At 35.5% G+C, this 48697-nt stretch carries 43 protein-coding genes and 1 tRNA gene; 32 read left to right on the top strand and 12 right to left on the bottom strand.

Features of this window, described 5'->3' with window-relative positions; genetic code table 11:
• The 5 genes from M0Q17_RS01035 to fliW form a co-directional block, all read right to left on the bottom strand.
• The coding region (locus M0Q17_RS01035; RefSeq protein WP_295082378.1) for a hypothetical protein at nt 1–456 on the bottom strand (456 nt) is incomplete at its 3' end.
• Nucleotides 432–1334: a type II secretion system protein gene (locus tag M0Q17_RS01030; RefSeq protein WP_295082376.1), complete on the bottom strand. Its 903-nt coding sequence runs from the start codon at nt 1332–1334 to the stop codon at nt 432–434. The genes M0Q17_RS01030 and M0Q17_RS01035, both read right to left, overlap by 25 nt.
• Nucleotides 1334–1942, bottom strand: coding sequence for a type II secretion system protein (locus M0Q17_RS01025; protein ID WP_295082374.1), 609 nt, complete (start codon nt 1940–1942; stop codon nt 1334–1336). The genes M0Q17_RS01030 and M0Q17_RS01025 overlap by 1 nt, the downstream gene beginning before the upstream one ends.
• The gene (locus tag M0Q17_RS01020) at nt 1936–5829 is read right to left on the bottom strand and encodes a hypothetical protein (RefSeq protein ID WP_295082371.1); all 3894 of its coding nucleotides are present in this window, start codon (nt 5827–5829) and stop codon (nt 1936–1938) included. Before M0Q17_RS01020 ends, M0Q17_RS01025 begins: the two co-directional genes overlap by 7 nt.
• Nucleotides 5830–6010: 181 nt before the next feature.
• Nucleotides 6011–6391 carry a flagellar assembly protein FliW gene (gene fliW / locus M0Q17_RS01015; RefSeq protein WP_295082368.1) on the bottom strand — a complete coding sequence of 127 codons (381 nt, stop codon included), beginning with the start codon at nt 6389–6391 and terminating at the stop codon, nt 6011–6013.
• Between the two features lie 121 nt (nt 6392–6512).
• On the opposite strand from fliW, the gene bamD reads away from it, so the two are divergent.
• Together bamD and lon are read left to right on the top strand one after the other, a co-directional pair.
• On the top strand, nt 6513–7268 hold the full coding sequence (bamD, locus tag M0Q17_RS01010; protein ID WP_295082366.1) for an outer membrane protein assembly factor BamD: 756 nt from the start codon (nt 6513–6515) through the stop codon (nt 7266–7268).
• Nucleotides 7255–9666, top strand: coding sequence for an endopeptidase La (gene lon / locus M0Q17_RS01005; RefSeq protein ID WP_295082364.1), 2412 nt, complete (start codon nt 7255–7257; stop codon nt 9664–9666). Before bamD ends, lon begins: the two co-directional genes overlap by 14 nt.
• A 13-nt stretch (nt 9667–9679) precedes the next feature.
• On the opposite strand, the gene M0Q17_RS01000 is transcribed toward lon, so the two are convergent.
• From M0Q17_RS01000 to M0Q17_RS00975, 6 genes are all read right to left on the bottom strand, one after another.
• Nucleotides 9680–10054, bottom strand: coding sequence for a response regulator (locus M0Q17_RS01000; protein WP_295082362.1), 375 nt, complete (start codon nt 10052–10054; stop codon nt 9680–9682).
• A gap of 14 nt (nt 10055–10068) precedes the next feature.
• The gene (locus M0Q17_RS00995; RefSeq protein WP_295082360.1) at nt 10069–13284 is read right to left on the bottom strand and encodes a nitrate- and nitrite sensing domain-containing protein; all 3216 of its coding nucleotides are present in this window, start codon (nt 13282–13284) and stop codon (nt 10069–10071) included.
• A gap of 3 nt (nt 13285–13287) precedes the next feature.
• Complete coding sequence (locus M0Q17_RS00990; RefSeq protein WP_295082357.1) at nt 13288–14790, bottom strand: Hpt domain-containing protein; 1503 nt, start codon at nt 14788–14790, stop codon at nt 13288–13290.
• 21 nt (nt 14791–14811) lie between these two features.
• The gene (locus tag M0Q17_RS00985; RefSeq protein ID WP_295082355.1) at nt 14812–15186 is read right to left on the bottom strand and encodes a PAS domain S-box protein; all 375 of its coding nucleotides are present in this window, start codon (nt 15184–15186) and stop codon (nt 14812–14814) included.
• 73 nt (nt 15187–15259) lie between these two features.
• Nucleotides 15260–17062: an excinuclease ABC subunit UvrC gene (uvrC, locus tag M0Q17_RS00980; RefSeq protein WP_295082353.1), complete on the bottom strand. Its 1803-nt coding sequence runs from the start codon at nt 17060–17062 to the stop codon at nt 15260–15262.
• On the bottom strand, nt 17052–17426 hold the full coding sequence (locus M0Q17_RS00975) for a hypothetical protein (protein WP_295082350.1): 375 nt from the start codon (nt 17424–17426) through the stop codon (nt 17052–17054). Before M0Q17_RS00975 ends, uvrC begins: the two co-directional genes overlap by 11 nt.
• Before the next feature lie 63 nt (nt 17427–17489).
• Here M0Q17_RS00975 and M0Q17_RS00970 point away from each other — a divergent pair, with 63 nt between their 5' ends.
• The 28 genes from M0Q17_RS00970 to M0Q17_RS00835 all read left to right on the top strand — a co-directional run bounded on the left by M0Q17_RS00970 (nt 17490) and on the right by M0Q17_RS00835 (nt 46654).
• The gene (locus M0Q17_RS00970) at nt 17490–17669 is read left to right on the top strand and encodes a hypothetical protein (protein WP_295082347.1); all 180 of its coding nucleotides are present in this window, start codon (nt 17490–17492) and stop codon (nt 17667–17669) included.
• Nucleotides 17666–19117: an L-aspartate oxidase gene (gene nadB, locus M0Q17_RS00965; protein WP_295082345.1), complete on the top strand. Its 1452-nt coding sequence runs from the start codon at nt 17666–17668 to the stop codon at nt 19115–19117. The genes M0Q17_RS00970 and nadB overlap by 4 nt, the downstream gene beginning before the upstream one ends.
• Entirely contained in the window at nt 19110–20486 is a 1377-nt protein-coding gene (nhaD, locus tag M0Q17_RS00960) for a sodium:proton antiporter NhaD (RefSeq protein WP_295082342.1), read from the top strand. Before nadB ends, nhaD begins: the two co-directional genes overlap by 8 nt.
• Nucleotides 20487–20587: 101 nt before the next feature.
• Nucleotides 20588–22138 (top strand): glutamine-hydrolyzing GMP synthase, encoded by a 1551-nt coding sequence (guaA, locus tag M0Q17_RS00955; RefSeq protein ID WP_295082340.1) that lies wholly within the window; start codon nt 20588–20590, stop codon nt 22136–22138.
• A gap of 11 nt (nt 22139–22149) precedes the next feature.
• On the top strand, nt 22150–22800 hold the full coding sequence (locus M0Q17_RS00950) for a uroporphyrinogen-III synthase (protein WP_295082338.1): 651 nt from the start codon (nt 22150–22152) through the stop codon (nt 22798–22800).
• Nucleotides 22801–23119: 319 nt separating this feature from the next.
• Nucleotides 23120–24385, top strand: coding sequence for a phosphoribosylamine--glycine ligase (gene purD / locus M0Q17_RS00945; protein ID WP_295082335.1), 1266 nt, complete (start codon nt 23120–23122; stop codon nt 24383–24385).
• Between the two features lie 11 nt (nt 24386–24396).
• The gene (locus tag M0Q17_RS00940; RefSeq protein WP_295082333.1) at nt 24397–24846 is read left to right on the top strand and encodes an RDD family protein; all 450 of its coding nucleotides are present in this window, start codon (nt 24397–24399) and stop codon (nt 24844–24846) included.
• Nucleotides 24839–27001, top strand: coding sequence for an LPS-assembly protein LptD (locus M0Q17_RS00935; protein ID WP_295082332.1), 2163 nt, complete (start codon nt 24839–24841; stop codon nt 26999–27001). The genes M0Q17_RS00940 and M0Q17_RS00935 overlap by 8 nt, the downstream gene beginning before the upstream one ends.
• A 15-nt stretch (nt 27002–27016) precedes the next feature.
• Nucleotides 27017–27679, top strand: coding sequence for a phosphoribosyltransferase (locus M0Q17_RS00930; protein WP_295082329.1), 663 nt, complete (start codon nt 27017–27019; stop codon nt 27677–27679).
• On the top strand, nt 27669–29834 hold the full coding sequence (locus tag M0Q17_RS00925) for a polyribonucleotide nucleotidyltransferase (protein ID WP_295082327.1): 2166 nt from the start codon (nt 27669–27671) through the stop codon (nt 29832–29834). The genes M0Q17_RS00930 and M0Q17_RS00925 overlap by 11 nt, the downstream gene beginning before the upstream one ends.
• 160 nt (nt 29835–29994) lie before the next feature.
• Nucleotides 29995–30309, top strand: a complete 315-nt coding sequence (locus tag M0Q17_RS00920) for a F0F1 ATP synthase subunit C (protein WP_011372064.1) — start codon at nt 29995–29997, stop codon at nt 30307–30309.
• A 56-nt stretch (nt 30310–30365) separates the two neighbouring features.
• Nucleotides 30366–30449: transfer RNA gene (locus tag M0Q17_RS00915), tRNA-Leu, on the top strand.
• A gap of 209 nt (nt 30450–30658) precedes the next feature.
• Nucleotides 30659–30973 (top strand): MarR family EPS-associated transcriptional regulator, encoded by a 315-nt coding sequence (locus M0Q17_RS00910; protein ID WP_295082324.1) that lies wholly within the window; start codon nt 30659–30661, stop codon nt 30971–30973.
• Complete coding sequence (locus M0Q17_RS00905; protein ID WP_295082322.1) at nt 30970–31977, top strand: NAD-dependent epimerase; 1008 nt, start codon at nt 30970–30972, stop codon at nt 31975–31977. The genes M0Q17_RS00910 and M0Q17_RS00905 overlap by 4 nt, the downstream gene beginning before the upstream one ends.
• Nucleotides 31974–33239 (top strand): nucleotide sugar dehydrogenase, encoded by a 1266-nt coding sequence (locus M0Q17_RS00900; RefSeq protein WP_295082320.1) that lies wholly within the window; start codon nt 31974–31976, stop codon nt 33237–33239. Before M0Q17_RS00905 ends, M0Q17_RS00900 begins: the two co-directional genes overlap by 4 nt.
• 1 nt (nt 33240) lies before the next feature.
• Nucleotides 33241–34200, top strand: a complete 960-nt coding sequence (locus tag M0Q17_RS00895; protein ID WP_295082318.1) for a Gfo/Idh/MocA family oxidoreductase — start codon at nt 33241–33243, stop codon at nt 34198–34200.
• Nucleotides 34200–34772 carry an acyltransferase gene (locus tag M0Q17_RS00890; protein ID WP_295082316.1) on the top strand — a complete coding sequence of 191 codons (573 nt, stop codon included), beginning with the start codon at nt 34200–34202 and terminating at the stop codon, nt 34770–34772. Before M0Q17_RS00895 ends, M0Q17_RS00890 begins: the two co-directional genes overlap by 1 nt.
• A gap of 13 nt (nt 34773–34785) precedes the next feature.
• Nucleotides 34786–36036 carry an oligosaccharide flippase family protein gene (locus M0Q17_RS00885; RefSeq protein ID WP_295082313.1) on the top strand — a complete coding sequence of 417 codons (1251 nt, stop codon included), beginning with the start codon at nt 34786–34788 and terminating at the stop codon, nt 36034–36036.
• A 13-nt stretch (nt 36037–36049) separates the two neighbouring features.
• Entirely contained in the window at nt 36050–36727 is a 678-nt protein-coding gene (locus tag M0Q17_RS00880) for a class I SAM-dependent methyltransferase (protein WP_295082310.1), read from the top strand.
• A gap of 29 nt (nt 36728–36756) precedes the next feature.
• Entirely contained in the window at nt 36757–37965 is a 1209-nt protein-coding gene (locus M0Q17_RS00875; RefSeq protein ID WP_295082309.1) for a hypothetical protein, read from the top strand.
• A complete protein-coding gene (locus M0Q17_RS00870) occupies nt 37962–38642 on the top strand; it encodes a class I SAM-dependent methyltransferase (protein WP_295082306.1) in 681 nt (226 codons plus the stop codon). The genes M0Q17_RS00875 and M0Q17_RS00870 overlap by 4 nt, the downstream gene beginning before the upstream one ends.
• The gene (locus M0Q17_RS00865) at nt 38639–39679 is read left to right on the top strand and encodes a glycosyltransferase (RefSeq protein WP_295082303.1); all 1041 of its coding nucleotides are present in this window, start codon (nt 38639–38641) and stop codon (nt 39677–39679) included. The genes M0Q17_RS00870 and M0Q17_RS00865 overlap by 4 nt, the downstream gene beginning before the upstream one ends.
• Nucleotides 39672–40799 (top strand): DegT/DnrJ/EryC1/StrS family aminotransferase, encoded by a 1128-nt coding sequence (locus M0Q17_RS00860; RefSeq protein ID WP_295082300.1) that lies wholly within the window; start codon nt 39672–39674, stop codon nt 40797–40799. Before M0Q17_RS00865 ends, M0Q17_RS00860 begins: the two co-directional genes overlap by 8 nt.
• Nucleotides 40796–41860, top strand: coding sequence for a UDP-N-acetylglucosamine 2-epimerase (non-hydrolyzing) (gene wecB, locus M0Q17_RS00855; RefSeq protein ID WP_295082298.1), 1065 nt, complete (start codon nt 40796–40798; stop codon nt 41858–41860). The genes M0Q17_RS00860 and wecB overlap by 4 nt, the downstream gene beginning before the upstream one ends.
• A complete protein-coding gene (locus tag M0Q17_RS00850; RefSeq protein WP_295082295.1) occupies nt 41860–43080 on the top strand; it encodes a glycosyltransferase family 4 protein in 1221 nt (406 codons plus the stop codon). Before wecB ends, M0Q17_RS00850 begins: the two co-directional genes overlap by 1 nt.
• The gene (locus tag M0Q17_RS00845) at nt 43077–43928 is read left to right on the top strand and encodes an NAD-dependent epimerase/dehydratase family protein (protein WP_295082294.1); all 852 of its coding nucleotides are present in this window, start codon (nt 43077–43079) and stop codon (nt 43926–43928) included. Before M0Q17_RS00850 ends, M0Q17_RS00845 begins: the two co-directional genes overlap by 4 nt.
• Entirely contained in the window at nt 43929–44891 is a 963-nt protein-coding gene (locus tag M0Q17_RS00840) for a glycosyltransferase family 4 protein (RefSeq protein ID WP_295082292.1), read from the top strand.
• Complete coding sequence (locus M0Q17_RS00835; RefSeq protein WP_295082290.1) at nt 44891–46654, top strand: nucleoside-diphosphate sugar epimerase/dehydratase; 1764 nt, start codon at nt 44891–44893, stop codon at nt 46652–46654. The genes M0Q17_RS00840 and M0Q17_RS00835 overlap by 1 nt, the downstream gene beginning before the upstream one ends.
• Before the next feature lie 33 nt (nt 46655–46687).
• Here the strand turns inward: M0Q17_RS00835 and M0Q17_RS00830 are convergent, their stop codons facing one another.
• On the bottom strand, nt 46688–47047 hold the full coding sequence (locus tag M0Q17_RS00830) for a cupin domain-containing protein (protein WP_295082289.1): 360 nt from the start codon (nt 47045–47047) through the stop codon (nt 46688–46690).
• A gap of 66 nt (nt 47048–47113) precedes the next feature.
• Between M0Q17_RS00830 and cysK the strand changes: the two genes are divergently transcribed.
• Together cysK and M0Q17_RS00820 are read left to right on the top strand one after the other, a co-directional pair.
• Complete coding sequence (cysK, locus tag M0Q17_RS00825; protein ID WP_295082288.1) at nt 47114–48037, top strand: cysteine synthase A; 924 nt, start codon at nt 47114–47116, stop codon at nt 48035–48037.
• Nucleotides 48030–48629, top strand: a complete 600-nt coding sequence (locus M0Q17_RS00820) for an aminotransferase class IV family protein (RefSeq protein WP_295082286.1) — start codon at nt 48030–48032, stop codon at nt 48627–48629. Before cysK ends, M0Q17_RS00820 begins: the two co-directional genes overlap by 8 nt.
• Nucleotides 48630–48697: the final 68 nt, after the last annotated feature.

Here is a 48697-nt window from a genome sequence, read left to right as displayed (position 1 = left end):
GCGGATAGGTTCTGTGCTTAGGTTTTGATCTGCTCTGACGCTTACAGTTACATCCATTAATACAGAGCCGTTTTGTTCAGGAGTTGTAACTTCAAAATATGTTAGGGCTACAGCACATGGGGAGGGGTTTGTATATATGTATTGTAAGCTAACATTTACATCATATATTCCATTTATCGTATAAGGAGTTATTGTTGTACAAGGGCCTCCTTTTGCAATAGTTAACATAGCCAATTCTGCGGCACTTTTAGCATGGAGTGCTATCTGCTCGTAAAGATATAGGTCAACTGTTCTTTTGGCTGTCTCTGTAGTTAAAGAGAGTGATAAAGCCATAATTGTAGAAAGTATAACAATGACGATTATTGCCGTTATCATGGCAAAGCCTGAACGCCTTTTTACAAATGTACCTCTTTTTTTATGAGGATTTGTTTTTAAAATACTGTTTTTTCTTTGCATAATGAGTAATCCTCTATCAAGTCTGTTTTTACACATACCTGTATTTTTATGATTGAGCCAACAGCTTTAAATCTAAAAGTATCGACATTTTCCATAATGACAGCCTTTTTTCTATTGGCATCACTATATTTTTCTCCCTTCCATGGTTGATAATCATAGTAAAGAGTCAGATTACCATCTGCTGGAGTATGAACCACAGCATAAGCACTCCACGCTAATTGATAATACTCATAAACATCGACACCGCTAAAGTTATTGTCAACTCCGTTATCACCTCTTGTTGGGATAAAAACGCTCTCTTTCCCAACAGCTGGATCTCGCCGCACTGGGTGCATAGTACCATTGTGGTCGGTTAAAGCACCATTCCATCCATAGTTATTAATATCACTGTCAGAACCGATAAAGTATAGTGCAGCATCATTTATGCTGCTGCTATTTCCATCTGATAATATGCCTATTAGGGTATTTATTGCCGTTGTATCGGTCATGGGAGATACTAAAGTATTTTGAGTTGATAAATTTAAATCAATAATTCCACTCCACAAAGGAGCAGAATCTCCACGAAAACCGTCTATATCACTTCCTATCCACTCTAAAATAGTGGCAGTATTTCCATAATTAGAACTTGCTAATGCTTGAAAATCATTTGGATTTCCACTATTTTTTCTTGCTATAACAGAATCTTTTATACGGTACTGAAGTCTTGAAGCTATGCTCTCAACTGCTGCTTCGCTTTGAGATTGAAGTCTGTTGTTTACGCTTGAGAGTATAAAACTTCTGTATGTTTGAGATAAAAGTTCAACTCCAAATTTTGCTAAAATTCCCATAATTACGATTACAAAGATGAGTTCTAGGAGAGTAAAAGCAGCTCTGCGCATTAAAATCTTCTCTTATGGTAAGCTACTTCGCCGATGTTTGCGCTGTATATTTTTAAAGAAGTAAGCAGTGTAGTGCCATCATTTTTATATATTGATGCATTTAACTCTTTTACATCATTACTATTTAAACCTTTTTTAATGCTTATTTTGCTTTTGTACTCTTGTTTATATCCAGAAGCCTCCGCTGCTGATTCGTCAAACAAATCAACCCCATGTACACTCCTGTTTAAACCAAGCCCTGTTGCTTCAGCATTGGTATAGTTTACACCAATGCCAACATTGCTATCTAGACATCTTCTGTTTACATGACCGGGTCTTTGTCTAGTGGTAGCATTACAATTACCATCGACATCAACGACTCTTGAGTATCTGCTAATATCGAAATCTTCTATAGATCTGTTGTTGTCCCAGTAATATGTTGTTGCTTCCATCAACTCGGCAGAAGCCGCAAAAACTGCCTCTTGAACTATGCTATCTTCTATGCCTTTTGATGTGGTTTGCATCATCATAGGCAAAGACATAACTACTATAGAGATAACGACAATAGCAAATATAAGCTCTATCATAGTAAAAGCAAATCTACCCAGAGTAGTTTTTCTTCTTACCACATCAGTCTCCTGTTGGTGGTTGTACTGCCGACACCTTTTGTTGTAGTATTTGTTTCATGTGCTCCACTCCAGCCACCGACCTTATCATATTCAACTTGAAACTCATTTGTCGTAGCTGATGAAACATCTTTATTGTAAATAAGCCACGAAGAAGCATTGTTGTGCATGGTTGTTTTATATGGGTAGCTATTTCCATGATATGTTAAATCTGTAGTAGGTTTCCAACTAATAGCATAATTAGGTGCTGTAGCCGTTACAGTTCCAGTTCCATTTTTTTGAGTAACGGTGCCAATATTTCCATCATTTGGCGCATTGTGGTTTAAATTTATAAACCATCTTGTATCATCAGTCTGCTTTGAAGTAAGCCCGTTTGGCAGAAGATTCTTAGCGCATCCAGTTCCATAACAGTATGCTTCAAAGTAGATATTTGCTGTGTTGTTTGGAACAGTATACCTCTGTGTTGAAGCATGAGTTCGTCCATAAATAAATGTTGTGTTTGTATCTAGTAAGTTATCAAAACCGACTCCATAAACTTCCCCATCAGTTATCTCAACTACTTCAAAATCAGAACGAAATATCATAAAAGGATTATCCACTTTAGTGCTGTTTCTTTCAAAGTTAAACTTAAACTTAAGCGGTGCTGCTCCACTTGTAAAGTTCCCCTCATGGCTTACAAAAACTGCTTGAGCTGCTACTTGATTTTGCTTGGTTGATGTAATGTTGTTATCATCATAAAACTTAATCCTATTTTGTGAGTCACTCCATGAGAGGGGTTTGTTGTTTTTTAAAGATATTGTACTGTTTACATCTTTAGCAAAACACTTTTTAGTGTAGTTCGTAGCTGTAAGATTGTCATCACCAGCAGCATCATATAGGCGAGCGGCTGTGTTTAATTGGAGTGTAGCTGACATGTTTTTATCATTTGAAAGATAGGTAAATCCAGCACTAGAGTTGACTATACTTAACTCATTTGTAAATTTGTTAGGTATAAATATAAATCTTTTAGAGTTCTTTACCATGCAGCCAACTCTACCATTTGCATCAGGAGTATTTGAAGAGCTGTATTCTATACAATCTCCTTTACTGTCTATATAGTCAAGTCCCGCCCAATTATTGTCCGTTATGGTAAATTCAACTTCTCCGACATTTGAGTATCTTAGAAGAGCATCAACTTGACCGTTATTAAAAGGAATAGCCGCGTTTGTAAATTCTATCGGAGTTGCAAGAGTACAACCAACTGGTATGATTAGTTGTGTCGTCGCATTTTTATCTGCTGTGTTATGGATAGATTGGGTGTAGCCTAGAGATGCTAGATTTGGTTGTGCATTTTGTGCAGCTTTAATGCTAAATGTATAAAATTTATTGCCAATGAGTGTTGTATCGTTTACATCCATAGTATAACTAGCTGGACGGATAGCAAAGTTGTCTCTTGAGCAAACCGTTGTAGAATCTGTAACCATTTTAAATACTGCACTTCTGGAAGCTTTTGTGGGCGTTATGTTAAGAGTATATGATTTTTGTTTGTTAAATGTTAGTTCATTCTTGCTCGATAGCAACTCTGTGGCACTTTCACACTCAACCCCATCAGGCAACTCTACAATTGATAAATTCAAATCTCCGCTCCAACTTTTTGGAGTTATGTTGTCATTTTCAAATGATATGACATCAACATCAAAAGATTTATTGACAATTTGTGTATATAGTGCATTTTTACCATCAAGCGGATCAATTGGATCTTTGTCCCCACTTGCAATATTAACAGCACCGCTTCGTACGGTATTATAACTACCGATAACTGGCACATATACACTAAAGCTATTGTTAAAATCTACACATTTACGGATAGGAAGTCCAGTAAAGTCTATGTATAGTTGGCTATTGCGGTAACTTACTAAGTAGGTATTTTCACTAGCGTTTTGATCGCCTACCTCGGCTCTGTATTTAAACTTGGTCTCAGCACCTTTGTCGATGGTTCCACCTGCATCTTTTGTAGCACCAATCCCAAGTAAAAATTTTGCCGTTGCTGTATCTGTGGAGTATTCTGCTGTGTCATCCCCAATTGTATCGGTTTTAGCGCTGTATGTTATTCCAGGAATTGGGGCTATTTGCATTGAACCGCCTACGTATGTGATTTCGTTTGGCTTGTTAAATCTTTTTTCTATGAGAACACTTTTTGCCGGCTCATTATCTTTGTTAGTTATGGTTACTTCATACTCTACTTCATCACCTTTTGCAGGTATGTTTGAGCCACCAATCTTAGAACCATTAAATAAGAGATCTTCAATGTAGCAGACATCGGGAGCGTAAAGCTGTGTGGAAAAAGCAAAAACTCCAGGGTTGTATACATCATCACCGGTGCTTAATGTAATGGTGGTTGATGTTTGACTATTTGAGATAATTCCTAGTGCATCTGTACCTGTTCCTACATTGTAAGTTTTTATATCAATTCCTATGGTGTTGGTATAGTTTGGAGTACGCGTATCACTACCCGTTTGTGTGATAGATGAACCCATAGGATTATAATTACCACTTGATGTAGAAGCTGTTCCATCACCTTTTAGATAGTAATTTGTATTGCTTTTATTGGTAATAGAAATTTTATCTTTTTTATAGCCTATATCGCCCTCACTTCCAAAAATCACAAAAGAGGAGTTGACGGTCCCCTTACTTGGAGTTAAAAAGCCAGATAGATTGGCAGTGACACTTTTACCGCTACTAACAGCATCAAATCCATCATAAACAGTAATATTTTTTAGCGTATCACTAGGGTCTTCATAGACAATAACCATAGCCCAGCCTCCAAAATGACCAGGAGTGTAATTATTGCCATAGGCTTCACCGTCAGGGCTAGATATATTGTTAATATTTGCAACTTGATAAGTACCAGCCCCAGCACTTCTGACAATCGAAGTAACTTCCTTAACCCCTTGATAATACATAGCGTTATTAACAGTAGTATTTTTTATCCAGTTAAAACGATTATTCTGTGTTTCTGCTGTGATTTCTTTATAGGAAGTATCTCCAGGTGCTTTTAGTTTTATGGTTTGAACAGCATCCATATCAGCGCTCGAAGCAGTTCCTTTTATACCGGCTTGCCAATAGAGACCTGCCCATAAAATATTCTCTTTTTTTACACCGTTTGGCAGAGTAAAAGTATAAGAGGTAGAGTTTACGATAGTGTTGTCTGAACTATCACTTCCTAATTTATGAAATAAAGTGTCTAGATTGTTATTGTTTTTATCGCTATCTGGTTCTGTGCAATTACTCCCGCTTTTTTTACATAAAATAGAGTTTCCTATTATTTTCATATTTCCATTGATGTTAGCTTGAAAGATTTCTGTAAAATCACGAGGGTTATTTTTAGTATAGTCAGCACAAAGGCTTAGTTTCTCTTTGTATGTGGTGCTTCCTATCTTATATGTAGCATAGTATGCTTCTGCTGAAAAGTTTATAGTAGCAAGATTTTTAATATAAACACTATGCGTAGCTCCTTTAGCATAAGTGCCTGTTCGATATACGATACCTTTGTTAAATAAGTTTAAGTCTATAAGTCCATAGAGAGGTAAGTAGTCATTTAGTGTTGCACTAACTTCTGCTTCATCACTATCTTTTATTGTAGTTTTTCTATCTCCATCAATACCGATTTGATTTAAGAGGTCAAATTCAAGACCCTGAAATGCATGAATTATAGTTGCATCTGTTATTGTTGAATTACTTATATTTTTAATAGTAGTTGTAGTAGTACACCCAAAACCAAGAAGTCCATGACAAAAACCCAAACCGCTTGTTACCGGCTTTTCATAACACATATTGGCAGCATTTAAATAGTTGGTGGTTAAAAAAAGTATAAAGAGTGATTTTAGTAAAGCATTGTGTACCGATTTCATGATATTTCCCCATTTTTTTATAGCGAATAAAACAATATTAGCAAATATATGATATGTGGATGCTTAAACAAAGGTAAAAAAATAATTTTTTATATTAAAAATAATTATTTTCAGGAGCAGGTTGCCAACTCTTGTTGTATTCAACAGAGTTTAGCACGACAAATTTACAAAATTAAATAACCTACTTTTTCAAAAAATCAGAAATCTTCTCAGCTACTCCATACTCAGTGGAGTCGCTTACAATTACCTGAGCGGCTCTGTTGTTGTCGGTATTGAAAATCATAGGACCGATAAAATTTATTACCGAATTTTCTATAGGTGTTTGAATCAACATAATGTTTAAGATGATGAGATTTGAATTTTTGTCTATTTCTAGCAGTTTTTTGGTGTTAGCCGGAACTTCAAAATCATACTCTCTTAGAGCAAAAGGATCTATTAAAGTAAAGGAGATGTGCTCCTTATCTACAGATTTCATTCTCATAAAAATATCGTCAATTTTTTCTAAAACTACTTGTTTTACATCTTCAAAGCCTAAAATAGGCACGCAAACATCAAACTTCATTAAAACCCCTCTTGTACATTTTTTTATTGTAACACTTTAAGCATAAAATATACCTAGTTTAATGAGTGTTATATATGTTTTAGATAAAATAGCACCCTATTTACAAACAGGAATAAATTTAATGAAATTTAAAACTTACATCATAGTTGCCATACTGCCCTTAGTATTTTTCTTTAGCGGCTGTTCAAAAGAGATAGAAGAGTATAACAAGCCCGCTATATATTGGTACTCTAAGATAACACAAAGTGTGTCAAAGGGAGATTTAGAAAAAGCAGACAGCTACTATAGCTCGCTTCAAGGGGAGCATATAGGCTCCCCGCTACTTCCTGAAGCTACAATGATACTAGCAATTGCTCACATGTACCATGAGGAGTATCTTTTGAGTGAGTATTTTTTAGATGAGTATATAAAAAGATATGCAACTCCAAACGAGAAACAAGAAGCAGAATTTTTAAAGATAAAAGCAAAATATAAGGCACTTCCAAATCCAAGACGCGATCAAGCTCTCATAGACGAGGCAATCGCAGAGGGGGAGAAGTTTAAACTGACCTACCCAGAATCTATGTATTTCGAGATTATAAACACAATGCTTATACGCCTGTATCTCGCTCAATATGTGCTTAACGAGGAGATTTCAGACCTTTATGAGAGGCTAGATAAGCCAAAAAGTGCGAAGTATTATAAGGATATAAACCCACAGCCATGGATTGTTTCTAAAGATGTAGATAGAGCGGTTGCTCCGTGGTACCGTGCTTGGTTTGAGGGAGACGGAACGTCGAGTTGGTATGATTTTATGATACCTGATATGAAAAGTGTTGTTTCTAGAAGTTCTATAGCTGAGCAAGACGCGCAAGGAGATGATAATGAAACTAAGTGATTACAGTGAGTTTCCCGCAAATATTCCCATAATAGCAGAGGATGAACTCTTCTTGTATCCATTTATGATCTCTCCACTTTTTTTAAGTGATGAGAACAATATAAAAGCGGCAACAAAGGCGATTGAAGAGAGTTCTTTAGTTATTGTCTGCTCTACAAAGCCCTCACATGAGGGGGAGAGAGATTTTGACTCTCTTTATAATGCAGGTGTTGTAGGCTCTATCATGAGAAAGGTTACTCTCCCCGATGGAAGGGTAAAAGTTCTTTTTCAGGGTTTGGCACGTGCTAAAGTTGCTTATAAAGTTTCAGACAATCCGCTTATAGCTCATGTAGAGGTTATAAACGCAACAAATGTAAACTCTCTAAAGATAGATGCAATCCTTGAAGTGCTTCGAGAAAAAGTAAGAACGCTTGCAAGTGTTAGTAACTATTTTCCTCCGGATTTGCTTAGAACCATAGAAGAAAACCATGACCATAATCGCATCATTGATCTTATTTGTAGCACCGTAAAGCTCAAAAAAGAGCAGGCTTACCATCTTTTTGTGGAAGCAAATACCGAGAAGAGGTTTTTGGATTTAATTGAGTACCTAATTGATGAGATAGAAGCAAACAAGCTTCAAAAAGAGATTCGCTCAAAAGTACACACGCATATTGAAAAGGTAAATAAAGAGTATTTTTTAAAAGAGCAGTTAAAGCAGATTCAAAAGGAGCTTGGAAGCGATACCTCGCGAGATGAAGAGATAGAGGAGTACCGTAAAAAGCTTGAAGCTAAAAAGGAGAAGATGGATGAGGAGGCGTACAAGGAGATACATAAGCAGATAGAGCGATTTTCCCGAATGCACCCAGACTCTTCTGACGCCTCCATGACGCAGACCTATTTGGAGTGGGCTTTGGATATTCCCTTTGGAGAGGAGAGCAAAAAGAAGCTCAAAATCAGTGAAGTGCAAAATCAGCTTGATAAAGATCACTTCTCTTTAGAAAAAGCAAAACAGAGAATAACAGAGTTTTTTGCCGTAAAAGAGTTGATGGAGCTACGAGGCATCAAGGGAAATTCTGGTGCGATTATCTGTTTTTGGGGACCTCCGGGCGTTGGTAAAACCTCGTTGGCAAACTCTATAGCAGAAGCGCTTAAACGTCCTCTGATAAGAATCGCTCTTGGCGGACTAGAAGATGTTAATGAGTTAAGAGGGCATAGAAGAACTTATGTCGGCGCAATGCCGGGGCGCATTGTTCAGGGCATCATAGATGCTAAAAAAATGAATCCCGTAGTTGTGCTTGATGAGATTGATAAAGTAGCAAAAACAGGCAGAGGTGATCCTACAGCGGCTCTTTTAGAGATACTTGACCCTGAACAAAATAAGGAGTTTAGAGACTACTACCTTAACTTCAATATTGATTTAAGTAAAGTAATCTTTATAGCAACCGCTAATGAGGTGGGCCGAATTCCCGCACCGCTTCGTGATAGAATGGAGTTTATAGGAATAAGCTCATACACTCCACAGGAGAAGTATGAGATAGCATCAAGATACCTTATTCCGCAAGAGCTTAAAAAACATGGACTACGAAAATCAGAGCTTAGCATCTCAAAGCCTGCGCTTAAAGAACTTATTCACAGCTATACGCGTGAAGCAGGTGTGCGTAATCTTCGTCATCGTCTTGCAAATATGTCAAGAAAAGTTGCTCGTGAGATACTCGAACATCCTGAAATTAGTAAAGTTTCTTTGACTCTGAAAAATCTTAAAGAGTATTTTGATAAAACTGTATTTGAGATTGAAAAAACAACAAGGGTTCCCGTGGTAGGAGTTGTTAACGGTCTTGCATGGACGGCAGTGGGCGGTGATGTCCTAAAGTTAGAGAGTATACGTATAAAGGGCAAGGGAACTATGCAGCTAACGGGTAGCCTCGGCGATGTAATGAAGGAGTCGGCACTTATTGCATACAGCGTGGTAAAAACATTAATAGATACAAAAAAACTAAAGATAGATGCGCAAAATATCCCGCTAAGTATCAAAGAAAAAGAAGAGAAGACAGAGATAGACCCTAGTGAAGTTTACAAACGTTATGACCTTCATATACATGTGCCTGATGGGGCAACACCAAAAGATGGACCGAGTGCCGGGATAGCTATGGTAAGTGTTATCGCTTCAATTTTGAGCTCTAGAAAAGTACGCTCTGAAATTGCAATGACTGGTGAAGTTTCACTAAGTGGAGATGTACTTCCTATAGGCGGACTTAGAGAAAAACTTATTGCAGCACACAAGGCGGACATGAGTAAAGTTCTTATTCCTTTAAAAAATTATGAGAGAGATTTAGAGGATATTCCAAAAGAGGTTAGGGACGCTTTAGAGATAATCGGGGTAAGCAGAATTGAAGAGGTTTTAAAATACGTTTTAGTGTAAAACCTCTCTCTTGCTATAAAGAGAGTGCTTCTATCTTTTGAGTTAGTTCGCTATTTCTTATCGGTTTCATTAAAAAGCCGTTGGCTCCAAGCTCTAAAGCTTCTGTTTTTTTAGTTTCATCCGTCGTAAGTACGATAATTGGAACCTGTTTTATGTTTTCATCGCAGCGTACAACTTTAAGCATCTCCAAGCCATTCATAATAGGCATAATGATATCTAAAAGAATGAGATTAATATCACCTCTGTCTCTTATGATATCGATAGCTTCTACTCCATTTTTTGCTTCAAGGATTTCTTTTACATTTGGGTTTTTCGTAAGCATTGATTTAAGAAGCTTGAGATTTATCATATCATCATCTACTGCGAGCACTATTAATTCTTTTGACATTTTATATTACCTTTTTAAACATATTTATTAAACAGAGATTGAAGAGACGCTCTGTTTACTACATTATTGATGATTTCATCTACATATTCTTGCTGCTTCGTGGCATCTTTGTTCACGGAGTCATCAATAAGAACTATATGAGAATCAAGACCGTTTGAACTGCTTAAATCTCTGATGCTTGAGGAGATATCTGCTATATTTAAGTTACTATACTCCTTGTCAAAAAGCACGATTTTATAAGAGTGATTCTCTATCAGTTCTTTAAAATCTATAAGTGAAGTGACAACTTCGCAAGTAAGTCCCATTGTTTCTATGATTTTTGTGTAGAGTCTTGTTTCAAAGTCGCTTTTTTTTGCTAGAAGTATATCTGCTCTATACTCTGCTTTAGCTGGAAGCTCTACTGCTTGTTTTTCTATAATAACTTGCTGCGAAGCATTGATGCTATTTTCTTTGCGTTCTTCTTCCTCTGCACTGTTTTTTGTCAAATCATTAACTTCAACTATATGGTTTGCTAAAAAGTGATTTAAAACAGAGATGATTTCCGAACGCACCAAAGGCTTGGTCGTATATTCATCAAGTCCTGCGGCTAAAAATTTCTCTCTATCGCCCTTAAGCGCATTGGCTGTAAGAGCAACAATGGGAACATGAGGCTGGTTGTAGTCGTTTTCCCACTCTAAAATCTCGGCTGTTGCTTCAACACCATCTAAAAAAGGCATCTGAATATCCATGAAAATCATATCAAAATTTTCATCTTTTCGTTTTTGAAAAGCTTCAAGGCCGTTATTTGCAATAGTAACACTCAGTCCTAAATCTTCAAGTGTTCTTTGGATGAGTTTTTGGTTTATTGTATTATCTTCTGCAACTAAAATGTTTGCAACAAATCTTGATGTATTAAGGTCAAATTTTTTGTGAGGGAGGTTTTTAACAACTTGTATTGATACATCTGACTTAACATAGTTTTGAAGTGTTTGTCTTATTTTTGAGGCATGCAGAGGCTCATATAAAATTTTAAATATATCAATACCTAGAGCATCTACTTTTTTCATTAAGTTTGATTTTGTTAAAACAATAAGTTGCTGAGGTAATTTTGAAAGTTCGCTAAGAGTCTCTTTATCTACATAATCATAATCAACAAAAAGCAAGTTATAGGTTATATCTTTTTGAAGAAGAGCTATTTTACTAATATCTTTAAATGTCGTATATCCGACACCAAAGTAATCAAGATACTCTCTTAAATACTTATCCTGCTTCTTGACTTTCACTGAATCACTTAGAATAAGCGCCTTTAGGTTGTTAAAACTATCTTTAGTGCTCTGTGTGTGTGCCTCAACTTCTTCAAAATCAAGAGTAAAGAAGAAGGTACTACCCTCTCCGACTTTGCTAGATAGTTCTAGTTTTCCGCCCATTAATTCTATGAAGCTGCTAGAAATTGTAAGCCCTAGACCAGTACCGCCATATTTACGGGTAATTGATGTGTCAGCTTGTGAAAATGCTTCAAAAATTCTTGATTTGTGTTCTTCTGTTACGCCGATACCGCTATCTTGAATCTCAAATTTGATACGTGTTTTTGCAGCTTCGTTAGACTCTATTTTTCTTATATTTACATTGATAGAACCTGCGTTATTGGTAAATTTAACTGCGTTTGAGAGAAGATTTATGATAACTTCTTTAAGTTTTGTAGGATCTCCTTTGAGTGGAAAGTCTAGGTTAGGGTCAATAAAGCAGCCAAGATTGATATGTTTTTCACTCGCACGAACAGCATATACTTCAACTGCGCTTTCAAACTCCATCATTGGATTAAAGGCGATGTTCTCAATTTCAAGTTTATTACTTTCAATTTTAGAGAGGTCAAGAATATTGTTGATAATCTCAAGAAGGTTTTCAGAACTTTTTTCAATAATATCGACAAACTCGCTCTGCTCCTCTTGCAAACCAGAGTCTTTAAGAAGTTCGGTAAATCCGACAATACCGTTAAGCGGAGTACGAATCTCATGCGACATGTTTGCTAGGAACATGGATTTTGCTTCATTTGCTTCTTGGGCAGAAATTTTATCTTTTTTTGTCTGCTCAATAATCTCTTCAAGGAGCTCATAAGCTAAGTCTGTACCTTGAACTGTTTGTAGGTCAATTTTTCTATCTTGTGAGTCATAATCCTCTGCAACTTTTTTTAGGACACTCTCAAGGTGCTTAATATTATTTGCAATTTCAGTTGAAAGAATGTATCCAAGAGCAGCAAGAATAATAGCTATTATCCAAACCCCAAAAATTATTGAGAGCATCTGCAGGGATTCTTTTTGTATCTCTTTTGCTCTGTTGTTGACTGCATTAAGAAGTATGTTTTCAGCTTGAGAAATTATATTGATTTTCTCAGATAACATGGTAAACCAATCTTCAGAGGAGATCTCATATTTTCCGCTCCTTGCAAGCGCAATAATTGCTCTTCTTTGAGTGTTTATATCCTCAAGTAGCTCTTGGGTGTCTTCTGTTTTAAATAGTTGATTTAGCTCATCTGCTAGGTTTGTGTTTTGTATCCCTTCATAGTTTATTGCGTCTGCTCTGCCTATAATAGAAATCCATACATTGAAATCTTCACTTGTTAGTTCAGCCGAACTAGAGATGATATAGGACATATACCCTCTCTCAACTCCTGATGCCTCTTTGGCATTAACCATAGACATGTATAGATTGTAAAAATCATTAATCTCTTTATCGGTTTGATTTTCTGTAATTTGTTGCAGTTGATTGATAAAGTCCTTTTGCATTGAGCTATATATATTTGTAAACATCTCCTTAAATTCAATCTTATTTTCGTCTACAAGTGCTCTTGTTGATCTGATTTTCTCAATAGAAGCAGAGGCGCTTTGCATGTTCGCACATGTCAAGCAGGCAGGGTTGTCATTATTGCCTTTGTGATTATGCAGAAGTTTGTTTTCATCTAAGTATTTAAGATAATTTTCTATTTTTTTATCAACGATTTCTCTTTGTTTATTAAGAGTTTTTAGGACATTTTCATTTTTGTTTCCAAGATACATGGCGCTCATACCGCGTTCTCGTGCTAGGTTGCCGACTACCTCATTTAGAAATTTGTTTTCGTCAAGCTTGTTTTGCAGCTGCTGTGCATCTTTGTATTGTGTATATGAGTTATAAACAAAATAGCTACTCATTGTAAGTAGTACGATGATTGGTAGAAGACTTATAAGTTTTAATCTATTTTTTAATCCAAGCTGCATCACTTATCCTTTATAATTTGAAATAAGATTTAATTTAGAGATTATCTTTTGGACAAGAGCTTTAAGAGCTGTATCCTCGGTGGAGTTAATGATAGCCTTTAGCTCATCGTCAAAATCATGAATTCTCATATTTTCGCTCATACCGCTTAGTTTTATTGCCGCACTTTTACATGCAGCCGAGTCCTTATTGCTTGCAGAGTTTATCATGGAGTTGCAAAGAACCTTCACTTCATTTAGGTAATCTTCAAACAACTCATTAAAACTCTCTATGTCTAGACCTATCTCATGGGCTATTTTGTTTTTATCGTATGTAAATGCAGCATCAGAAATATTGTGGCTCTTCTCAAATGCCCTTAAGTCCTCATCTATAATTTCATCTTCTATTGAAATATCTTCATAGGTTATAGCGTCTTTGTTTAAATATTCATCATCTGCGAGTTCAGGACTCTCTATAAAATCAGGGACTATAGACTCCTCAACATTTGCGCTAGGAGTCTCTTCTTTTATTGATAAGGTAAACTCATCTTCAAACTCTTCTTCTGCGTCCTTTGATAAATTAGATTCTTTGATTGTTGAATTGTCTGTTTTGGAAAGTTTATTTATGATGCTATAGAGTCTGTCAAGATTTATCTTAATCTCATCATAATCATCTGACGAATTTACTTTACTTAATGCATCTAGGGCATCTTCTATTCTTAGATTTGCCGCAACACCTTTTAGTTTGTGAGACTGTATTTTTAAGCTGTTTAAATCACTCTCTTTTACAAATGTATATAAAGCGCTCTTAAAACTGTTTGCCTGAGCAATAAAATCCTGAATAAACTCCTCAACTAAGTCGATAGGCAAACCAAGCTCCTCTGAAGCTGTTTGCGGATTATAGACATAGTTTACAAAAGGGTTTTCATCTTCACTCTCGGGCAGGCTTTGCTCTTTGTGTGGCGTCTGCTCTATAATTTCTTTGCTTTGCTCAAATAGAAGTTCAGGCATAAAATTGCTGTCATCTTTATCTATTTGAGCATCAAGAGATAAATCTATATCCTGTACTGAAGATTCAGCTTCATCATAATCTAACTCATACGGGTCAAAGGAGATTTGAGGCATCTTGTTTTGTAATAATTTTTCTTTTAAAGCTGATTTTTGAGCACTGTTTTTAGAGATTTGTTGGTTTTGTTCATTTGATAAAGCTTTTATATTGGGAAGATTTATTCTATAAGCTTTTTTTGAAGGATTTTCAACCAGATAGATTGTGTTAATCTCTATCGCAGTAGTGTAGTTCTTGCCTTTTACATTGATTATAACTTTAAAATCAACACCTTCGTCATTGCATGTGATATAATCAATCCAGTGCACATGCTTAAAGTTATGAATATAGCCTGGAGATTTTACAAAAAGATCCGCAAAATCATCCGCTTCATTCTGAAGCTCTGCCATGCTAGAGAGACCAAGAGCCTTTAAATAGCTCTCATCAATCCCTAAAAATTCTTTTTTATGATTATAGATTAACATTTAGACCCTTTTTGGTTTGTTTTATTGCTGAATATTTTTTCGTGGAGAAGGCTTACTTACTGAGATAAAACCCGTCATCTGCTCTTGCTTGTTAAAGATAGGGGCAATTTCTATATCCACCCAGTAGTAACACCCATCTTTACGGAGATTTTTAAGCATACCGTTGTAAACTTGACCGCCGTGGATTGTTTTTTGTATCTTTTCAAAAGTTCCAGCTTGAGCATCAGGATGTCTGATTATATTAATATTGCGGTTGATGAGTTCCTCCGCCGTGTAGCCAGATATCTCACAAAATTTTCTATTTATAAAAGTTATATTACCTTCTAAATCGGTTTGGTAAATAGCAACCTTTCCTTTAAAAATATACTCTTCATCTTTTGGTATGATTTTGTTCATAAAAAACCTTTATTTAACAACTACTATTTAGTTTAGTTGTACTGAATATAGCATTAATAATTTTAAAAAAGACTTATTTGTAAATATTTTTTATTGTATTAGCATCTTTTATGTTCAAAATAGAACTTATCTCATCAATACTAACGGCGCTTAATGCTTCAAATGTGCCAAAATGTTTTAGCAGTTTGAGTATCTTTGCTTGCGATATGCCTTTTAGCTCTAAAAGCTTGCTCTGTTTGTCTAATTTTAGTTTTGTTTTTTTATGAAAGCTTATTGCGCATCTGTGGGCTTCGTCTCTTAATCTTTGTACCCACTGAAGTCTTTTATCGCTCTCTTTTAGTCTAAAAGTATCGCTTTTTGTGTGAACAATATCGCTTGCTTTTCCCTTTGCACGATGCGCTTTCGCGTCTATTTTTTCTTTTGATATGGCAATAACGTCTAAAAAAGTACCGCTTGATTGCAAAATCTCAAGAGCAAGATTTAAAAGTGTCGCTCCGCCGTCTAAAATCCATAAGTCAGGAGGAGAGTTTTTTGAAAAACTGCTTACTCTTCTTGTGAGAGTCTCTCTCATCTGCGCATACTCATCTTTTGCTTCTAAATGATATGTTCTGTAGCTTTTTTTATCAAACTCCCCATTTTCAAATACTGCCATAGCTCCAACTGTTGCAACTCCCGACATGTGGGAGTTGTCAAATATTTCTACTCTTTGGGGAAGTTTTTGCAGAGAAAAAAGCTCTTTGATTTGAGTGAGTATCTCATTTGAGTTTTGTTTATTATCACGCCTTAAAAGCTCTGCGGCATTGATAAGAGCTAAGTCGATAAGCTGCTTTTTATTTCCTTTTTTAGGCACTTTTATCTCTGCTTTTTTTTCAAAAAGAGTTGTGAGATAACTCTCAACAATCTCTCTGTCGCCAAAATCAGATGCTACTAAAATCGGCGCTATAATCGGAGGTTTGCCGCTAGAGTAAAAATCCATAAGAACTCTTTGGTATAGCTCATCTTCATCATATCCCTCATGTATCTGTATATAGTCATGTGAGGAGGAGATTATCTTACCCTCACGCATAAAAATACGCACGACAACGGCTCTATGTTGTGTCTGAGCGAGCACAAAGATGTCGTAGTTTTCATCGCTTGCAAAATCTATCTCACTCTTAATCTCTGAGCGCACGATTCTTTCGCATCTATCTCTAATATCTCCGGCTTCTTCAAATCTTAAATTTTGGGCATAAAAGTACATCTTCTCTTGCAATTTTTTCAGCAGTAATTTTTTGTTTTGAATCAACTCTTTTGCTAAATCTAGCTCTTTTGCATACGCCTCCTTGGAGACATCTAGCTCACATGGACCTAGACATTTGTTTATCTGATGGTAGAGACATAGTTTTTTTGATTTTAAACTTCCCTTCTTTTGAACAAGGCGGCATATCTCATAGATAGAGTCCAAAATATCTCGTGCGCCCACCGAGTAGGGACCATAATATTTGATGCTTGGGGATTTTATAATTTTTCTTGTTATCTCAAATCTAGGGTACTCCTGTGCATTATCTATGTATATATAGGGGTACGTTTTATCGTCTCTAAGTAAAATATTGTATTTTGGTGCGAGCTGTTTTATAAGTGAGTTTTCCAATATAAGCGCATCATGTTCGGAGTTTACTACTAAGTAGTTCATGGAGGCGGTTTGTGAAATCATTTTTGTGATGCGCATAGAGAGATTTGGATTTGGTTTTAAGAGTGGCGCAAAGCTAAAGTAGCTTTTTACCCTTTTTGCTAGACTTTTTGCTTTTCCTATGTAGAGCAGGTGTCCCTCTTTGTCAAAATACTGGTAGATTCCCGCAGAGTCGGGCAGCTGCTTGATTGTCTCTTCAAGCTTCATCGGAGTTCGTTTTTTTTATAATCTCTTGAATAGCACGAGCCAAGGAGTTTAATTTTTCATCATGTAAGTTTATCTCAAACTCTCCGCTAGAGCGCTCTTTGTATGTAAGCGAGTGCGAATCGGTGCAATGTGGTTTAAATATTACTTTTGGTTTATGATCAACATAGACTATAACATCTTCTATCTCTATGTTAAAACACTCAATGAATTTGTCGGATTCTAAAATCATTGGAGATTTTAAAATCATTTTAATGGTATTTATAATATTATCTTTGTCATATTTATTTAGTGTAGAAGATATCGTAAAGTAAAGTTTGTTATTTTTTATAAAACCATATTTTATGTTATTCTGTATGCTAGGCAAGAGAGAAGATTTTAATCTGCTAACGCACTTATTCTCCAACATTTTACGGTATTGAGGTTTATATTGAATAGAATTTATAATTTGACTAGCATTTTTCATATAGCAATTATAACAATGTTTTTGTTAAGTTTGAGTGGATGTGGATATAAAGCAAATCCATATTATTTAGAAGAAGCGCCGCAAAGTGATAAAAATATAAAGTTTATTATCAAAAAAAGCGATAACAATGAGAGCAACAGATGAAATATGACGTAATAATCGTAGGCGCAGGGGTAGCAGGACTTTATGCAGCTATGCACATTCCTCGCACAAAAAAGGTTCTTATAATCAACAAAAGAGAGACCTTTAAGTGCAATAGTTTTTATGCGCAAGGTGGAATTGCTTTAGCTATTGATAAAGAGGATATCCCCTTGCATATACAAGATACTCTTGATGCAGGAGCAGGACTTTGTAGCGAAGACGCCGTGAGGGTTTTGAGTGAAAGTTCAAGAGCTATTATCGATGATCTTATAGCTAGCGGCTTTGAGTTTGATAGAGATAAGGATGGAAATTTGCTCTACACAAAAGAGGCGGCGCACTCTAAAGAGCGCATACTTCATGCCGGCGGGGATGCAACAGGCAGGCATTTGCACTACTTTTTGCTAGAACAAAATCCACATCCTATGTTAGGTGATGCAAGAGTGGTAGATCTGCTTATAAAAGATGGCGAATGTTACGGTGTAACAGTGCTAGATCATAGACAAAGCAGAAATATATACGCCGATAACGTAATCATCGCAAGCGGCGGAGTAGGCTCTCTTTATGAGTACCACACAAACGCTCCCTGCATCAGCGCTGATATGCAAGGACTTTGTGTATTAAAAGGGATAGAGCTTGCCGACATGGAGATGATGCAGTTTCATCCGACCGTATATGTAGGCAACAACTCTGCTCAAAAACTGCTTCTAACAGAAGCTCTAAGAGGCGAAGGAGCTACTATTGAGGATGAAGAGGGTAGAAGATTTCTGTTTGATTATGATGAGAGAGGCGAGCTTGCATCTAGGGATATAGTCAGTAAAGCGATATATGAGCATAGTAAAAAAACAGGCATGCAGACATACCTCTCATTTGAGAATTTCGACCATGTTTACTTTACGCAAAGATTTCCAAATATCTATAAAAATTTGCAGCTTCTAGGTTTTGATGTACCAAAACAAAGAGTTCCTATTTCACCGGCTTTTCACTATGCTATAGGCGGAATTAAGACAGATATTAATGGGGCAGTTCCAAGCGTTAAGTCTCTCTATGCGATAGGCGAGGTGGCATCTACTAAAGTTCACGGCGCAAACAGGCTGGCTTCAAACTCTCTTTTGGAGGGCCTTGTATTTGCAAAACGTGCTGTAGAAGAGATATTAAAAGATAAGCATTTAAAAAAGGATGTTAACTTTGAGGTAAGAGAGGAGGTAATGAGCCTAAAAGAGGACAAAGCCAAAAAGAATCTTCTGCGTAAAATCATGTGGGAGAATGTCTCTATCGTGAAAACAAAGAGCGGTTTAAAGAGTGCATTAAGTCAGATTGATGCTCTTTTAAATGAAAAAATTGGTAAACTTCTCAAATTTCGTTTACTAACTGCAAAAGAGATTGTCGTTGCAGCTTTAGCCAGAGATGAGTCAATCGGGGTACATTTTATCAAAAAGGAAAATAATGATTAAATTGTTAATTATTATGTTAAGTTTTAGTTTTGCTTATGCAAGTTCAGGCGGGAGTGCCGAAGTCATTCCAGACTTGACGTTTACATGGGCTGGAATTGCGGCACTTATTATATTTGTGTTGGGCTACTATTTTGTTGCAATGGAGGAGAAATATCATATAGACAAAGCTAAACCTGCTCTTTTTATAGGTACTTTTATGTTTATATTAATAGCGATTTATTATATGATAAATGAGCTTGATATGAACCTTGTTCATACTCAGGCACAACATCTGATTCTTGAGATTGCTGAGATTTTCTTCTTCTTGTTTGTCGCTATGACATATATTGAGACACTAATTCATATGGGTGTATTTGAGAAGTTAAAATATAATCTTGTCTCAAAAGGGTACAGCTATAGAAAACTTTTCTGGTTGACAGGATTTTTGGCTTTTTTCTTATCTCCTATCGCCGATAACCTAACAACAGCACTGATACTCTCAACCGTACTTATTACTATTGAGCGCAACAAAACATCCTTTTTGGTTCCGGGCGCTATAAATATAGTCGTTGCCGCAAATGCCGGCGGTGCATGGAGTCCGTTTGGGGATATTACAACCCTGATGGCATGGACGGCAGGAAAGGGTGAGTTTAGCGACTTTATGTTCCTTTTTCCAGCTGCAGTCGGTGGCTATTTAATAACCGCATTTTTATTAAGCAGGTTTGTGCCTGAGACTCAGCCGGATTTTGATGTCTCAACAGAAAAAGTTCCAGAATTAATGCAGGGTGCCAAAAGTGTAATTGCTCTTGGCGTCATTACAATAGCTTCTGCAGTTCTCTCCCATCAGCTTCTTCATCTTCCGGCTATGTGGGGTATGATGTTTGGTTTAGCACTTCTTAAATTGTACCAGTACAGACTTAAGAGAAAATACAACTCACGTCTTAATATATTTGAATCTATGAGTAAGATTGAAAACAATACGCTTCTGTTTTTCTTTGGTATTTTAGCCGCTGTCGGAGCTCTTTACTTTGTAGGTTGGTTAGCTCTTGCATCTGTAGTTTACGACCCATCAGTTTTAGGTCCTACCTGGTCAAACATAGGTGTTGGTTTTATTTCGGCAATTGTTGATAATGTTCCAGTAATGTCGGCTGTACTTAAAGCAAACCCTGAAATGGGACTTGATCAGTGGATGCTAGTAACGCTCACGGCAGGGGTCGGCGGCTCACTTATTAGTTTTGGCTCAGCTGCAGGAGTCGGTGTCATGGGCAAGCTCCCGGGCATCTATACTTTTGGTGCACATATGAGATATTCGTGGACTATTCTTATAGGTTATATAGCATCTATTGCTATCTGGTATGTTCAATATGAGATAATAGGTTTCTATCATTAAACATTAATCTTAATTATTGTATCCTTTCACATTGTGAAAAGGGTACTCCCCCTCTCAACGCCTCTTTGGCACTTCAAAACACTTTTTTAAAGGTAATTCAGATGACAAATGTCAGCATAATAGTTTTAGATTTTGGTTCTCAATACACACAACTTATAGCCCGTCGTTTGCGTGAAGATAAAATATATTGTGAAATTCTTCCATACCACGCTAGCGCAGAAGAGATTAAAGCAAAAAACCCAAAAGGGATTATTCTTAGCGGCGGCCCATCTTCTGTATATAGTAAAGATGCGTACGAGGTAGATCAGGGTGTTTACGATATGGGTATTCCGATTCTTGGCATCTGTTATGGGATGCAGAGAATTGCGGTTGATTTTGGCGGCAGTGTGGTTAGAGCTAGTCACCATGAATATGGAAAAGCAGAGTTAAAAATTATAAATGTTGGCGAGAATTGTTCGCCGCTTTTAAAAGATTGTGACGATGATAGAATTGTCTGGATGAGTCATAGCGACAAAGTAGATGTGTTGCCAGAGGGATTTGAGCCTATTGCCGTATCTGCAAATTCGCCTTATGCAGCAGTGGCAAATGAAGAGAAACGCATATATGCAATGCAGTATCATCCAGAGGTTCAACACTCTGAAGAGGGCTACTTGATGCTTCGCAACTTCGCAAAAAATATTTGTGGGGTTAGCGAAAAGTGGAAAATGGAACACTTTTTAAAGGAACAAATTAAGAGTATCCGCGAAAAAGTGGGAAGTGGAAAAGTTCTTTGCGGCTTAAGCGGTGGGGTTGATAGCTCTGTGGTTGCGGCTATGCTTTATGAGGCAATCGGTGATCAGCTAGTTCCCGTCTTTGTCGATAACGGACTTTTGCGTAAAGGTGAAAGAGAGCAGGTCGAGGAAGTATTTAAGATTAACTTAAAAGTCCCTCTTGTTGTTGTAGATGCTAGAGATAACTTCTTAGGCAAACTAGCAGGAGTAAGTGACCCTGAGAAAAAACGCCAAATTATAGGGCACACCTTTATAGAAGAGTTTGAAAAAGAGGCGAAAAAACATGACGGCATTAAATTTTTGGCTCAAGGTACGCTTTACCCTGATGTAATAGAGTCAATAAGTGTAAACGGTCCCTCAGAGGTTATAAAATCGCATCATAATGTAGGTGGACTTCCTGATTGGATGGATTTTCAACTTATAGAGCCTCTTCGTGAGCTTTTTAAAGATGAAGTCCGCAAAATTGGTTTGGAGCTTGGTCTTCCAGAATCTATGATTAACCGTCATCCATTTCCTGGCCCAGGGCTTGCAATTCGCATTATGGGCGATGTAAATGAAGCTGATTTGACTATTCTTAGAGAAGCAGATGTTATTTTGCTAGATGAGCTAAAGGCAAGCGGATACTATGCAAAGACATGGCAGGCTTTTGCAGTTTTACTCAATGTAAAATCAGTTGGCGTTATGGGCGATAATAGAACTTATGACAATACAATCTGCGTGAGAGTTGTGGAGGCAGTTGATGGCATGACTGCAACATTTGCTCATCTTCCGCATGATTTACTAGAGAGAATAAGTAGAAGAATTATAAATGAGGTTGATGGAATAAATCGTGTAGTTTATGATATCTCTTCAAAACCACCGGCAACGATAGAGTGGGAGTAGCGAAGCATCTTATGTCAAAAAAAATATATCTTTTTGCAACATCAAAAAGCAAGCACGCTATAAATGTAAAATCTTTAGATGTCAGATATCTTAAGCCAGATATTGATTTTTCAAAATATGATTATCTGATAATTACGTCAAAGCAGACTTTAAAAGCCCTAAAAGAGTATGATAGAAGTCAGTTTATTGATATTCCAGCTCTTTGTGTCTCTATTAAAACAGCAAATGCTTACAGAGAGTTTGGCGGCAAAATTTTGGATGTCGGCAACGGTTACGGCGATAATCTTGTAAAAAATATAGAAGAGTTTTCTAAAGAGACAAAGTGGCTTTATCTAAGAGCAGAGCTTATAGCTTCAAGTTTTGTGAATAAATGCCGCGAGGATGGGTATAAAATAGATGAGAAGATACTTTATATAAGTGAATGTTCAAAGGAGATATTAGACATAAGAGTTAGCGATGACTCAACTCTTATATTTACCTCCCCATCTTCAATAGAGTGTTTTTTGAAAAACAATACTATTCATCCTGATGCAAAAGTTGTAGTTATAGGTACAACGACGGCAAATCTTCTGCCTAAGGGCATAGAGTACGCTATTAGTCAAAATACATCTATAGATAGCTGTATAGAACTTGCTCTAAAGTTAAACGAGGGCATTAAATAGCCCTCGGCTAAGATACAAATTTAAATTTTTTTTGTATAATGATATAAGTAGTCTGGACAGTTCGAGATATCGTACTAATGAGGGTTCTACATTTTCAAATAGCGAATACGTAGGATTTTTGTGTGCCGGTGTTGTCGTTTGAGGTATGTTAACTCTGCCGAGACAATGTCGCCGTTATAAAATGCTCTCTTCGCCCAAATTCGGCTTTTAGAACCAAGCCAAATGCGAGACGGCTGTTCGGGCTACTTTTACAGAGATATCTGCTTAGTCTATTTTTATAAATTGAGCAGATATTTTTTAACTTATTTATGGAGTGTTGATGAAAATTTTAATTTTGGGCAATGGTGGTAGAGAATTTTCTATCGCTAGAGCGATTTTAAACGAGAAAGAGGCTCATGAACTTTTTTTCATGCCCGGAAATGGCGCAACAAGCTCTTTAGGAACAAACTTAAGTATTAAAGATTATAACGAGTTGGCTGAGTATGCTAAAGCAAATGAAGTTGATTTGACAATTGTCGGACCTGAAGCTCCGCTTGTAGATGGGGTCGTTGATATCTTTAAATCCCTCGGACTTACAATTTTTGGACCAAGCAAGGAAGCGGCAAAACTTGAGGGTTCAAAAGTTTATATGAAGAACTTTTTAGCAAAGTACAATATTCCAACAGCGCGTTATATAGAGACTTCATCAATCGAAGATGCTTTTAAATTTGCAGATACCCTAAATGCTCCAATCGTAGTAAAAGCTGATGGATTATGCGGTGGCAAGGGTGTAATAATTGCGCAAAACCATGATGAGGCAAAAGTTGCAATCTCAGAGATGCTAAGCGGAAAAAGTTTTGGAGATGCAGGACTTAAAGTGATTGTTGAAGAGTTTTTAGACGGGTATGAGCTCTCCATGTTTGCCGTATGTGATGGAGAGGACTATATTTTGCTTCCTGCCGCGCAAGATCATAAAAGACTTAAAGATAATGATGAGGGACCAAATACAGGAGGAATGGGTGCTTATGCCCCGACTCCTTTAGTTGATGAAGCGCTTTATCAAAAGGTAAAAGAGAGAATAATCCGTCCTACGCTAGATGGTATGAAAAAAGAGGGAGCACCTTTTGAGGGTGTTCTTTTTATTGGAATTATGGTTGTAAAAGGGGAGGCAATTACACTAGAGTTCAATGTCCGTTTTGGAGACCCTGAGTGCGAAATCCTTATGCCGCTTATGACCTCAAGCGTGAGTGATATGTTTTATAAAGCTGCGACAAACAGACTCGGCGAAATAAAAGTAGAGTTTTCAAACCAATATGCCGTAGGCGTGGTTATGGCAAGTGAAAACTATCCCTACTCAAGCTCAACGCCTGCAGAGATTATAGTAGATGATGTGCATCATGAAGAAATAGCAAAATATACCCATATCTCCTATGCGGGAGTTAGTATGATTGATGGTGTGTTGTATGCAGATGGTGGGCGAGTTTTGGTTTGTGTCGGTATCGGAGATAGCATAAAACAAGCAAGAGACAGAGCATATATGCGATGCGGGCAGGTTCATTTTGCAGGTAAAAAACTCAGAACAGACATAGCCTATCAAGTGCTCTAAGAAGAAATGAAGTGAACGAAGAGATTAACAACAGACTTTATCAAGAAGGAGTGACATTAGCCTCTATAAAAAAGAGAGGCATGGCATTTTTTATAGATGAGATGCTGCTCTCACTTTTACTGATTATTGCACTTGGAGACTCTTTTTTTAATGCTAAAACAGTTGAGGAGATGATTATCCTTACAAATACATTTGTTTTAGAATATATGGCTATGAAAGTAGTATATCAAGCTTTTTTCGTGATGCAATATGGTGCAACTTTAGGCAAAATTGTTATGAAAATAAGGGTTGTTGAGATTAAAACCATGCAAAAGCCAAATGTTATCGTCTCTCTTAATCGTGCCGTTGTGAGGGTTATAAGCGAGACGCTATTTTATCTAGGATTTGTATGGGGGTTGATGGACCCCATGAGACAAACATGGCATGATAAAAGTGCTAAAACTTTGGTAGTAGATGTTTAAATTACTTCTTTTTTTAGCTCTTTTTGCTACTTATATAATCGCTGATGAGAAGGTTGAAGTTTATGCAACTACTATGGAGACAAAAGATAACATTATAACAGCCGATGGCGAGGTTGTTGTCATTTATAAAGATTATTATTTAACAGCAAAAAAAGCGATATATGATAGAAACAGTGCAGATCTTGAACTTTTTGGAAATATTAGAGCAAATCAAGGTGAGAATATTAAATTTCTTGGGGAGTATGCAAAACTAAATATAGCTCGTAAAGAGAGAGCATTTAAGCCATTTTACATGTTAGAACAAACAGCAGAGGTATGGATTAGCGGAGAGAGTTCTTATGCAAAAGATACTCAAGTAGATGTTATTAGGGGAGCCACAAGCGGATGTGATCCAAACAATCCTATCTGGAAAATGGAGTTTACCTCATCAGACTACAATACGGATACAATGTGGTTAAATCTCTATAATACTCGAATCTACATATACGATATCCCTGTTTTTTATACACCCTATTTTGGGTACTCCCTAGATACAAAAAGAAGAACCGGAGTTTTACCTCCTGCTATAGGGTTCTCGTCAAAAGAGGGGTTTTACTATGAGCAGGCACTCTATATAGCAGAGCAAAACTGGTGGGATTTAGAGATTAAACCTCAAGTACGAACAAATCGCGGTTCAGGAGTATATACTGCATTAAGATTTTCAGACAGTAAAGTTTCAAAAGGCTCTTTTAGCGCAGGCTATTTTAAAGAGAAAGAGGAGTATTTTCTTGAAAATAAGTTGGCAAATAAAAGCCATTACGGCTTTGATTTTCTATACGAAAACAGCGATGTAATAAATGAGTGGTTTGGCACAGATTTTAAGGGTCAATCAGGACTATATGCCGACATAGTAAATATGAATGATGTTGATTATATTAACCTATCAACTAATGACACGACAAAAAACGCAACTGCCACACAGCTTCTCTCAAGGGTAAATCTATTTTACAATACTGATGATAACTATATAGGGGCATATTTTAAGCATTATAAAAATCTAACTTTAAGCAGCAATAAAGAGACACTTCAAAATCTTCCGGCTCTTCATTATCACAGCTATTTAGATACTTTTTTGGATAACCACTTTTTGTACAGTTTGGATATAAAAAGTAACAATTATTATAGAGAGGTTGGAAAGGGTGCTGTTCAAACAGATATAAATATTCCTCTAACTCTTCAAACATCAATTTTTGACGAGATGATAAATCTCTCTTATGAGGCGAGTATTTATGCACAACATACGGGATTTCGCGGCGAAGAAAAAATCCCTTCAACAGATAATTATGAGAGTGGAGTATATGCAAGAAACTACCACAACCTCTCATTGTCATCTCAGTTAACACGTGCTTATGACGAGGTAACGCATGTTGTAGATTTTGGTGCTAAATATCAGGTAGCAGGTTTAGAATATGAAAACGGCTACTATGATGAGCAAAAAGATTATTGTTCAATAAAAGCAAATCAGTCACAACCGATTTGTGAATTTTACAATATAGCGGATATAGAGGAGAATCTACAACTCTATTTCTCGCATTACCTATATGATGAAGCAGGAAGACAGAAGCTCTATCACAGACTTGCACAAAATTTCTCTTATGAAGATGTCGGCGGCGGAGCAGGAGAGCTTGAAAATGAGCTTGATTACCAGATTACCGATAGTGTTAATTTTTACAACAATATGTTTTATAACTATGATGAGAGAGCTTTTTCTAAAAATTTTAATAAAATATCATATAATGCACAGAACTTAAACATCGGATTGTCTCACATGTACAAAGATAGTTTTTTAGCCCCAACCCTTACTTATACTCCTATTACAAGCTACATGACCTCAAGCGTAGAGTACAAGTACGATAAACACTACTCTTACCATTTTAGACTTGACTATGACCTTGAGAGAAGTGAGAAAAAGGGTTTTGAGGTTGGATTTTTATATCAAAAGAGATGCTGGGACTTTGGACTTACTTATGTCGAAAACAACAGACCGATTCTTAACCAAAACGGGCTCTCAGACTCTGTATATGACAGATTTATATATCTGAGTATCAGACTTAAACCGATTATGAAAAATGAAGGCAGGTTGTCCGGTTTTGTTTATAGACTTCCTGAAAAATAGGAGGCAAGCTAAATAATGAAAAAATATAAAAACATACTCAAAGACAGAGAAGACGCTGCAAAAAAACTCCAGGATGTTATTCCTATGCAAAAACTCAAAGATGAGAATTGGAAGCTGGTAGCAGTCTCAAGAGGTGGCTTGGAGTTGGCTTATTTTCTGCGGGGAAAATATAAAAACAGCATAGATTTTCTTTTCTCAGAAGCAATCATGGCACCCAACAACAGTGAGTGTGAGATAGCCAGAGTCTGTGAGAGCGAAGAGATAGTAATAAATGAGAATCTTGTAGCTGCTTTTGGAATAAAATATGACTATATTTACGGAGAAGCGCACAGAAAACATGAAGAGAAGATTCTTAGTTATGTGTATCAATACAGAAAGGGAAGACCTTTTGCATCAATGAATAATCAGGTAGTTTTATTGGTTGATGAGGGAAGCGAAACAGGACTCAAATTTGTAACTGCTCTTAAGATGATTTTAGCGATGAAACCAAAAGCGGTATATATTGCAGTTCCAGTTATACCGAGCGATGTTTTGTCGTTTTTGGAGTCCTTTACGGACAATATATTTTTTCTCTACAATATAGATGATTATGTTGAAACATCTCTATATTATGAAGAGTTAAAAAAGATAGATGAAGATACGATAGAAAAAATATTAGGAGAAAAGAATGAAATATGATGTAAAAGTAGAGTTAGAAAACAGGAGTGAAGAGTATTCGTTTAGTGAAGTCGCAAAACAGGCTAACGGAGCAGCTTGGATAAAGAGCGGAGACACCGTTGTTTTAGCAACAGTGGTAATAGATGAAACAGAGATAGTAAAAGATGATTTTCTTCCCCTAACCGTGCAGTATATTGAAAAAACATACGCTGCTGGTAAAATTCCCGGCGGATTTTTTAAGCGTGAGACAAAACCGAGTGATTTTGAAACGCTAACTTCTCGTATAGTCGATCGTTCTCTTCGTCCACTCTTTCCTAAAGGTTTTGGGCATCCGACACAAATAACTATCATGACATTTAGTGTTGACTCCGAGGCTGACTTGCAGGTTCTTGCACTCAATGCAGCATCAGCGGCTCTATATGTAAGCGATATAGATATCAATAAATCAGTCTCCGCAGTAAGAGCCGCAAAGATAGACGGCAAGCTAGTGTTAAACCCTACTTTATCGCAGTTAAACAGCTCTACTCTGGATTTGTACCTATCTGGAACAAAAGATGAGCTTTTGATGATAGAGATGAGAAGTGTCGGCTCACAGAAAATAGATAACACGCTTGTTATAGACCCATTGCTAGACCCTACAATGAGCGCGCCCATTATTATGACACATACTTCAAATGCATTGCCCGAAGATGAGCTTGTAAATGTTTTACAAAAGACGCAGGAACTACTTTTTGAGAGTAATGCGAAGTATGAAGAAGCTTTTAAAGAGTTTAAAAAAGAGACAAAAGAGATAGAGTATAAAGCACATGAGATAAATGAGGGGATGGTTGGTTATGTAAGAGAAAAACATTTATCGGATATAAAAGCCGCTATGAACCAAATGGCAAAATCAGAGCGCTCAACGGCTCTAAGAGCACTCAGAAAAAAAATCATGCTCACACAAGAACATTGGGATGAGGTAGAGTTAAAAGATGCTATAGAAAAGGTCAAAAAAGAGCAGGTAAGAGCACAGATTTTAAATGAAAATATCCGTGCTGATGGTAGAGCTTTAAATGAGATAAGACCGATATCTATAAGTACAAATGTTCTTCCTCGCGCACACTCTTCATGTCTTTTTACTCGTGGGCAGACACAGGCACTTGTTGTTCTTACGATGGGCGGACCAAAAGATGCACAGATGTTTGAGAGTCTTACTGATGATGGTATCCAAAATGAGAACTTTATGGTTCACTACAATTTTCCCGGATTTAGTGTAGGGGAAGCTTCTCCCATCATGGGAACAAAAAGAAGAGAGCTAGGGCATGGCAATTTAGCTAAAAGAGCACTAGAGCCTATAATGAACCTTGACGGGCAGACTATTCGCCTCGTTTCAGAGATACTAGAGTCAAACGGCTCATCCTCTATGGCAACCGTTTGCGGCGGCTATATGGCACTTAAAGCTGCAGATATTGATACAAGCGATGTTATTGCAGGTATTGCTATGGGAATGGTTAGCCAAGGAGATAAGTATGCGATTCTCTCAGACATTATGGGACTTGAAGACCATGACGGCGATATGGATTTCAAAGTAACAGGTTCAAAAGATGGCATCACAGCTATGCAGATGGATATTAAACTAGGAGGAATTAGCTTAAATATTTTAAAAGAGGCACTCTATCAAGCAAAAGAGGGAAGAGCGCACATTATAGATATTATGCAAGAGTCCGAAAATAAGATAGAGTTAAACGATGGCATCTTGCCAAGTACAGACTTTTTTCATATAAATCCAAGTTTTATCGGTGAAATTATCGGACAAGCTGGAAAAACTATCCGTGAGATAATCGAGAAGTTTGAAGTAGCAATCGACATAGATAAAAAAGAGGGAAAAGTAAAAGTAACAGGCAAAAGCAAAAGCGGAGTGCAGGCTGCTAGAGAGCATATTGAGGGAATTGTCAATACTCCAAAAACTCCAAAAATAGAGTATAAAGTAGGCGATATCTACAAAGGAATCGTTAAGAAAATAGTTGATTTCGGTGCGTTTATAGAGCTTCCTGATGGAACTGACGGGCTTATACATATCTCTAAAATATCAGACCAAAGAGTAGATAAAGTCAGTGACGTACTTAGTGAGGGCGAGGAGATAGATGTTGAGATTTTAGAGTTTAAGGGCAATAAAATCTCCCTAGGGCGTGCATAAATAAAATTGTATATATTAAAGTAATTTTTAGCACTTTTTATGTATCATTCGCAATCAAATTTAAGTAGGGAAATCCTTGCATTTATGTTTGGGTTGCTATATTCTTGCGGATATGGTTACGCTAGCCGAAAAAGTTTGTAATAATTTTAATGGAGAAACTATGAAAAAAATTCTTTTCTTAATGGTAGCATTAGCTACTGCAGCACTTGCTAATGATGGTGATGTTGCTAACCAAACACTTAAAGCGTACTCAATGATCGCTGCTGGTCTTGGTCTTGGTCTTGCTGCTCTTGGTGGAGCTATCGGTATGGGTCATACTGCAGCTGCAACAATCGCAGGAACTGCTAGAAACCCAGGTTTAGGTGCTAAACTTATGACAACTATGTTTATCGCTCTTGCAATGATCGAAGCACAAGTTATCTATGCACTAGTAATTGCGTTAATTGCACTTTACGCAAACCCATATTTAGGTTAATAAACCTAAAAACCCCTCAGTCTAACTCTTTTTGAGTTAGACTTTTCTTCTTTTATGCGATTGTGGTGGAACGGTAGACACGCGGGCTTGAGGGGCTCGTGCCGAGAGGTGTGAGGGTTCAAATCCCTCCAATCGCACCATTTTATTTTTACTTTAAAAAATCAAAAAACAACTCTTTTTCTATTCCTAGTAAAATTCTTTATTTATCGTACGTACATTAGTTTGTTATCTCAAATATAACAGGGCAGATACTGATATTTGACTTTAGCTAGTTTTCACATTTAAGCACGGCAGAAGATATAAAACAGTAATATTCAAAATATGAACAAACAAGAATAGGAACTAAATTTTGTCAAATGATGAACTTACATTGAGTGTACTTAGAAATATTGAGGCTCTTAAAACCCAAAGAACGCTTGCAGAGGAGCTTGGTCTTAGTGTGGGAAAGGTTAACTATGTGCTAAAAGCACTTGTAGAAAAAGGTCTGATTAAGGCTGAGAGCTTTTTTGCAAACAAAAATAAAAATCAATACAAATACCTCTTAACCGAAAAAGGTTTCAACGAAAAACTGCAGCTTACTCAAAAGTTTATCCAAAGAAAAAAAGCAGAATATGACGAACTCGTTCTTGAACTTGAAAATATGAAAGGTATGAGAGAAAAATGAAGATATTAATAACTGGAACAGCCGGTTTTATCGGCTTTCACTTGGCAAAAAAACTTCTTGAGCGTGGGGATGAAGTAGTCGGAATTGACAATATAAACGATTATTATGATGTAAATATCAAGTACGCAAGACTCAAGGAGCTTGGGATAAGTAATAAAACAGTTATAGAAACGCTGCCTATTGCTAGCAGCAAATATAAAAATCATAAATTTATCAAAATGAACTTAGAGGATACGCAAGCTATCAATAACCTTTTTGAAATAGAGAAATTCGATGCAGTATGTAACCTTGCCGCTCAAGCGGGTGTGAGATACAGCATTGAGAATCCGCATGCATATATACAGAGCAATGTGGTGGGATTTTTAAATATTTTGGAGGCTTGCAGAAACTTTGGAGTGAAAAATTTAGCGTATGCGAGTAGTTCAAGTGTTTATGGGTTAAACAAATCACAGCCTTTTAAAACTACAGATATGACAGACACCCCTATCTCTCTTTATGCGGCAACGAAAAAATCAAATGAGCTTATGGCGCATACTTACAGTCATCTATATGGAATCCAAACTACAGGGCTTAGATTTTTCACGGTTTATGGACCTTGGGGAAGACCTGATATGGCACCAATGCTCTTTGCTGATGCAATCCTACATGACAGAGCTATAAAAGTGTTTAACCACGGAGAGATGAGTAGGGATTTTACCTATATAGATGATATTGTGGATGGGGTTATAAAAGTGATAGATACTCCAGCAAAAAAGTTTGACATCTACAACATAGGTAACAATTCGCCAGTTGAGCTGATGAAGTTTATAGCCACACTTGAAGAAGAGCTTGGCATTGAGGCAAAGAAAGAGTTTCTTCCCATGCAAGACGGCGATGTAGAGTCCACTTATGCCGATGTGAGTGGTTTGATAGAAAACTTCGGTTATAAGCCAGATACTCGCTTAGATGTCGGAGTTGAAAAATTTGTGAAGTGGTACAAAAGTTTTTATGGAAATCACAAATGATAAAAATATGCATCATAGGTCTTGGCTATGTCGGATTGCCACTAGCTCATGCATTTAGCCAAAAGTACAAAGTAGTAGGTTTTGATATAAACAGAGCCAGAGTAGAGGAGCTAAGCAGAGGTTTTGACAGAACTCAAGAGTTGACAAACGAACAACTCAAGGAGTCTGTAAAAAATGGTATGAAATTCACGTTAGATACCAAAGAGATAACGGGTAGCAATATTTATATAATTACCGTCCCCACGCCTATAGACAACAGCAACGAGCCGGATTTGTCGCCTATAATAAAATCAACCCAAACCGTAGGACGCGTGCTAAAAAAAGGCGATATCGTTATCTATGAATCGACTGTTTATCCCGGAGTTACCGAAGAGGTCTGTGTGCCTATCCTTGAGAGAGAGTCAGGACTTAAGTTTAATGAAGCATTTTTTTGCGGCTACTCTCCTGAGAGAATTAACCCCGGAGATAAAGAGCATACCGTTACAAAGATACTTAAAATCACATCCGGTTCCACTCCAGAGATTGCAAAAAAGGTTGATAAGCTTTACAAATCTATCATAACTGCAGGAACTTATTTGGCTCCAACTATTAAAGTAGCAGAAGCCGCAAAAGTGGTAGAAAACACTCAAAGAGATGTCAATATAGCTCTTATGAACGAGCTTGCTATGATGTTTGAGCTTATGAACATAGACACAAAAGACGTTATAGAAGCGGCAGCTACGAAATGGAATTTTATTAAACTAAGTCCGGGTTTAGTAGGGGGGCACTGCATCGGTGTTGACCCCTATTACCTGACGTATAAGGCTCAAAGTCTTGGATATATGCCAAATCTTATACTCGGTGCGAGGCAGATAAATAATGGTATGAGCAAGATAATCGCAGAAAAAACAATTAAGCATATGATTAAAAACGACAAAAAATTAAAAGGTGCAAATATCCTAGTAATGGGGGTAACCTTTAAAGAAAATTGCCCAGATATGAGAAACTCTAAGGTGCTTGATATTATTAAAGAGTTAGAAGAGTATGGGTGTTATGTTGAAGTGTATGATTACTGGGTGGATAGAAGCGACAAGGAGACAAAACCTTTGACTTTTATAGAAAAGTTGCCGCTTCAGAGCAAAAAGTATGATGCCATAGTCGTAGCAGTTGGTCATGATGCATTTAGGGAGATTACGATGGAGCAATTTGAGAGTATGTCAAATGGCGAGCCGATTATAATAGATGTAAAAGGCGTTGTAGAGAGACCAACATGGAGACTTTAGTATGAAAAATTTCGCACTCATAGGAGCTAGCGGCTATATTGCTCCAAGACACATGAAAGCTATAAAAGAGAGTGATAACAATCTCATAGTCGCATTTGATCCCTATGATGGCATAGGGATTATGGATAGTAATTTTCCCGAGGCTCATTTTTTTACCGAATTTGAGCTATTTGATAGTTTTGTAGATAGATGCCAAGGAAATGAAAAAACAAAAATAGATTATATCTCTATAGCATCTCCCAATTATTTACATTATAGTCATATAAGAGCCGCGCTTAAAAGCAGAGCTGATGCTATTTGTGAAAAACCGCTGGTGCTAGATCCAAAAGAGATTGAGGAGCTGCTTGTCATGGAGAAACAGAGTGGCAAAAAAGTTTATACTATTTTGCAGTTGCGACTTCACGACTCCATTGTTGCCTTGAGGGAGAAGATTGCCGAGGAGTTAAAAGAAAATCCAAACAAGATTTATGAGATAGACCTGACCTACATAACAAGCAGGGGAAGATGGTACTTTAAATCATGGAAAGGCGATGAGGCAAAGAGCGGCGGCATAGCTTCAAATATCGGGGTGCATTTTTTTGACATGTTATCGTGGATATTTGGGGAGCCAAAAGAGAGCTTTGTACATACAAAGAAGCCTGATGCAAATGCAGGATTTATGAGGCTTAAAAACGCAAATGTGAGATGGTTTTTAAGCGTAAACTATGAACATATACCAGAAGAACTAAAAGCTAGAGGACAAAGAACATATAGAAGCATTACTATAAACGGCGAGGAGATTGAGTTTAGCGAAGGTTTTACAGACCTTCATACGAAATCTTATGAAGATATCTTAAGCGGCGGCGGATTTGGGCTTAAAGAGGCCAGGAGTTCTATAGAGATGGTCTCATCTATCCGTAAATTAACGCCGTTGGGACTACAGGGACAATATCACCCTTTTTGCACAAAGGTACTCAGCTGATGGATAACTATTTTGCACATGAATCTTGCTATGTGGATGAGAATGTAAGTATAGGCGATAATACAAAAATATGGCACTTTTCGCATATACTAAGCGGCTCTAAGATAGGCAGCAACTGCTCCTTTGGACAAAACTGCACGGTAGGTCCAAATGTCAAAGTAGGCAGCGGCGTAAAGGTACAAAACAATGTTTCTATCTATGAGGGCGTTGAAATAGAAGATGAGGTATTTGTAGGACCAAGCGTTGTTTTTACAAATGTTACAAATCCTAGAGCCTTTATAGTAAGAAAAAGCGAATTTAAAAAAACAGTTCTCAAATATGGCTGCACGATAGGCGCAAACGCAACTATAATCTGCGGAGTCACTATAGGCGAATATGCGCTTATAGGAAGCGGTGCAGTGGTAAATAGAGATGTAAAACCTTACGCTCTTATGGCAGGAGTCCCATGCCGTCAAATAGGGTGGGTAAGCAAAGCGGGAAACACGCTGGAGTTTGATGCGGAGGGTTTTGCGGTAGATGCGTATGATGAGAGCATGTATAAACTGCAAAATAATACGATAATTTTGGTATGAGAATCTAGAATCCATGAAGAGGTTAAAACCAAAATCAGAGTTTAGTAAAAATGTTTTAACTCTCATGACAGGCACGACTATAGCCCAAGCCATCCCCATAGCCATAAGTCCAATCCTCACTCGCATCTATACGCCTGAGGATTTTGGGGTGTTTGCGCTTTATGTTGCGATAGCATCAATTTTATCTGTTATCGCAACAGGAAGATATGAGATGGCTATAATGCTTCCAAAAAAAGATGAAGATGCTGTAAATATAGTAGCACTCTCAATAATAATATCTTTTTTTGTAAGTTTTATATCTCTTGTCATCGTTTTTATTTTTAATGCCAAAATCACAAATATACTCGGAAATCCAGAAATATCAAATTGGCTCTATTTTATCCCTATAACAGTTCTACTTACAGGTGTTTATCAAAGTTTTAATTATTGGTCAAATAGAAAAAAACAGTATAAAAGATTAGCAATTAGTAGAGTAGTACAAAGTGGTTCAACTGCTACTACTAATCTTGGTATGGGTTTTGGACAAATGGGGAGTAGTGGGCTTATACTTGGGCAAGTTTTAGGGCTAAGTATAGCTGTAACTATTTTAGGAAGAATGATTTGGGAGGAAGATAAAAATAGGTTGTATAGCATTAAACTATTAAAAATTTTTGCAATAACAAGAAGATATATCAAATTTCCAAAGTTTGATATATTAGCTTCATTTTTAAATGTGTCTTCACATCAAATAACACATATTTTGTTTAATACGCTATTTAATTCTACCATTGCAGGGTATTATTATTTTACTCAAAAAATTTTAGGGTTACCTATTACTTTTATAGCATCAGCAATTTCAGATGTTTTTAGACAAATTGCTACAATAGAGTATCAACAGCTAGGAAATGCAAAAAAGATATATAAATCTACATTTAAAAAACTTTTTATTTTGAGTCTTTTCCCTTCATTTATTTTATATTTCTATTCTGTAGAATTGTTTGTATTTGTTTTTGGAGAGCAGTGGAGTGCATCAGGAGAGTATGCCAAAATTTTAGTACCAATGTTATTTTTAAGATTCATATCTAGTCCATTGAGTTTTATGTTGTATGTAGGACAAAAGCAACATTGGAATATGTACGCTCAAATTTTATTTTTAACCGCCATTGGTGCAAGTTTTACCATTGGAGATAGTGCGCATGAAGTAATATATTTAATATCTATACAATTTAGTTGTATATATATTTTTTATTTATATATGTCTGCAAAGATAGCAAAATTATTTTAGAAGAGGATATAAAATGCTAAATATTAGAGGATTTGAAAGAGAAAAAGAATTGCCAAGGGCGGTGTATTTTAGTAACTCTTATTTTACAAAGAGTCAGTTGTTCTCACTGAGTGAACAAATTTATTTAATATATAAATATGCTCAAAAATGTACTAAGCCAAAAATATTAGAAATAGGTAAAGGCAATGGGTTTGTGTCGGATTTTTTTAAAAAAGCAGAATTTGACTTTTTAACATATGATATTAATAAAAACTTACTGCCAGACATAGAGGGTAATATTTTAGAATTAAGCCATATAGTAAATCATAAAGTTGACATTGTAGTGGCATGTGAGATATTGGAGCATTTGCCTTTTGATATGTTTGAAGATAGTTTAAAAGAGATTAGTAAAGTGACAAATAAGTATGTCGTAATAACACTGCCTGAATTTAAGAAGTTTTTTGGATTTGGTTTTCTAATTAGATTACCAAAACTTGAGATGTTTTCAAAACAAATAATGCTGAAACTCAAAGCAAATAAAATATTGTCAAGCGAACATTTTTGGGAAATAGATTATGATATAAAAACCCAAAGAAAAAATATAGAATCTATAATATACAAGTATTTTAGTATTGTAGAAAAAGGTTCTTTCGATACAAATCCCTATCATAATTATTATGTTTTAGAAAAAAAAATGGAACAAATGTTGTAATCCCGCTAAAATTTTAAAAAGAAAGTAGCATGAAAAAAAAAATATTAATAATTTCAATATTCTATCCACCGATACAATCTATTGCAAGTAATAGAATAGCTTCTTTTACAAAATATTTAAATAAAGACAAGTTCAATATTGACGTAGTTACATTGCTGGAAAATAATTCAAAAGAATTTGAAAAAAATGAAAATATACAGATTCATCGTTTAGAGGATAAGTCTTATATTAGAGCATTTAAATTTGAAAAAAGGACAAATAAAATAGTTCATATAACTAAATTGATTTGCAACAAGATTTTAAGAACTATTTTTGATGAATATGACGGCTGGAAAAATAAGGCGGTATCTAAAGTATTTGAACTTATGAAAAGCAAAAAATATGATTTAGTTCTTTCAACATATGCACCCAGTGTAACTCATAATGTTGCATTAGAGTTAAAGAAAAGATACCCAGATATTAAATGGATAGCTGATATGCGGGATGAGATGAGTTTAAATCCATTTTTACCTCAAAAAGAACAAGCAAAGTTAGTTAATTTAGAAAAAGAAATATTTAAATATTGTGATGCTTTAACATCTGTTTCTAAACCTATAGTTGACGATTTTAAAAAACTCTCTAACAGCGATACCATCAAATTTGTTGAGATAAGAAATGGATACGATTTTGAAATCAAAAATTTAAAATCAAATAATAAAATATTTACTATTAGTTATATAGGAAGTTTTTATGGAGTAAGAAATCCAAGAAATTTTTTACTAGCATTATCAAAGCTAGTAGAAAAAGGGTTAATTACAACAATTAAAATAAATTTTGTTGGTGTTGTAAAGCCATTTTATATTCAAGATAATTTGAAAGAATTTATTAACATTTATGATAAAATATTGCATACAGAGGCTATAAGCTATATGAACAATAGTGATTGTTTGCTTTTAATACATCCAACAACGTCAAGAAAAGGTGTATATACTGGAAAATTATTTGAATATTTAGCTACACTAAAACCAATTATTGCTCTAGTTGATAAAAGTGACGTGGCTGCAAAGTTGATAGAAAAGGCAAATGCAGGTTATATCTCTGATAATGATGATATACAACAGATAGAAAAAATTATTTTAAAGGCATACAACAACTGGAAACAAGGTTTAGCATGTGATTTTAACTTAGATGTTATAAAGCAACATCATCGCTCAAAGCAAGCCAAAAGACTAGAGCTTTTAATTGAGGAGCTAATTTGAATAATGACTTAAAGCGTATGGAACAGTTCTATAGTAGTAGAGAAAATAATGCTTGGTCACTGTTTAAATGTTATCCATTTTTTTTAGCTAGTAAACAGTTATACGTATTAACAAAAATTTTGGATGAAAAAAAACTTCATAGACAAAAAATATTAGATATAGGAGCTGGTAGCGGTTCTTTTATCTTGAATTTAATTTTGCTTGGTGCTTCAGCAGAAAATATATCAGCAGTAGAATATTTAGAAGATAGATTTATACAATTAAAAACGAGATTGCCAAATATTCATGCTCTAAATCAAAATTACTTAGATGTAAATTTTCAATTTAAATTTGATTTAATAACTATCATGGCTGTTTTAACATCAATAACAGATAATACAAGTAGATATCAAATTGTTTCAAAAGCATTAGAAGAACTTGAAGAAAATGGCATGTTAATAATATATGATTTTTTTGATGAAAAAGAAACTTTTTTAAGTAAAAATTATCGCGCTATATCTATGAAAAAAATAAAAGAGCTTGCCAATAATTATAAAATTGTAGAGTATAAAAAAGTTTATTTGCATAGTAAAATTGCAAAAGGATTATGTAAATTAAACCTACAGGAGTTTATTCCAATATTAGAAAAATTGAAACTATTTAATGCAAATTATCATTTTGTGATAATCAGTAAATGACTAAGTATATCTTATTTGCTGATGCTAGCAGCCCTCATACTCTAAAGTGGTTGAAAGAACAAGCTAAGCATTTCGATGTTTATTTAATATCTTTAAACGGTTATTCAAAAGAAGTTTTGAACTATATTGATAAAAGTAAATTGTTTGTACTAAATAATAAGGTAAATTCAAAAGGTGGCAATTATAAATTGCTTCTAAAATTTTTTGAACTAAAAAATATTGTTACTAGAGTAGAGCCTGATGTTATCAATGCACATTTTATTTCAAGTTACGGCTTTTTAGCATCTTTAATTAAAATGTGTAAACCTGAGATTTTTTTACTTCAGTCTGCCTGGGGAAGTGATATTTTAGTTGAACCATTTAGAAATAAGTTACGTTATCTTATTGCTAAATATTCACTCAACAAAGCTAATTTAATTACATCAGACTCTTACTCCATGAGTGATACAATTAAAAAGATTGTAAAAGATAAAGAGATATCTACCTTTTCTTTTGGATTAGATAAAATAGACACACAAGAGTATGAAAAAGATAATCTTATTTTTTCCAATAGAGCTTTAAATGACAATTATAATGTAGCAGAAATATTAAATTGGTTTTCTAAACAGAGTGATATTTATAGCTTGGTAATCGCTAATAATGGAATACAAAGAGAAAATCTAAAAAACTTATCTTTAGAACTAGGAATTATAGATAGAGTTGAGTTCGTTGGTTTTTTAAATACTAAAGAGCAAGATGAGTATTACAAAAAATCAAAATATTATATCTCTATCCCAACATCAGATGCAACATCTGTTTCCTTGCTTGAAGCGATGAATTTTGGCTGCATACCTATTGTATCAAACATTGCTTCTAACAGAGAATGGATAATAAATAATATTAATGGCATCTTTTTTAAAAATGATATATTATTGGATAATGTATCATTTTCATTTAATGCTGTATCCATAAACAGAGAAATTTTAAACAATAAGGGACTATTTAAAAAATCTATAAAAGAATTAAACAAAAAGATAGAGGAATCTTTAAATGAGTAAGAAAATATTGTTTCATAAAACACATACAACTCAAGAAGAGTTAGATGCAGTATCAAGTGCTGTAAGCTCTGGTTGGTTAACAATGGGACCAAAAGTTATTGAATTTGAAAACAAATTTAATGAGTATATTGGTTCTAGAAAATCAGTTATGCTAAGCAGTGCTACGGCAGCTCTGCATTTGTCACTTAAAGCAATTGGGTTGAATCAAGGCGATGAAGTTATAGTACCGACAAATACATTTGTAGCTACTGCTGAAGTTGTTACTTATTTTAATGCCGTTCCTGTTTTATGCGATATTGAAGAAGCTACACATAATATCGATATATCTAAAATAGAAGAATTAATTACGAGTAAGACAAAAGCAATTATTCCAGTACATTTTGGTGGACAGCCTTGTGATATGGATGAAATTTATACAATAGCGAGTAAATACAATCTAAAAATTATAGAAGATGCAGCTCATGCATTACCTAGTACATATAAAGGTAATTTGATTGGCAATTTAGAGGGTACCGATATAACATGCTTTAGTTTTTATGCAACTAAAACACTCTCTACCGGTGAAGGTGGAATGGCTACTACAAATAATTATGATTACTCAAAAAATATTATGATTAATCGTCTTCATGGAATAAGCAGAGATGTTTGGGATAGATATAGTGGAGGCGGTAATTGGAGATATGATGTTATCGATAATGGGAATAAATATAACTCTACAGACTTAAATGCGGCATTGGGCATTGTTCAATTAAAAAAACTACACGACATGAATGATAAACGTAAAGCTATTTCAGGTAAATATGATAATGCCTTTAATGGCAGGATAGATAGATTGAAAATTAAAGATGATAGAACAACTTCATATCACCTTTATGTAATAAAAGTTAATAATAGAGATGAATTATACTCAATATTAAAAGAGAACGGAATCGATACCTCTGTACATTTCACACCAATACATAAACATACATATTATAAAGAAAAGTATGATTATATTAATGAAAATTATCCTGTAGCAAATAAAGTTTTTGAACAATCCTTGTCCCTTCCAATTTATCCAGATTTATCTGATGAAGATGTTGAATATATAATAGAAAATGTATTAAGACATGCAAAATGAAAATACTAACTATATTAGGTGCAAGACCGCAGTTTATAAAAGCAGGTAGTGTTAGCCGTGCAATAGCTAAACACAAAGAGATAGAAGAAATCATAGTTCATACAGGACAGCATTATGATGCTAATATGAGTGACATTTTCTTTGAGGAGATGCAGATACCTAAACCTGATTATTTTTTAGGCATTGGTGGGAAATCTCACGGTGCTATGACTGGGCAGATGATAGAGAAGATAGAGGAAGTTGCACTTGAAGTTAAGCCAGATTGGATTATGGTTTATGGCGATACAAACTCAACACTAGCAGGTGCGATAGTAGCAAGTAAACTTCATATAAAACTAGCTCATGTAGAAGCAGGCTTGAGATCTTTTAACATGAGAATGCCAGAGGAAGTTAATAGAATACTTACAGATAGAGTAAGCACAATACTTTTTTGTCCAACAGATGCAGCAGTGCAAAATCTTAAAAATGAAGGGTTTGAACGCTTTACATGTAAGATAGTAAAAAGTGGTGATGTTATGCAAGATGGAGCGATTTTTTATAGAAATCTTGCAGTTAAACCATCATGCGATATAAAAGATGATTTTATACTTTGCACTATTCATAGAGCCGAGAATACAGACGATGAAACAAGAGTAAAAAACATCTTTGAAGCTCTGAGTGAAATAGCAAAAGAGAGACAAATAATTTTGCCACTTCATCCTAGAACAAAAAAAATAGTTAAAGATTTAAAATTAAACACTCAAAATTTAACATTAATAGAGCCAGTTGGCTACCTAGAGATGGTATGGCTCATAGACAATTGTAGTTTAGTCATGACAGATAGTGGAGGACTTCAAAAAGAAGCATATTTTTTCCAAAAACAGTGTATCACTCTAAGAGATGAAACTGAATGGGTGGAGCTAGTGGAATGTGGTGCAAATATTTTAGTGGGTGCAGATAAAGAGAAGATACTATCAGCGTATAAAAATAATTTAAAATTTAATATTAAAAATTCAGAATTAGACTTATATGGTGGTGGAACAGCTAGCGAAAATATAATTAAAGAATTGATAAGTTATTAATGAAAAAAAATATATGGATTATAAACGAATATGCAGGAACTCCATATCATGGTATGACTTTTAGGCATTACTATATAGCAAAAGAGCTTGTAAAACTAGGACATAAAGTTACTATATTTACAAGTTCTTTTTCTCATTATACATTAAAACAACATTTAGAGGTAAAAAACACATTTACAGAAGAAAACATAGATGGAGTAGATTTTATTTGGGTAAAAATGCCAAAATATAAAGCTTCAAAAAGTGTAGGGAGGATTAGAAATTGGTTTTTGTTTGCATTCAAACTTTTTTTTATTCCATTTTTAAAGTTAGAAAAACCTGATTGTATTTTAGTTTCATCTTTACCTTTGCATCCAATAGTATCTGGTAAATATTTAGCAAATAAGTATAACTCAAAGTTAATTTTTGAAGTAAGGGATATTTGGCCTTTATCTGCTATTGAATTAGGTGGATATTCTCCTAAAAATCCTTTTATAAAACATCTTCAATGGCTGGAAGATTTTGCATATAGAAATTCGCAAGCAGTTGTTACCGTGCTTGCAAATGCTTATGAACATATGAAGACAAGAGGTTTAAGGGAAGATAAATTTAATTATATTCCCAATGGGATATCGATAGATGAACTAGATCAGGTAGAAGAGTTAGATGAAAAAACAATAAAACAGTTACCACAAAATAAATTTATTATCGGATATGCGGGCACTTTTGGCATAGCAAACGCTTTAGATAGTTTTGTCGCGGCTGCTAAAATATTAAAAGAAAATGACTCTATTGCGTTTGTCCTTGTTGGAGACGGTAGGGAAAAAGAAAAATTAATAGATTTAGCAAAAGAGTGTAAAAATATATACTTTGTTGATGCTGTCAAAAAAAATCAAGTTCAATCAATTTTAAGACATTTTGATGTTTGTTATATTGGCTTGAAAAATGATCCTTTGTTTAAATATGGTGTTTCCCCAAATAAACTATTTGATTATATGTATTGTGCAAAGCCAATTTTATATGCTATAAATTCTGGTAATTTTAAGCCAATTTCTGAGATTAATGCAGGATTTAATATAGAAGCTCAAAATCCTCAGGCAATTGCAGATGGAGTTATGAAGTTATACTCTATGTCAGAAAAAGAGAGAAATCAGATGGGAGAAAATGCCAGAAAATATGTTATTAAAAACCATGATTATAAATACTTAGCAAATCTTTTGATAAAGGTTATAAATAAGTGAAAGCTTTAATAACAGGTAGTAGTGGATACATTGGCGGTAGTTTTATAAATCAATATAAAGATAAATATATATTTGAAAGATTTTCACTAACAACTAAAAAACTAAAAAATATAGATTTAAAGAGCATAGATGCAGTTTTACACTGTGCCGCACTTGTACATCAAAAAATAGAACACTCTTATGAAGAGTATTATAAAATAAATGTTGAATACCCAGTAAGACTAGCAAAACTAGCAAAACAAAATGGAGTAAAACAGTTTGTATTTATAAGCAGTATTGCAGTTTATGGAGATGAAAATAAGCTACTTTTTGAAAATAGAGTGTGCAATCCAGTTAGTCATTATGGTAAAAGTAAACTTGAAGCAGAAAAACAACTATTGACCTTGAATGATGAAGACTTTATAGTAAGCATTATAAGACCGCCGATGGTTTATGGTAAAGATGCCCCTGGAAATATAGACACTTTAGTAAAACTTGTAAAAAAAGTACCTATAATACCTTTAGATAAAATAAACAATAGACGAAGTTTTATATATATAGGCAACCTTTGTCATTTAATAGATGAAGTTATAAAACAGAACAAATCAGGGATATTCTTGGCAAGTGATGATAAACCCTTAAGTACGACAAGGCTCATAGAATTAATAGCTAAAGGTTTAGATAAAAAAGTATATCTTATAAAAATACCATTTTTTGAAACTCTTTTAAAATTACTCAAACCATCGTTTCACAAAAGGCTTTACGGAAGTTTAGAAGTGGATAATACTCTTACAAAACAGAAATTAAATCTTAAAAATCCTTATAGTGCAGAAGATGATATAAGATTTATGATACATGGAGAAAAATAGATGATATATATAGTTTTATTTCTCATCTCTTTTATCCTTACATATCTTATAAAGGATTATGCCATCAAAAAATCTCTTCTTGCAGATGTAAACGAAAGAAGCAGTCATACGGTTCCGACTCCGCATGGTGGTGGAATAGCTATAGCCATCAGTTGGTTTGCCGGGCTTACTTATTTATACTCTATTGAGCAGATAGAGAGTTCACTTTTTTATGCTCTTTTGGTTGGGGTTATCATCTCTATGGTAAGTTTTTTTGATGATATTTTTGATCTTTTACCAAAGTTTAGAATCTTAATACAGGCTCTGGTTGCAGTTTGCGGATTAGTTGCTATGGGTGGTTTGGAGAGTGTTAATTTTGGTTTTTTTGCTATAGAAAATCAGATATTAACCAATCTTTTTGCATTTTTAATGATAGTCTGGTTTATAAATCTTTATAATTTTTTAGATGGCATCGATGGATATGCAGGGAGTGAAGCTCTATTTTTGGCACTTGCAGGATTTGTATTGTTTGGCGGAGGGCATTTTGTAGTTTTGGCTGTTTCAGTTTTAGGTTTTTTGATTTGGAATTGGCATAGAGCAAAGATATTTATGGGTGATGTTGGAAGTACGCTTTTGGGATATACGGTTGCAATTTTTACTATACATTATGCAAATGAAGCAAGCCAAAATCTTTGGATATGGATTATACTTTTTGCCCTTTTTTGGTTTGATGCCACCTTGACACTCTTTAGAAGATATAAAAATGGGGAGAAGTTAAGTCAAGCACATAAAAAGCACGCTTACCAAAGGCTGACTCAAAGTGGTCTTTCGCACGAGAGAGTAGTCGTTGCTTCTATAATGGTAAATATAGTATTATTCTTAGTTATTTATTTTATAGATAATATTTTTATCGCATTTACGGTTGCCTGCATGATTTTATACTCTGTAATGAGATACGTGGATGGAAAAAAAAGGTTTGCATAATGTTTAATGTCGATAAACGAATACTCAATTTTCTTATGATTATATGTCTAAGCATCAGTACATTTTGGTGGACATTTTTTATATTTCATATTGACTTTGACTGGGTTTTAGTCGGCACGGTTATTATTTTTAGGATAATTTCTTCAAGGTTTATTTTTGAGGATTATTCACTCTCTTGGTCCAAAGCTACGCAAAAAACATTTTTGATTAAAACTATTGTTGCTTTTGTCCCTTTGCTTGTGTACGCCCCTCTGTTTTACGGCGAAGTAAGACTTGCGGTAATGCTTAGTGAGTTTTTTACCTATCTGGTTGCTATCAACTTTATTATGTACGCATACTATCACTATATAAACAGAACCGGAGTTATAAAAACGAAGTCGTTAGTTATTTATGGAGCGGGGAAGGCGGGTAATAAGCTTGAGGCTGAGTTTAGAGGCTCTGAGTACAGAGTTAAATATTTTGTCGATGATGACAGGGTTATCCAAGACAGAAGCATAGACGGAGTAAGAGTCGTATCTAAAGATTATCTAAAAAGCGCTCTAAGCAAAGAGAGTAAATATGATCTTTTAGTTATCGCTATTCCTAGTGCATCAAGTCAAAGGATAAAAGAGATACATGAGAGGCTAAACCCATATTTTAAGCAAATCAAAATATTGCCGCATGTTGAAAATGTTCTTATGGAGGAGAATTATTCGCAGCTGCTTAAAAATATATCGGTAGAAGATCTGCTTGCACGCCACCCCAAAGATTTGGATAAACAGAGCATTAAAAACTTCATAAACGGTAAAAAAGTGCTCATTACCGGTGCCGGAGGAAGCATCGGAAGTGAGATAAGTCGTCAATGTGCTTTTTATGGAGCTAAGCAACTTATACTTCTAGACCATAGTGAATATAACCTTTATGCTATTAGTGAAGAACTTGTTAAGTATAACCCAGTTCACGCTATGCAATCGGTTGTAAATAAAGAGCTGCTAAATAAGACATTTGCAAAATATAAACCTGATATCGTTGTGCATGCAGCGGCATATAAGCATGTGCCTTTAGTAGAGGAAAATATTACAGAAGCCATTATAAACAATATTATAGGAACCAAAAATACAATTGATTGCGCTATTGAGCATGGCGTTGAGAAGTTTGTCTTTATCTCAACCGACAAAGCGGTACGTCCTACCAATGTCATGGGCGCTACAAAACGCATCTGTGAACTTTATGCTCAAAACGTAGTTTCTTTAGAAAACGTAGTTTCTAAAGAAGCTATCGACACAGGGAAAAGTACCGAAATAGTATCTGTAAGATTTGGCAATGTTCTTGGAAGCAGCGGGAGCGTCATCCCAAAATTTAAATCGCAAATAGAGCATGGTGGACCTATAACGGTAACTCACCCAGATATCACAAGATATTTTATGCTTATCCCTGAAGCATGTGAGCTTGTACTTCAAGCAGCGAGTATAGGAAAAGGCGGCGAGATTTTTATTTTAGACATGGGAGAACCCATCAAGATAGTAGATTTAGCTAAAAAGATGATAGAGCTAAGCGAAAGAGATGATATAGAGATAGAGTTTAGCGGCTTAAGAGCAGGCGAGAAGCTTTATGAAGAACTTCTTATAAGCGATAGTGATGCAAAAACAGATTATGAGTCTATAACGGTTGCGGGAAAAACGCAGTACGACATAGTCAAGCTCAACGAAGACATCTTTGAGCTTATCGCTACGAATGATAAGCTCAAAAAATTAAAAGAGATGGTGCCTGAGTTTACTCATTAGATAAACTAAAGATAGAAGTATTTAATTGGTGTTTTAATCAATAATGGTAATACAATCTTCACCCTTAGGAACAAGGCATAAAAAACTGTATGGATTTTCTCCAAGAGTTTTATAGCTGTGAGAGATTCCTGCGGGGATAAGTAAAATATCGCCTGCATTTGCTTCAAAAGTCTTCTCCCCAACCTGTACAATAGCACAACCAGAGAGTACATACTGCTCATGTTCAACACTGTTTGTATGAAGAGGCATATATCCGCCAGCATCTATGATAAAGTTGCGCATTGCAAAATTTGGAGATTCCTCAGCAGATAAAAGCATCTTCATCGACACTCCTTTTCCTGCTTTTTGTTCAGTTGCTTTGATTGAATCAATCTGTTTGTGTAGGTACATCATAGCCCTCTATAATAATATTTTTGGTAGCATATCATAAATTGTGTTTGATTTAGGTGGGTAAAATTTATGAAAATCGCAAAAAATATAACAGAGCTAATAGGAAATACTCCTTTAGTTATATTAAATAAAGCTTCAGCGCTTACGGGTGCCAATATCATAGCAAAGTGCGAATTTATGAACCCGACAAGCTCTGTAAAAGACAGAATCGGTTTTAACATGATTAGACGTGCACAAGAAGCTGGAGATATAACCAAGGGCACAACAGTAATTGAGCCTACAAGCGGCAATACCGGAATCGCGCTTGCCGCAAATTGTGCAGCACTTAATCTAAGGCTTATTTTAACCATGCCCGAGTCCATGAGTATAGAAAGAAGAAAGCTCTTAAAAGCGCTGGGAGCCGAGCTTGTCTTAACTCCTGCTGCTTTAGGGATGAGCGGTGCGATACAAAAAGCTGATGAACTTCAAAAAGAGATTTTAAACTCAATAGTATTGCAGCAGTTTAATAACCCTTCAAATCCAGAGATTCATGAGCTAACAACAGCAAGAGAGATACTGCGTGATACTGATAAAAAACTTGACGCATTCGTGGCAGCAGTAGGAACAGGAGGAACACTAAGCGGAGTATCAAAGGTGCTAAAAGAGGAGATAGCAAATATCGCAATATTTGCAGTTGAGCCGTCAAGCTCTGCAGTTTTATCGGGAGGACAAGCAGGTCCGCATGCTATTCAGGGAATAGGCGCAGGATTTATTCCTGAGATATTGGACACGACCATATATGGCGAAGTTATAAGAGTAAGCAATGAAGATGCAATAGAAACGGCGAAGATGTTGGCAAGAGAAGAGGGTCTGCTAGTCGGTATATCTGCAGGGGCAAATGTATTTGCAACAATGCAGATTGCTTCAAGAGCAGAGTTTAAAGGCAAAACACTTTTAACAATCCTTTGTGATACTGGAGAGAGGTATCTAAGCACAGAACTTTTTGATGAATAGTATATTTTTAGAAACCATAAGAGCTGTTGAGGGAGAGGTTTTTAACATCTCTTATCATCAACAGAGATATGAGAGTGTTTTAAAAAAGTTCAATATTGCAGATACCAAAAATCTAAAAGAGTTTATAAAACCTCCCAAAACCGGAACGTATAGATGCCGTCTCATATATGATTTGTCCAAGGAACCACACGCTTTACACGTAACATATCATCCATATAAAAAGAGAGAGACAAGCTCATTAAAACTTGTTTATGATGACAATATAGACTACTCGCTAAAGTCTCTATGCAGAGATGAGCTTGATGCGTTGTACAAGCTAAGGGGTGGATGCGATGATGTTTTAATAGTAAAGAATTCTCTTATAACAGATACTACTATAGCAAATATAGCTTTTTTTGACTCAAGAAGATGGATTACTCCCGCATTTCCGCTTTTAAGAGGTACAACGAGGGAGAGACTTTTGCGAGAGGGAAAAATATTTCAAGAGAGTATCTATGTGGATGATCTGAAATATTTTTCTAAAGTTGCTCTTATGAATGCGATGGTAGATTTTGATATAATTACAAAAAACATAAAGGAGATTTTTTGCTAGAGAGCTTAATACAGAGCAGCGATTTTGCAGAAATAATGCAAAAAAATATAGAGAACCTAATAGTTCTT

Origin of the sequence: Sulfurimonas sp. (genome assembly GCF_023229105.1) — a bacterium.
GTDB lineage: Bacteria > Campylobacterota > Campylobacteria > Campylobacterales > Sulfurimonadaceae > Sulfurimonas.
The sequence above is the reverse complement of the archived record's forward strand: the minus strand, read 5'-3'. Positions and strand labels throughout refer to the sequence as shown.

Bases quoted from the DNA above. Each gene is read 5' to 3' on its own strand.
- M0Q17_RS01030 (WP_295082376.1), bottom strand. From the start codon at position 1,334: ATGCGCAGAGCTGCTTTTACTCTCCTAGAACTCATCTTTGTAATCGTA.
- M0Q17_RS01020 (WP_295082371.1), bottom strand. From the start codon at position 5,829: ATGAAATCGGTACACAATGCTTTACTAAAATCACTCTTTATACTTTTT.
- fliW (WP_295082368.1), bottom strand. From the start codon at position 6,391: ATGAAGTTTGATGTTTGCGTGCCTATTTTAGGCTTTGAAGATGTAAAA.
- bamD (WP_295082366.1), top strand. From the start codon at position 6,513: ATGAAATTTAAAACTTACATCATAGTTGCCATACTGCCCTTAGTATTT.
- lon (WP_295082364.1), top strand. From the start codon at position 7,255: ATGAAACTAAGTGATTACAGTGAGTTTCCCGCAAATATTCCCATAATA.
- M0Q17_RS01000 (WP_295082362.1), bottom strand. From the start codon at position 10,054: ATGTCAAAAGAATTAATAGTGCTCGCAGTAGATGATGATATGATAAAT.
- M0Q17_RS00995 (WP_295082360.1), bottom strand. From the start codon at position 13,284: ATGCAGCTTGGATTAAAAAATAGATTAAAACTTATAAGTCTTCTACCA.
- M0Q17_RS00990 (WP_295082357.1), bottom strand. From the start codon at position 14,790: ATGTTAATCTATAATCATAAAAAAGAATTTTTAGGGATTGATGAGAGC.
- M0Q17_RS00985 (WP_295082355.1), bottom strand. From the start codon at position 15,186: ATGAACAAAATCATACCAAAAGATGAAGAGTATATTTTTAAAGGAAAG.
- uvrC (WP_295082353.1), bottom strand. From the start codon at position 17,062: ATGAAGCTTGAAGAGACAATCAAGCAGCTGCCCGACTCTGCGGGAATC.
- nadB (WP_295082345.1), top strand. From the start codon at position 17,666: ATGAAATATGACGTAATAATCGTAGGCGCAGGGGTAGCAGGACTTTAT.
- nhaD (WP_295082342.1), top strand. From the start codon at position 19,110: ATGATTAAATTGTTAATTATTATGTTAAGTTTTAGTTTTGCTTATGCA.
- guaA (WP_295082340.1), top strand. From the start codon at position 20,588: ATGACAAATGTCAGCATAATAGTTTTAGATTTTGGTTCTCAATACACA.
- M0Q17_RS00950 (WP_295082338.1), top strand. From the start codon at position 22,150: ATGTCAAAAAAAATATATCTTTTTGCAACATCAAAAAGCAAGCACGCT.
- purD (WP_295082335.1), top strand. From the start codon at position 23,120: ATGAAAATTTTAATTTTGGGCAATGGTGGTAGAGAATTTTCTATCGCT.
- M0Q17_RS00935 (WP_295082332.1), top strand. From the start codon at position 24,839: ATGTTTAAATTACTTCTTTTTTTAGCTCTTTTTGCTACTTATATAATC.
- M0Q17_RS00930 (WP_295082329.1), top strand. From the start codon at position 27,017: ATGAAAAAATATAAAAACATACTCAAAGACAGAGAAGACGCTGCAAAA.
- M0Q17_RS00925 (WP_295082327.1), top strand. From the start codon at position 27,669: ATGAAATATGATGTAAAAGTAGAGTTAGAAAACAGGAGTGAAGAGTAT.
- M0Q17_RS00920 (WP_011372064.1), top strand. From the start codon at position 29,995: ATGAAAAAAATTCTTTTCTTAATGGTAGCATTAGCTACTGCAGCACTT.
- M0Q17_RS00905 (WP_295082322.1), top strand. From the start codon at position 30,970: ATGAAGATATTAATAACTGGAACAGCCGGTTTTATCGGCTTTCACTTG.
- M0Q17_RS00900 (WP_295082320.1), top strand. From the start codon at position 31,974: ATGATAAAAATATGCATCATAGGTCTTGGCTATGTCGGATTGCCACTA.
- M0Q17_RS00895 (WP_295082318.1), top strand. From the start codon at position 33,241: ATGAAAAATTTCGCACTCATAGGAGCTAGCGGCTATATTGCTCCAAGA.
- M0Q17_RS00890 (WP_295082316.1), top strand. From the start codon at position 34,200: ATGGATAACTATTTTGCACATGAATCTTGCTATGTGGATGAGAATGTA.
- M0Q17_RS00885 (WP_295082313.1), top strand. From the start codon at position 34,786: ATGAAGAGGTTAAAACCAAAATCAGAGTTTAGTAAAAATGTTTTAACT.
- M0Q17_RS00880 (WP_295082310.1), top strand. From the start codon at position 36,050: ATGCTAAATATTAGAGGATTTGAAAGAGAAAAAGAATTGCCAAGGGCG.
- M0Q17_RS00875 (WP_295082309.1), top strand. From the start codon at position 36,757: ATGAAAAAAAAAATATTAATAATTTCAATATTCTATCCACCGATACAA.
- M0Q17_RS00865 (WP_295082303.1), top strand. From the start codon at position 38,639: ATGACTAAGTATATCTTATTTGCTGATGCTAGCAGCCCTCATACTCTA.
- M0Q17_RS00860 (WP_295082300.1), top strand. From the start codon at position 39,672: ATGAGTAAGAAAATATTGTTTCATAAAACACATACAACTCAAGAAGAG.
- wecB (WP_295082298.1), top strand. From the start codon at position 40,796: ATGAAAATACTAACTATATTAGGTGCAAGACCGCAGTTTATAAAAGCA.
- M0Q17_RS00850 (WP_295082295.1), top strand. From the start codon at position 41,860: ATGAAAAAAAATATATGGATTATAAACGAATATGCAGGAACTCCATAT.
- M0Q17_RS00840 (WP_295082292.1), top strand. From the start codon at position 43,929: ATGATATATATAGTTTTATTTCTCATCTCTTTTATCCTTACATATCTT.
- M0Q17_RS00835 (WP_295082290.1), top strand. From the start codon at position 44,891: ATGTTTAATGTCGATAAACGAATACTCAATTTTCTTATGATTATATGT.
- M0Q17_RS00830 (WP_295082289.1), bottom strand. From the start codon at position 47,047: ATGATGTACCTACACAAACAGATTGATTCAATCAAAGCAACTGAACAA.
- cysK (WP_295082288.1), top strand. From the start codon at position 47,114: ATGAAAATCGCAAAAAATATAACAGAGCTAATAGGAAATACTCCTTTA.
- M0Q17_RS00820 (WP_295082286.1), top strand. From the start codon at position 48,030: ATGAATAGTATATTTTTAGAAACCATAAGAGCTGTTGAGGGAGAGGTT.